47 protein-coding genes and 4 tRNA genes (1 of these 51 cut by a window edge) are annotated in these 57,100 nt (G+C 60.8%); 25 read left to right on the top strand and 26 right to left on the bottom strand.

Translation table 11 applies throughout. The annotated features are described in order from the left end of the window. Positions 1-411 carry the 3' portion of a Fe-S cluster assembly sulfur transfer protein SufU gene (sufU, locus tag AAAX35_RS07515; protein WP_138112785.1) on the top strand. 24 nt of this gene lie to the left of the window's left edge, so only the last 411 of its 435 coding nucleotides appear in the window; its start codon lies off the left edge, out of view; it ends in the stop codon at positions 409-411. A 65-nt stretch (positions 412-476) separates the two neighbouring features. On the opposite strand, the gene AAAX35_RS07510 is transcribed toward sufU, so the two are convergent. Further along, positions 477-1,286 (bottom strand): transposase, encoded by an 810-nt coding sequence (locus AAAX35_RS07510; protein ID WP_349117229.1) that lies wholly within the window; start codon positions 1,284-1,286, stop codon positions 477-479. Positions 1,287-1,689: 403 nt separating this feature from the next. Between AAAX35_RS07510 and AAAX35_RS07505 the strand changes: the two genes are divergently transcribed. From AAAX35_RS07505 to dinD, 4 genes are all read left to right on the top strand, one after another. Next, on the top strand, positions 1,690-2,424 hold the full coding sequence (locus AAAX35_RS07505) for a nitrogen-fixing protein NifU (RefSeq protein WP_006235554.1): 735 nt from the start codon (positions 1,690-1,692) through the stop codon (positions 2,422-2,424). Positions 2,425-2,442: 18 nt separating this feature from the next. Further along, the gene (locus tag AAAX35_RS07500) at positions 2,443-3,447 is read left to right on the top strand and encodes a GGGtGRT protein (protein ID WP_006235553.1); all 1,005 of its coding nucleotides are present in this window, start codon (positions 2,443-2,445) and stop codon (positions 3,445-3,447) included. 321 nt (positions 3,448-3,768) lie between these two features. Then, entirely contained in the window at positions 3,769-5,295 is a 1,527-nt protein-coding gene (locus AAAX35_RS07495; RefSeq protein WP_349117228.1) for an FAD-binding protein, read from the top strand. Positions 5,296-5,456: 161 nt separating this feature from the next. Further along, positions 5,457-6,317: a DNA damage-inducible protein D gene (gene dinD, locus AAAX35_RS07490; RefSeq protein WP_349117227.1), complete on the top strand. Its 861-nt coding sequence runs from the start codon at positions 5,457-5,459 to the stop codon at positions 6,315-6,317. 263 nt (positions 6,318-6,580) lie between these two features. Here the strand turns inward: dinD and AAAX35_RS07485 are convergent. From AAAX35_RS07485 to AAAX35_RS07475, 3 genes are all read right to left on the bottom strand, one after another. Further along, positions 6,581-6,653 (bottom strand) — tRNA-Lys (locus tag AAAX35_RS07485). Between the two features lie 43 nt (positions 6,654-6,696). Then, a tRNA-Lys gene (locus tag AAAX35_RS07480) sits at positions 6,697-6,772 on the bottom strand. Between the two features lie 22 nt (positions 6,773-6,794). Continuing rightward, positions 6,795-6,871, bottom strand: a tRNA-His gene (locus AAAX35_RS07475). Positions 6,872-7,037: 166 nt separating this feature from the next. On the opposite strand from AAAX35_RS07475, the gene AAAX35_RS07470 reads away from it, so the two are divergent. Beyond that, positions 7,038-8,219, top strand: coding sequence for an aminotransferase class I/II-fold pyridoxal phosphate-dependent enzyme (locus AAAX35_RS07470; protein ID WP_349117226.1), 1,182 nt, complete (start codon positions 7,038-7,040; stop codon positions 8,217-8,219). 141 nt (positions 8,220-8,360) lie between these two features. After that, positions 8,361-9,251 carry an ROK family protein gene (locus tag AAAX35_RS07465; protein WP_349117225.1) on the top strand — a complete coding sequence of 297 codons (891 nt, stop codon included), beginning with the start codon at positions 8,361-8,363 and terminating at the stop codon, positions 9,249-9,251. 114 nt (positions 9,252-9,365) lie between these two features. Here AAAX35_RS07465 and AAAX35_RS07460 read toward each other — a convergent pair whose 3' ends face one another. The 4 genes from AAAX35_RS07460 to argS all read right to left on the bottom strand — a co-directional run bounded on the left by AAAX35_RS07460 (position 9,366) and on the right by argS (position 16,474). Continuing rightward, positions 9,366-9,815 carry a VanZ family protein gene (locus tag AAAX35_RS07460; protein ID WP_006235485.1) on the bottom strand — a complete coding sequence of 150 codons (450 nt, stop codon included), beginning with the start codon at positions 9,813-9,815 and terminating at the stop codon, positions 9,366-9,368. 7 nt (positions 9,816-9,822) lie between these two features. Beyond that, positions 9,823-11,223 (bottom strand): hypothetical protein, encoded by a 1,401-nt coding sequence (locus AAAX35_RS07455; RefSeq protein ID WP_349117224.1) that lies wholly within the window; start codon positions 11,221-11,223, stop codon positions 9,823-9,825. 313 nt (positions 11,224-11,536) lie between these two features. Continuing rightward, positions 11,537-14,092, bottom strand: coding sequence for a transcription termination factor Rho (gene rho, locus AAAX35_RS07450; RefSeq protein ID WP_349117223.1), 2,556 nt, complete (start codon positions 14,090-14,092; stop codon positions 11,537-11,539). A 528-nt stretch (positions 14,093-14,620) separates the two neighbouring features. Beyond that, positions 14,621-16,474, bottom strand: a complete 1,854-nt coding sequence (gene argS / locus AAAX35_RS07445) for an arginine--tRNA ligase (RefSeq protein ID WP_055286535.1) — start codon at positions 16,472-16,474, stop codon at positions 14,621-14,623. 342 nt (positions 16,475-16,816) lie between these two features. On the opposite strand from argS, the gene AAAX35_RS07440 reads away from it, so the two are divergent. Both AAAX35_RS07440 and AAAX35_RS07435 read left to right on the top strand, forming a co-directional pair. Then, a complete protein-coding gene (locus AAAX35_RS07440; RefSeq protein WP_006235480.1) occupies positions 16,817-17,302 on the top strand; it encodes a CarD family transcriptional regulator in 486 nt (161 codons plus the stop codon). Positions 17,303-17,661: 359 nt separating this feature from the next. Further along, the gene (locus tag AAAX35_RS07435; RefSeq protein ID WP_055310672.1) at positions 17,662-18,420 is read left to right on the top strand and encodes a transposase; all 759 of its coding nucleotides are present in this window, start codon (positions 17,662-17,664) and stop codon (positions 18,418-18,420) included. A gap of 169 nt (positions 18,421-18,589) precedes the next feature. Here the strand turns inward: AAAX35_RS07435 and AAAX35_RS07430 are convergent, their stop codons facing one another. Then, complete coding sequence (locus tag AAAX35_RS07430) at positions 18,590-19,189, bottom strand: HD domain-containing protein (protein WP_349091515.1); 600 nt, start codon at positions 19,187-19,189, stop codon at positions 18,590-18,592. Positions 19,190-19,360: 171 nt separating this feature from the next. Next, positions 19,361-20,647, bottom strand: coding sequence for a glutamate-5-semialdehyde dehydrogenase (locus tag AAAX35_RS07425; RefSeq protein WP_349117222.1), 1,287 nt, complete (start codon positions 20,645-20,647; stop codon positions 19,361-19,363). Positions 20,648-20,759: 112 nt separating this feature from the next. On the opposite strand from AAAX35_RS07425, the gene AAAX35_RS07420 reads away from it, so the two are divergent. Further along, positions 20,760-22,178 carry an alpha/beta fold hydrolase gene (locus AAAX35_RS07420; protein WP_349117221.1) on the top strand — a complete coding sequence of 473 codons (1,419 nt, stop codon included), beginning with the start codon at positions 20,760-20,762 and terminating at the stop codon, positions 22,176-22,178. A gap of 302 nt (positions 22,179-22,480) precedes the next feature. On the opposite strand, the gene proB is transcribed toward AAAX35_RS07420, so the two are convergent. From proB to AAAX35_RS07395, 5 genes are all read right to left on the bottom strand, one after another. Then, a complete protein-coding gene (proB, locus tag AAAX35_RS07415; RefSeq protein ID WP_035137237.1) occupies positions 22,481-23,608 on the bottom strand; it encodes a glutamate 5-kinase in 1,128 nt (375 codons plus the stop codon). A gap of 103 nt (positions 23,609-23,711) precedes the next feature. Further along, a complete protein-coding gene (locus AAAX35_RS07410; protein WP_349117220.1) occupies positions 23,712-25,217 on the bottom strand; it encodes a nicotinate phosphoribosyltransferase in 1,506 nt (501 codons plus the stop codon). Positions 25,218-25,301: 84 nt separating this feature from the next. Further along, positions 25,302-25,760 (bottom strand): hypothetical protein, encoded by a 459-nt coding sequence (locus AAAX35_RS07405; RefSeq protein WP_006235473.1) that lies wholly within the window; start codon positions 25,758-25,760, stop codon positions 25,302-25,304. A gap of 64 nt (positions 25,761-25,824) precedes the next feature. After that, a tRNA-Ala gene (locus tag AAAX35_RS07400) sits at positions 25,825-25,897 on the bottom strand. 151 nt (positions 25,898-26,048) lie between these two features. After that, positions 26,049-26,987: a radical SAM protein gene (locus AAAX35_RS07395; protein ID WP_006235472.1), complete on the bottom strand. Its 939-nt coding sequence runs from the start codon at positions 26,985-26,987 to the stop codon at positions 26,049-26,051. A gap of 525 nt (positions 26,988-27,512) precedes the next feature. On the opposite strand from AAAX35_RS07395, the gene AAAX35_RS07390 reads away from it, so the two are divergent. After that, the gene (locus AAAX35_RS07390) at positions 27,513-28,712 is read left to right on the top strand and encodes an MraY family glycosyltransferase (protein ID WP_349117219.1); all 1,200 of its coding nucleotides are present in this window, start codon (positions 27,513-27,515) and stop codon (positions 28,710-28,712) included. 159 nt (positions 28,713-28,871) lie between these two features. Next, positions 28,872-29,921 (top strand): tryptophan--tRNA ligase, encoded by a 1,050-nt coding sequence (trpS, locus tag AAAX35_RS07385; RefSeq protein ID WP_118079659.1) that lies wholly within the window; start codon positions 28,872-28,874, stop codon positions 29,919-29,921. A 393-nt stretch (positions 29,922-30,314) separates the two neighbouring features. On the opposite strand, the gene AAAX35_RS07380 is transcribed toward trpS, so the two are convergent. The 6 genes from AAAX35_RS07380 to AAAX35_RS07355 form a co-directional block, all read right to left on the bottom strand. After that, entirely contained in the window at positions 30,315-30,635 is a 321-nt protein-coding gene (locus AAAX35_RS07380) for an MGMT family protein (RefSeq protein ID WP_217107928.1), read from the bottom strand. Positions 30,636-30,715: 80 nt separating this feature from the next. After that, on the bottom strand, positions 30,716-31,570 hold the full coding sequence (locus AAAX35_RS07375) for a DegV family protein (protein ID WP_217107929.1): 855 nt from the start codon (positions 31,568-31,570) through the stop codon (positions 30,716-30,718). A gap of 119 nt (positions 31,571-31,689) precedes the next feature. Next, a complete protein-coding gene (locus AAAX35_RS07370; protein WP_022093866.1) occupies positions 31,690-32,139 on the bottom strand; it encodes a MarR family transcriptional regulator in 450 nt (149 codons plus the stop codon). Between the two features lie 170 nt (positions 32,140-32,309). Further along, positions 32,310-33,029 (bottom strand): B3/4 domain-containing protein, encoded by a 720-nt coding sequence (locus AAAX35_RS07365; RefSeq protein ID WP_349117218.1) that lies wholly within the window; start codon positions 33,027-33,029, stop codon positions 32,310-32,312. A gap of 227 nt (positions 33,030-33,256) precedes the next feature. Then, positions 33,257-34,927 (bottom strand): phosphoenolpyruvate carboxykinase (ATP), encoded by a 1,671-nt coding sequence (pckA, locus tag AAAX35_RS07360; protein ID WP_349117217.1) that lies wholly within the window; start codon positions 34,925-34,927, stop codon positions 33,257-33,259. A 278-nt stretch (positions 34,928-35,205) separates the two neighbouring features. Beyond that, on the bottom strand, positions 35,206-36,777 hold the full coding sequence (locus AAAX35_RS07355; RefSeq protein ID WP_346978790.1) for an L-lactate permease: 1,572 nt from the start codon (positions 36,775-36,777) through the stop codon (positions 35,206-35,208). A gap of 180 nt (positions 36,778-36,957) precedes the next feature. Between AAAX35_RS07355 and AAAX35_RS07350 the strand changes: the two genes are divergently transcribed. Further along, positions 36,958-38,538, top strand: a complete 1,581-nt coding sequence (locus AAAX35_RS07350; protein WP_349117216.1) for a lipopolysaccharide biosynthesis protein — start codon at positions 36,958-36,960, stop codon at positions 38,536-38,538. Between the two features lie 317 nt (positions 38,539-38,855). Here AAAX35_RS07350 and AAAX35_RS07345 read toward each other — a convergent pair whose 3' ends face one another. Continuing rightward, a complete protein-coding gene (locus AAAX35_RS07345; protein WP_349117215.1) occupies positions 38,856-39,695 on the bottom strand; it encodes a metallophosphoesterase in 840 nt (279 codons plus the stop codon). Positions 39,696-39,948: 253 nt separating this feature from the next. Between AAAX35_RS07345 and AAAX35_RS07340 the strand changes: the two genes are divergently transcribed. The 5 genes from AAAX35_RS07340 to AAAX35_RS07320 all read left to right on the top strand — a co-directional run bounded on the left by AAAX35_RS07340 (position 39,949) and on the right by AAAX35_RS07320 (position 46,254). Next, positions 39,949-41,550, top strand: coding sequence for a potassium/proton antiporter (locus tag AAAX35_RS07340; RefSeq protein WP_349117214.1), 1,602 nt, complete (start codon positions 39,949-39,951; stop codon positions 41,548-41,550). Between the two features lie 227 nt (positions 41,551-41,777). After that, complete coding sequence (serC, locus tag AAAX35_RS07335; protein ID WP_349117213.1) at positions 41,778-42,902, top strand: 3-phosphoserine/phosphohydroxythreonine transaminase; 1,125 nt, start codon at positions 41,778-41,780, stop codon at positions 42,900-42,902. A 69-nt stretch (positions 42,903-42,971) separates the two neighbouring features. After that, the gene (locus AAAX35_RS07330; protein ID WP_117639695.1) at positions 42,972-44,135 is read left to right on the top strand and encodes a phosphoglycerate dehydrogenase; all 1,164 of its coding nucleotides are present in this window, start codon (positions 42,972-42,974) and stop codon (positions 44,133-44,135) included. A 175-nt stretch (positions 44,136-44,310) separates the two neighbouring features. Beyond that, entirely contained in the window at positions 44,311-45,531 is a 1,221-nt protein-coding gene (locus AAAX35_RS07325; protein ID WP_349117212.1) for a M20 family metallopeptidase, read from the top strand. Positions 45,532-45,570: 39 nt separating this feature from the next. Beyond that, complete coding sequence (locus AAAX35_RS07320; RefSeq protein WP_349117211.1) at positions 45,571-46,254, top strand: DUF1015 family protein; 684 nt, start codon at positions 45,571-45,573, stop codon at positions 46,252-46,254. A gap of 129 nt (positions 46,255-46,383) precedes the next feature. On the opposite strand, the gene AAAX35_RS07315 is transcribed toward AAAX35_RS07320, so the two are convergent. The 3 genes from AAAX35_RS07315 to AAAX35_RS07305 all read right to left on the bottom strand — a co-directional run bounded on the left by AAAX35_RS07315 (position 46,384) and on the right by AAAX35_RS07305 (position 48,334). Continuing rightward, on the bottom strand, positions 46,384-47,019 hold the full coding sequence (locus AAAX35_RS07315; RefSeq protein WP_349117210.1) for a histidine phosphatase family protein: 636 nt from the start codon (positions 47,017-47,019) through the stop codon (positions 46,384-46,386). Between the two features lie 17 nt (positions 47,020-47,036). Beyond that, entirely contained in the window at positions 47,037-47,579 is a 543-nt protein-coding gene (locus AAAX35_RS07310; protein ID WP_349117209.1) for a histidine phosphatase family protein, read from the bottom strand. A gap of 83 nt (positions 47,580-47,662) precedes the next feature. Then, positions 47,663-48,334 carry a nitroreductase family protein gene (locus AAAX35_RS07305; RefSeq protein ID WP_349117208.1) on the bottom strand — a complete coding sequence of 224 codons (672 nt, stop codon included), beginning with the start codon at positions 48,332-48,334 and terminating at the stop codon, positions 47,663-47,665. Between the two features lie 235 nt (positions 48,335-48,569). Between AAAX35_RS07305 and AAAX35_RS07300 the strand changes: the two genes are divergently transcribed. Together AAAX35_RS07300 and AAAX35_RS07295 are read left to right on the top strand one after the other, a co-directional pair. After that, positions 48,570-49,172 (top strand): DUF308 domain-containing protein, encoded by a 603-nt coding sequence (locus tag AAAX35_RS07300; RefSeq protein ID WP_349117207.1) that lies wholly within the window; start codon positions 48,570-48,572, stop codon positions 49,170-49,172. Then, positions 49,173-49,655, top strand: coding sequence for a DUF188 domain-containing protein (locus AAAX35_RS07295; protein WP_349117206.1), 483 nt, complete (start codon positions 49,173-49,175; stop codon positions 49,653-49,655). Positions 49,656-49,788: 133 nt separating this feature from the next. Here the strand turns inward: AAAX35_RS07295 and AAAX35_RS07290 are convergent, their stop codons facing one another. Beyond that, positions 49,789-50,877 (bottom strand): putative manganese transporter, encoded by a 1,089-nt coding sequence (locus AAAX35_RS07290; RefSeq protein WP_349117205.1) that lies wholly within the window; start codon positions 50,875-50,877, stop codon positions 49,789-49,791. Positions 50,878-51,048: 171 nt separating this feature from the next. On the opposite strand from AAAX35_RS07290, the gene AAAX35_RS07285 reads away from it, so the two are divergent. From AAAX35_RS07285 to AAAX35_RS07265, 5 genes are all read left to right on the top strand, one after another. Continuing rightward, entirely contained in the window at positions 51,049-52,017 is a 969-nt protein-coding gene (locus tag AAAX35_RS07285) for a 3'-5' exonuclease (RefSeq protein WP_349117204.1), read from the top strand. Positions 52,018-52,654: 637 nt separating this feature from the next. Then, positions 52,655-53,776 carry a hypothetical protein gene (locus AAAX35_RS07280; RefSeq protein ID WP_147330606.1) on the top strand — a complete coding sequence of 374 codons (1,122 nt, stop codon included), beginning with the start codon at positions 52,655-52,657 and terminating at the stop codon, positions 53,774-53,776. Positions 53,777-54,165: 389 nt separating this feature from the next. Further along, positions 54,166-54,531: a metalloregulator ArsR/SmtB family transcription factor gene (locus AAAX35_RS07275; RefSeq protein WP_349117203.1), complete on the top strand. Its 366-nt coding sequence runs from the start codon at positions 54,166-54,168 to the stop codon at positions 54,529-54,531. A gap of 63 nt (positions 54,532-54,594) precedes the next feature. After that, positions 54,595-54,813, top strand: a complete 219-nt coding sequence (locus AAAX35_RS07270; protein ID WP_035137286.1) for a heavy metal-associated domain-containing protein — start codon at positions 54,595-54,597, stop codon at positions 54,811-54,813. A 100-nt stretch (positions 54,814-54,913) separates the two neighbouring features. Beyond that, entirely contained in the window at positions 54,914-56,866 is a 1,953-nt protein-coding gene (locus AAAX35_RS07265; protein ID WP_349117202.1) for a heavy metal translocating P-type ATPase, read from the top strand. The last annotated feature ends 234 nt before the right edge of the window (positions 56,867-57,100 follow it).

The raw sequence follows: 57,100 nt of genomic DNA, 5'->3' as shown, positions 1-57,100 counted from the left end.
ACATTTATGGAGCACAACTCGCACCCCGACTACAAGTACGAGATGGATGCTCCCACGCACGAGCACGACGGCATCAACCCCAGCTGCGGAGACGAGCTCACTCTGCAGCTGCGTGTCGAGAACAACGTGATCGAGGAGGCCTCCTTTACCGGCCACGGCTGCGCCATCAGCCAGGCCAGTGCCGACATCATGGCCGATCTCATCACCGGCGAGACCGTCGAGGAAGCTCGCCGCCTGGCAGAGCTCTTCCTCGCCATGATCCGCGGCGAGAAGCTCTCCGAGGAGGACCTGGAAGACCTGGACGAAGCCGCCCAGCTCCAGGACATCTCGCACATGCCCGCCCGCGTCAAATGCGCCGAGCTCGCCTGGCGCACCCTCGACGGCATGCTCGAGGGGCGAAATAATCAGTAGTACTTGTCCCAAATCTTAAGATTTTTGTTGGCCGGATCGCTTGACAAGAGTGGTTCGGCCATTTTCTATTCCGAGAGCTCAGTCTGTGCCTTCACCCGCGCATAAGCGCGCACGATACGAGAGACGGTACTTTTGCCAATCCCGGTATACCGCTCAATCTGGCGCACCGTAAAACCGGCATCGTGCAATCCAAAAATAACGGTATCGCGCTGCGCAGGCGGTGCGTCTTTAACCCCATGGAGCGGAGCCCCGAGGCTTTTCGCCAACTTGTCGGCAAAGGCGTGGCGTTCCCACTCTGTCTCTTTCATATCGCGCAGCGCCGGTTCGCCGCCGTCGGGCGTCGAAAGCGAATAGGCAATAAAGCCCTCGGCAGAACCAAAAAGCTCAAGCACGCAAGAAGGATCAGAAAATCCCCTCGCGACATCGGCCGCGTCACCGTCGTAAGCGCACAAATGCTCCGGAAAGCTGCTCCAGGGATAACGCTCAATGAGACTGATGCCCACCTCCTGCGGATCGGCGTGTACGGAGCGAATAGCCTCCATCACCTGCCAATCGGTATCGAGCGAACGCCGGTCAAAACGGTTCTGGAACAGATGGCCTGTGCGCCCCGTGCGTTTATTGAACCGCCGCGCGTACGTCAAAAGCAGCCGGTGCATCGCCGCGCTCATCCTGTCCTCGTAATCTGCAAGCACCAAATGCACGTGATTGCCCATAAGGCACCAGGCGATAACCGTCACGCCCTCCTCGCGGCAGCACTCGCGCATCAGCTCCAAAAACTCCCACCGGTCGTCATCGCCCTCAAAGATGAGCCGCTTGCCCGTACCGCGGGCACAGACATGGTAAAAGCCGGTAACCGTTCTCCAAACGCGCTGCATGGCGCTCCCTTCGCCGGGATCTGCTTGCCATCCAATACAGCACGATTGAAGCGTGCCATCAAAACATTCACGCAAAACAATACACTCGCGCGGCCAAAGGCAGTAATCAGGCGGCGAACGGCACCGTTGCAACAGGTCAACCCCCGCAATGCTTACAAGAGCTGACCAATAGCTTGCCCAAGACGGACCCCCTCTACGGAAGTTCGCGACCACAGAACATAGAGTTAAACCGTTTCAATTAAAACTTCCGGACTTCTCGCTACGAAAACTGAGCCGTTCGCCGAATATTCCGTGCATTTCGCGGTATTATAGGGGCTGCATGTCATGTCCCTTTCGAAGGGTCGCCCGGCAATCGCCAGCCACGACCCCCAGACGGGACGCCAACACGATAGAGAGGAGAGGCATGCAGTACTCACAGGAAGTGGAGAACATGTGCCCCGTTGCCAAGGGTGCATACCACGGCCCCGCACCCATCCCCGAGGAGGGCAAGTGGGTCCAGGCTAAGGAGATTTCCGACATCTCCGGTCTTACGCACGGTGTGGGTTGGTGCGCACCTCAGCAGGGCGCCTGCAAGCTCACGCTGAACGTCAAGGACGGCATCATCGAGGAGGCCCTCGTTGAGACCATCGGCTGCTCGGGCATGACCCACTCTGCCGCCATGGCTTCCGAGATCCTTCCCGGTAAGACCATCCTCGAGGCCCTCAACACCGACCTCGTCTGCGACGCCATCAACGTTGCTATGCGCGAGATCTTCCTGCAGATCGTTTACGGCCGCAGCCAGACCGCGTTCTCCGAGGGCGGCCTGCCCGTGGGCGCCTCCCTCGACGACCTCGGCAAGGGCCTTCGCTCTCAGGTCGGCACCATGTTCGGCACCAAGGCCAAGGGCGCCCGTTACCTCGAGCTCGCTCAGGGCTACGTCACCCGCATGGCTCTCAACGACAAGAACGAGATCATCGCATTCGAGTTCCTGAACCTCGGCAAGTTCACCGACGCCGTCAAGGCCGGCAAGACCCCCGAGGAGGCCATCGCTGGCGCTATGGGCCACTATGGTCAGTGGGAGAACGCTGCCAAGTACATCGACCCGCGCACCGACGAGGAGACTCACTCCGTCGCCAGCGTGTTCCCGGTTCACGAGTAGAAAGGGAGGGAAATAACTATGACTGTTACGTTCGAAGGTTACGAGCGCCGCGCTGACAAGATCAACAAGTGCCTCGCCGACAACGGCATCGCCTCCCTCGAGGAAGCTCTGCAGATCTGCACCGACAAGGGCTTCAACCCGCGTGAGATCGTCAACAACACCCAGTCCATCGCCTTCCAGAATGCCGAGTGGGCCTACACCCTCGGTTGCGCTCTCGCTGTCAAGCGTGGCGCCAAGTCCGCTTCTGAGGCTGCCGCCATCATCGGCGAGGGCATCCAGGCCTTCACCGTTCCCGGCTCCGTCGCCGAGGACCGCAAGGTCGGTCTGGGCCACGGTAACCTGGGCGCTATGCTGCTCTCCGACGACACCGAGTGCTTCGCCTTCCTGGCCGGTCACGAGTCCTTCGCTGCCGCTGAGGGTGCTATCGGCCTGGCTCTGAACGCCAACAAGGCTCGCAAGAAGCCGCTGCGTGTCATCCTCAACGGTCTGGGCAAGGACGCTGCTCAGATCATCGCCCGCATCAACGGCTTCACCTACGTGAAGACCCAGTTCGACTACTTCACGGGCGAGCTCAAGGTCGTCGAGACCATCCCCTACTCCGACGGTCCCCGCGCCGCCGTCAACTGCTACGGCGCCGACGACGTCCGCGAGGGCGTTGCCATCATGTGGCACGAGAACGTCGACATCTCGATCACCGGTAACTCCACCAACCCCACGCGCTTCCAGCACCCCGTCGCTGGCACCTACAAGAAGGAGCGCCTCGAGGCTGGCAAGAAGTACTTCTCCGTCGCTTCTGGTGGCGGCACTGGCCGTACCCTGCACCCGGACAACATGGGCGCCGGCCCTGCCTCTTACGGCATGACCGACACCATGGGCCGCATGCACTCCGACGCCCAGTTCGCCGGTTCTTCCTCCGTGCCTGCGCACGTCGACATGATGGGTCTCATCGGCATGGGCAACAACCCCATGGTCGGTGCCACCGTCGCCTGCGCTGTCGCCGTCGAGGAGGCCCTCAAGGCCTAATCGCGCCCGCGCGATGCTCAGATAGTTGAGCTTTGGAGCCGCTACCTTTCGAGGTAGCGGCTCTTTTTGTTTGCCCCGTCTCAAATTGGTTACTCTTATTAGAAGGTCCGATGTATCAGTTGCGGTGAAATACGGACTGAATTGCATCCATACAGGCCAAAACAGTCCGTATTCCACCGCAACTTATCAAATAGGCCGACCGAAGTGGCCGAGTCCATCTGACGCCCACCTGCCATATTTGCCCTTTACCGATTTGCCGAGTCTTTGCGGCCCCATTGCCGATCACCCGTGCGACAATGCGCCGGACGAGAAAGGAATCCGATGGAATCGACTGATGTACTGGTAATTGGATCTGGCATTGCGGGCCTTTGCGCCGCCATCGAAGCGGCACGCACGGGTGCAACCGTCACTGTGGCAAGCGCCGGCAAGACTATGAGTGGATCGAGCTTCTTCCCTGGAACCTGGGGCCTAGGGCTTATCGGACCCGTTAACGAAGACGACGAGCAGGACCTCATCGACACCATCCTGGCCGTCGGCGGCGGCGTTGCCGACCCCGAACTCGTCCAAGCGTTCGTCCACGGCATTCCCCAAGCGATTGACTGGCTCGAGCAAGACCTGGGCGTTGAGCTCCAGCGTCCGCAAAGCGCCAAGAGTGCTCAACAAAAGCAATTTATCCCCTGCTTTGACCACAAGACGCGCATGTGGCGCGGCCTCACCCGCAAGCCCCTTGAGGACGCTCTGACGACCTGGATCGAGTCGCTCGGCATTCGCCTGCTCCCCCGCCATGAGCTTATCGACCTTGTTGAGGACACGAACGGCAGAATAACCGGAACCGTACTCTACGACCTTACCGAAAATCGAATCGTGCCCTTTGCTGCCAAGGCCACGGTCATCGCAGCCGGTGGCACAGGCGGCCTGTTCGAGCGCAGCCTTACGTCGGCTGATGTGCTCAGTTCCTCGCAGGCCATCGCGCTGGCGCACGGCGCAACACTTACTAATATAGAGTTCATGCAGATGATGCCCGGCTTCATCGAGCCCAGGCGTAACTTGGTCTTCAATGAGAAAACCTGGCGCTACGTGCACGTAGACCAGCCGGTAGATATTGCCGACGACAAGCTGGACGACCTGCTCGAGCAGCGCTCTGGATATGGTCCCTTCACGTCACGCTTGGCCTCCCGCGCTATCGATCTCGTCATCGATCAGGCAGGTGTCGAAGGCCTGGCACTCCACTACGACTTCCCCCGCGAGGATGTCCCAGAGTTTGTGCAGACCTTTGCCACCTGGCTGCAAGACGAGCACGGCATCGCGCCGACCGACGAGATGCGCGTTGCGATGTATGCCCACGCTGCTAACGGCGGCATCAAGATCGATAAGACCGCGCACACGGGCGTTGAGGGCCTCTACGCTTGCGGCGAGGCGACAGGCGGCATGCACGGCGCCGACCGCATTGGTGGCTTGTCAAGCGCCAACGGCATCGTATTCGGACGTATCGCGGGCGCATCGGCAGCCCTCACAGCGCAGAAAGAGCCTGAAGCGGCCCTGAAGACGGATATCACCCTCCCCCAGTACGGCATTGCCACAACAGATGCCGATCGCCTGACACACAGCCTTAGGCACACGATGAGCACCTATTGCATGATCAACAGGACCGAAACAGGCCTATCCGAGGCCCTGCAACAGCTTGAAAGCCTGCAAGACAAGGCCATGGCGCTGAGCAAGCCGCATGCCGATGACAGCGAGATCGCAGCCCTCGCCCGCCTGCAATCGCAGATTCAGCTGGCACAGGAAATGGTCAAAGCCATGCGCAAGCGAACCGAAAGTCTCGGGTCGCACTATCGAGCGGATTAAACCGGACACCTATCTAAAGCAGAACACAACCAATCGATATCCATGGGCCCCGTGAGCTCGAAGCAGCACGGGGCCCATTCGTGTCCGCACGACAGCGTATCCTTATACTGAATACAGAGCGGACAAAGCCCGCATAGAAAATAGACCAGCGAGGAGGAGATATGGACAGTAGAGATATCGAGAAGTGGCGTATCGAACTTGATAGCTACGCCAATGTGGAAGACGGCGTTGAGTATTGGCTCGCACGCGATTTAATGGAACCCATGGGGTACACTCGATGGGAGAACTTCGCCGAAGTTGTTAAGAGGGCAAAAGTCTCATGCGAAACAAACAAAACTCCAGTTGATTCCCATTTTCGTGACACCACGAAAATGGTAACTGCCGGTGTCGCCGCTCGCGCGGTTAAAGACTACAAACTTACGCGCTATGCATGCTATTTAATCGCACAGAACGGAGATTCAAACAAGCCAGAGATCGCGCTCGCCCAGGCATACTTTGCCGTGCAGACGCGCCGCCAAGAGCTCATAGAGCAGCGCTTCGCAGAGATTCAGCGCTTGCAGGCGCGTCACTCGCTATCCGATTCAGAGAAACAGCTCTCGGGTATTGCGTTCAAACGCGGCGTGGACTCCAAAGGATTCGCGATCATCAAGTCGAAGGGCGATGAGGCGTTATTCGGCGGCAGAAGCACGGCGGAAATGAAGCAGCAGCTCGGCGTACCCAAGAGAGCGGCATTGGCGGACAGGTTAGCCGATGTCCTCATCAAAGCAAAGGACCTTACGAACTCGATGACGGCCTTCAACGCCGAGGAACACGACCTGTACAGCCTGGACCAGATCAAGCAAGAGCACGTCGAGAACAACACAAGCGTGCGTGGCAGCCTCATCGACCGCGGAATTGTCCCCGAGAACCTACCGCCTGCCGAGGATACAAAAAAGCTCGAGCGTCGCGTGAAGACAGACGAGAAGAAACTCAAGGAGGGTACTGACGGTTTTACCGATCCCCAGGGTAGGCTCGATCTGTGAAAGCGGCTGTGCCCTTTCGGGTTCGACCCCATGCGAGGTCAACAAAAAACGACCAGCCTGAGCCAGTCGCTTTAACAATCTTTGGGTGGGCCGTCAGGGGGTCAGCCTGCTGCGCAGGCGGTCACTGCGGCGCTTCGCGCCTTGCGCGCTGCGCTGGCAAATGCTTACGCATTTCCTCAGCTCCGCGCCCCGACGGGTTCGACCCCGTGCGAGGTCAACAAAAAAGCGACCAGCCTAAGCCAGTCGCTTTAACGATCTTTGGGTGGGCCGTCAGGGGGTCGAACCCTGGACCTTGGGATTAAGAGTCCCCTGCTCTACCAACTGAGCTAACGACCCAAAGCTAAAGTCCGTTATGGCGGACTTTAGAGGAGATATCGTGTGGTGGGCCGTCAGGGGTTCGAACCCTGGACCTTGGGATTAAGAGTCCCCTGCTCTACCAACTGAGCTAACGACCCGATATCAACACGAAGCAAGAACTGGGGTGGGTAAAGGGACTCGAACCCTCGACCTACGGGACCACAACCCGTCGCTCTAGCCAACTGAGCTACACCCACCGTGTCCTGTGCGCTTCGCGCTCGACTATTATTGCAAGGAACGCCACGCGATGCAAGCCCCAATTTTCAAGAATTTTGAAAAGAGTTTTTCGAGCGCGTTTCGAGCAATTCCCACCGGTTCCATAGGAGTAAACTTGCCCCACTGCAAATCCTCGAAAGGACCGGCATGAAAGAACTCTCCAACCGCACGGCAACATTAACCGATTCGGTCATCCGCCGCATGACACGCATCTCCAATAAGTACGATGCCGTCAATCTCTCGCAGGGCTTCCCCGACTTCGATCCTCCGGCGCAGCTGCTCAACAGCCTGAGCACCATCGCCGCCGACCCCAAGCCGCTCTACCACCAGTACTCCATTACCTGGGGCTCCCAGGCCATGCGCGAGGCGCTCGCCGCCAAACAGGAGCACTTTATGGGCATGCCGATCGACCCCAACCAGAATATCGTGGTCACCTGCGGCTCCACCGAGGCCATGATGGCCGCCATGATGACGGTTACGAACCCCGGAGACAAGGTCGTCATCTTCTCGCCGTTCTACGAGAACTACGGCGCTGACACCATTCTCTCGGGTGCCGAGCCCATCTATGTACCGCTCAACCCGCCCACATTCGACTTTGACCGCGAGGCGCTCGAGGCTGCCTTCCGCGACAACGACCCCAAGGCCATCGTCCTGTGCAACCCTTCCAACCCCTGCGGCAAGGTCTTTACGCGCGAAGAGCTCACCTTTATCGCCGACCTGTGCAAAAAGTACGACGCGTACTGCATCACCGACGAAGTCTACGAGCACATCGTCTACGCGCCCCATGAGCACGTCTACATGGCCACGCTGCCCGGCATGTTCGAGCGAACCATCAGCTGCAGCTCGCTGTCTAAGACGTACTCCATCACCGGCTGGCGTCTGGGCTACACCATCGCCCCGGCCCAGATCACCGAGCGCATCAAGAAGGTCCACGACTTTCTCACCGTGGGTGCCGCCGCTCCCCTGCAGGAAGCCGTTGTCACCGCCCTCAACTTCGACGACAGCTATTACGATGAGGTCCTCGACCTCTATACCGCCAAACGCGACCTGTTCTGCCAGGGACTCGACAGCATCGGTCTTGAGCATAACGTGCCGCAGGGCGCCTATTACGTGATGATGGATATCTCGGAGTTTGGCTATGACAGCGACCTCGAATTCTGCGAGGACCTCGCGTCTAAAGTGGGTGTGGGCGCCGTGCCCGGCTCGAGCTTCTTCCGCGAGCCCGTCAACCATCTGATCCGCTTCCACTTTGCCAAGCGAGACGAAACGCTCAACGCCGCGCTGGAGAACCTCAAGTCGCTACGTGATAAAATCAAGCCGCGCGGGTAAGGACGGCCCGGCAACTAAAGCAACCAAAGAAGCCCCTCATCGCCCGCCGCGTTGAAGGGCTTCTTTTTATAGCGCTTTCTTAACTTGTTTAGAGCGCTATACTTTAGTCACGGAGCAACTCGTCCAAAAGGGAGGAATACCATGGCAGAACAACAGCTTATCGGAGCGCTCGAGGCCGGCGGCACCAAGATGGTGTGCGCCACGGGCTATGCGGACGGTACGGTCCTGGAGCGCGAGCAGATCGCGACCACGACCCCGCAGGAGACCGTCGAGGCCGTCAACGCATGGTTTGCAGACAAGGGCATCGCCGCCCTGGGCATCGGCGCCTTTGGCCCCACCGCGGTCAACCCTGCCTCGCCCCAGTACGGCAAGATCTTGGAGACGCCCAAGACCGCATGGCGTTACTTTGACCTGCTGGGCACCATCCAAAACGAGCTCAAGGTCCCCTGCGGCTACGACACCGACGTCAACGTCGCCTGCCTGGGCGAGGTCACCTTTGGTTGCGCCCAGGGCCTCACTGATGTGGTCTACCTGACCATCGGCACCGGCGTGGGCGCCGGTGTGCTCTCGGGCGGCCAGCTCGTGCACGGCATGATGCATCCCGAGGCTGGCCACATCCTGGTCACGCGCGACCCGCGCGACACCATCGGCGAGCATAGCGCCTGCCCCTTCCACGACAACTGCCTCGAGGGCCTCATCGCCGGCCCCGGCGTCAAAAAGCGCTGGGATGGCAAGAGCGCCGGAGACATGGCCGATGACCCGGAGGCCATGGACCTGCTCGCCGGCTATCTGGCACAGGCACTCATGACCTACACGCTGTGCTACGCGCCGCAAAAGATCATCATCGGTGGCGGCGTGGCCGACCACACCCCCATCGTGCCGCTCGCACGCAAAAAGTGTGCCGAAATGCTCAACGGCTATATCGTCACGCCCGAGGTCAACGACATCGATAACTACATCGTCAACAACAGCCTCGAGGGCAAGCAGGGCATTATGGGCTGCCTGGCCCTGGGCGCACAGGCGCTTCAGTAACAGACGCACCCACGGGGCGTGGCGCGCCCAGCAAATCCGACCAATGGAACGACGCCACCACGCCTCATATAAGCCCTCAAATAAAAAAGGCCGCCTAGGACCAAACAATACGTCCTAGGCGGCCTTTTTGGCGCACATCAGCGACCGTAAGAGATATCGGAGCACAACGCCCGTTGCCGCTCCACAGCAGTCGATCATCACATCGGTGATCATGCCGGCGCGTCCCGGCACAAAGAGCTGAATCGTCTCGTCGATCGAGGGAATCAGCAGCAGGAACACCGCCGTGGGCAGCAGCACGTCAAAGGTGCGCCGTCCCTCAAAATCAAAGGCGTGCGTTGCCAGGATGCCGAGCACCATATACTCGGTAAAATGCGCGCACTTGCGAACAACAAAGTTGGTCACCCATTCATATGGAAGTCCCACGCCGTGCAGGAAACCGCGGATAGCTTCCATGACCGTTAGGCTCAGCGAGCCCGACCCCGAGCCGGGAACCAGCGAATTGCCCCAGATCAAGAGCGCCATCAGGCAGGTTACAACCGCCCATTTTCGATTGATCTTAACCATGCAGAAGTTATGCCTCCGCGCGGAGCGGCGCGAAGCTGGCGGTACCGCCCTCGATAACGCTCAGGTAGGCACGGCCCGTACGCTTGGCGGTAGAGGACTGCAGGCGCTCGATCTCTTCCTCGAGGATCTGATTGACGCGCTCGTGACGACGGTTTTCCATAATGCCGGCGGCAATAGCCTCGGCCCGCTCGATGCTCTCGCGCGAGATACGGGCAGTATCCTCGGGGAACACAGCGCTGTGACGGCCGACATAGGCGGGGGCAGCAGGCTGAGAGGCAGCGACGGGAGCGGGGGCTGCAACAGGAGCGGGCTCGTCAATCTCATCCAGAATCGCGGTGGCGGCGGCCCACATGTCCTCGTGGCCCGAGTAATCGGCCATGGGGACATCAACCTCGAGCGAGGCGTCCGGAAGGTCGCCGGTGTCGATGCGATCTTGGGCATCAATCGATGCGGTGATGGCCGCAGGCTCATCGAGGTCATCGAGATCGATGTCCGCGGCACCGGAGATGATAGGCATGCTGGCAAGGTTTGCATTGTACGGCGCAGCCTCAGCCGCCTGCTGCTGGGCAGGAGCGCCCCAAAGCGAGCTCTCGGCGGCACGGCGGGCGGCAACGGCCTCCTCGTCCGCGGTCATGGCTTCATCAACGTACGAATTGTCGGCAGAAGCGTTCGCGTCCGCCGAGGTAGCGCTGTAGGCGTTATTGGCTGCCGCGTTGGCGACGAGTGCCACGAAAGCCGCCGTGCTGCCTGCAGGGGCGGCCTGGGAGCCAGACACGGCGCGTGCCGCGGCGGCGATGTCGTCGCGATTGAAGGAGCCGGTCTGCCCGCCGTTGGTGAGCTCGTCGATGGCGACTTGATAGACGTCGCGCGAGTGTGCAGGGTCGCAGCTCACCGGCGAATCGTCGTCAAGCATACTGTCGATCATGGACCAAGCCTCGTCCTCGTCCATAGCATCTGCGGCTCGAGCGATGGTAGGGACACCATCATCGGCATGACGGCGCTGGAACGCACCAGTCAGGCCGGAAAGGAATGCCGAGGTAGACTGCTCCGCCTGAGCCTGAGAATCAGAAGCCGCAGCGTAAGGAGTCGCATCCTGCTGCTGAGCTGAAATCGAGGCGGTCTTGAACTCGCTTTGATACTGATTGAGATTGGCGGCACCGCCCATGGCATCGGGCTGGAACAGACGCTCTTCACGCTGCGCACGATACTCGGAGATACCCAGCGAGGCGGCATAGATGCCCACGCCCGCCACCGCGCCCACGGCGAAGGGAACCGCACCCGCCACGACCGTCTCGTTCACAGACGAAAACGGCAGCGTCGCGGCATACATAACCACGGGAGCGGCAAGGCCGATCCCGCACGAAAGTCCGGCAAGGACTGCTCGTTGTGTTGCATCAGAAGAAGCCATGAGCTCTCCCCATCTTCCAGCACCCAAATCGCATCATTCAGTTGGCTGCGCGAGAGAAGATGAAGCGGGGCTATGCCCCAAAGCAACGGTATATGGTTCGTTTCATCTGCGTTATCCGTCGCGAAGCTTAAAAGCTATTATGCGAAACCGCCCTGTCGATTGCAAGCGACGATGTCGGATTGAAACGGGAAACCTGCTGCTTGCCAGTCTTATGGTCAAAAATAAGCGCGGAGCGGCGATATAGAAAAGGGCCGAGGCTCAAAGCCCCGACCCTTTATTGCATTGATGACTATCGCTGCGTGTGGATGACAACCTAGAACGTCTGCTCGTAGTCGCTGTGCTTTTTGGCCGAACGCACCAGGAACTCCTGGTTGGTGTTGGTGCCCTTAAGACCCTTGATAAACGACGCAGCTGCGCGCTCGGTGTTGTTCATGCCGGCAAGAATGCGACGCAGGCCAAAGACAAACGGACGCATCTGCTCGTCAACCAACAGGTCCTCGTTACGCGTACCGGAGGCAACGGGGTCGATAGCCGGGAAGATGCGGCGGTCGGCCAGGTCGCGGTCGAGCTTGAGCTCCATGTTGCCGGTGCCCTTGAACTCCTCAAAGATGACCTCGTCCATCTTGGAGCCGGTGTCGATGAGGGCAGAGGCCAGGATGGTAAGCGAGCCACCGTTCTCGATATTGCGGGCTGCGCCCAGGAAGCGCTTGGGCGGATACAGTGCCGCCGAATCGACGCCGCCCGAAAGGATGCGGCCTGAGGCGGGCGCCGCCAAGTTGTAGGCGCGGGCAAGACGCGTGATGGAGTCGAGCACCACCACGACATCGCCGCCCAGCTCCACGATGCGCTTGGCGCGCTCGATGACGAGCTCTGCCACACGAGTGTGGTTGTCGGCGGGCATATCGAAGGTCGACGCCACAACCTCGCCCTTGATGGAACGCTGCATATCGGTAACCTCTTCGGGGCGCTCGTCGACGAGCAGGCAGATGAGGTGCACCTCGGGGTTGTTAATCGAGATAGACTGGCAGATCTTCTTGAGGATTGTGGTCTTGCCGGCCTTGGGCGGGGACACGATCAAGCCACGCTGACCCTTGCCGATCGGCGACACGATGTCGATGGCGCGACCGGTAATGGAGTCCTTGCCATGCTCCATGCGCAGCGGCTCGTTGGGATAGACCGGGGTGAGGTCACCGAACTTGGGGCGGTTGCGAATCTGCTCGGGGTCTAGACCGTTGACGGTCGTGATTTTGGCGAGGCCGGCGCGCTTGTCGCCGCCGCGCGAAGGACGAAGCGAGCCCTCGATGACGTCGCCCGTGCGCAGACGCGCGGAGCGGATGAGGTAGGCGGGGACGAAGGCGTCGTCGTTGGACTTCATGTAACCGTGGGCGTGGATGATACCGGAGCTGTCCGGACGAATCTGCAGGATGCCCTTGATGTCGCGGAAGCCCTCGGCCTTCGCGGCGGTGACGTAGATCTCCTCGACGAGCTCGGCTTTCTTCTTGCCGGTCGTCTCGATCTCGAACTCCTTGGCCTTCTCGCGCAGCTCGGCGACCTTCATGGCCGCGAGTTCCTCACGCGAAAGCGTGGGCTCGGTGGGGGCGGCGTTGCGCTCCTTGTTGCGCTGTTTGCGATCGCGCTGGCGGTTGCGGCGGTCGTTGTTGCGCTCGTCCTTGCGCTCGTTGCGCTCGTCGTTACGCTTGTGCTGGCGACGGTTGGGGCGAGCGTTGTCTTCGGCCTCGGCGGGCGCGGCGCCATCGGTTGCGGCGGCGTCGGCGTTAGCCACAGTATCATCGCTGGCCTCGGCCTTGGAATCGCCCTGCAGCTCGGCCTCGGCCTGCTGCTCGGACGCCTTGGCCTTAGCGGACTTCTTACGACCGCGCTTGGGCTTCTCAGACGCAGGCTGTTCGACGTCCTGGGGCTCGGCGGCGTCAGTCGATGCATCGGCGGTCGTCTCGGCGGAATCCTCGGACGCACCCTTCTTGGCAGTCTTGGCCTTGGACGTGCGCTTAGCAGCAGTACGATGGCTGCGACCAGGACGGACGTCGGCGGGCTCGACATCGGCGGGAGCGGCCTCGGAAGTCGTAGCATCCTGGACGGGTGCATCGGCAGCGGTTGCAGACTCGGCGGTCGCCGCAGCATCCCGAGCGGCTGCAGCTGCGGCTGCGGCCTTCTCTGCCTCGACGAAGGCCTTGGGCTTGCGACCGCGACGGTGCGGGCGCAAAGCCGGATCGACAACGGGAACTTCGCTGGCCTCGACAGGCGCAGCGGACTCAGCAGGCGATGCGCCCTCCCCTGCCGCGGAACGAACCGAAGCCTCGGTGAGCTCGAGGGTTACCTGATCGGCAACCTGCTCGGCCTTAGCAGCCGTGCGACGGCGTGTGCGCGGTGCCGGCTTCTCGGTCGGCTGGTCGGCGGCAGGTGTCTCGGGCACAGACGGAGCTGCAAGCTCGGTCAGAGCCGCGGCCTCGCGCTCGGCAGCACGACGGCGGGCGCGCACCACCTGAGCCTCGCTAATCTGCGCCAACGCACGCGCCTGCGCGACCTCATCGGAAATCGGCTCCGAGGAGTCAGCTGCAACGGTGCGCTTGACGCGCGTCGTGCGCGTGGTACGGCGCTTGGGCTTGGTGACCTCCTCGCCGTCAGCAGCAGACTTGGCCGTGCGGCGCGTACGCTTGGGCTTTGCCGGAGCAGCCTCCTCACCAGTTGCAGGCACGGCCTTCTCAGCCGCTGAAGGCGTAGTCGTCGAAGCAGCCTTAGGCGTCTCAGGAGCCGAGGCTTGCGCGGGCGCCGCGACCTGGTCCAACGCAACCGGTGCAGCGGGAGCGGCTTGCGTCGTCGTTATTTCGTTTTCTTGCTGTTGATCAGACACAGTGTTTGCTCAACTTTCTTTTCAAGCCCTGTGATCACATGCTCCCTGCATAAACCTTCAGGGCGGCTAAACAGTCTAGCTCCGTCAAATACCGACGGACATCATTGATCTGTATCGAGATATTTGCGTCATATACGCAGCGTTAGTGTAACACAACCGCAACCACCTGCAACTTAGTCATTGAGGACGTTCTTAAACGACTAGTCAAAAGGGACAATCTTTGGTTTAACACCCACAAATCTGACTGCCTCCGCCAAAACTGTGGCGGTTTACTACGATGAATCGCTCAACCGCGATCACTCCGAAACTTGTTGAACTAAAACCGCAGCTAGATGCCTTGCACTTTTTTGCGAAAAGCCGGCGTAGTTGGAATTTCTCATTTCATCGTAGTAAACCGGCATAGTTTCGTATTTCCAGCAGTTCCAAATTCGTCAATACGTCGGCGTTTGCAAAAAGCCCGACCTCCGTGGGAGATCGGGCTTTCAAGGCTTAGTTAAACCAAGTCTGTACGGTCAAATGACCCGTAGCTTACATCTGCTCGGGCGCGGAAACGCCAACGAGGGTGAGCACCAGGGCGAGCGTCACACGGACGGCATCGCAAGCGGCCAGACGGGCACGCGAAAGCTCGGGGTCGACGGGACGGCCCTCGCTCGGCAGCACCTGACAGGCAGCGTAGAAGCTGTGGAAGTCGCCGGCGAGTTCCTCAGCAAAGTGCGTCAGACGGAACGGGGCGCGGTCGCGAGCGCAGCTGGCGATGAGGTCGGTGAGCTCGTTGAGCTTGCGCGAAAGGGCGAGCTCGGTCGGGTCGGTCAGCAGCGAGTAATCGACGTTCTCACCGATGGCCTTGGCGGCGACGGCCTTCATGCCCATCTCGTCAGCCTGCTCGGGCGTAACGTCAGCGGCACGGCGCAGGATGGAGCACACGCGGGCGTGAGCGTACTGCACGTAGTACACCGGGTTGGAGTTGTCGCGCTTCTTGACGGCCTCAATATCGAAGTCGACCATCTGGTTGGAGCTCTTGGAGATGAGGGTGTACCGGGCAGCGTCGGAGCCGACCTCGTCGACGAGCTCCTGCAGGGTCACCATGGTGCCCTTACGCTTGGACATACGGACGGGCTTGCCGTTGCGCAGCAGGTTGACGAGCTGGCCCAGCAGAACCTCAAACTTGCCGGGGTAACCCAAGGCATCGCAGACGCAGCGGACGCGCTCGATGTAGCCGTGGTGGTCGGCGCCCCAGATGTCGATGACGTGGTCGACGCGCTGGAACTTATCCCAGTGATAGGCAACGTCGGAGGCGAAGTAGGTGTACTCGCCGTCGGACTTGATCAGAACGCGGTCCTTGTCATCGCCCAGGTCGGTGGAGCGGAACCACAGGGCGCCGTCCTTGGTGTAGAGATAGCCCATCTTGTCGAGCTTCTCAAAAGCGCGGTCAACGGCGGAGGTGCCGGCGGTCTCGCCCTCGGTGTCCTTCACATACAGCGAGCGCTCGGAGAACCAACGATCGAAGTCGCAGTTAACGGCATGGCAAAGGTCGCGCATGTTGTCGACCATCTTTACATAGCCGCGCTCGCGGAAGCTCTCCATGCGCTCCTGCGGATCGGCGTTGACCCACTTATCGCCGTCGGTGCGCCAGAACTCGGCGGCCTCGTCGATGATGTAGTCGCCGCCGTAGGAGTCCTTGCCCAGGGTCTCGGCAAAGTTGTCCTGATACGGATGGGTCTCGGGATGCTCGTCGTTCTCGTCGGCAACAAAGGCGTCGCGGTCGGCGATCAGCAGCTTGTGAGCCTCGTCGATATCCACGCCCTGCTTGGCGATGATGTCGGCAAGCTGCATATAGCGCGTGCTGATGGAGTTGCCGAAGGTGTTCATCTGAGAGCCGTGGTCGTTGATGTAGAACTCACGCTGGATGTCGTAACCGGCGTGATCCATAACGCGGCAGAGCGAGTCGCCCAGCGCGGCCCAGCGGCCGTGGCCGATGTGCATGGGGCCGACGGGGTTGGCGGAAACGAACTCGACCTGGGTCTTCAGGCCACCACCGACGTTGGACTTAGCGAAGTCCATACCCTTCTCGCGAGCCTCGCCAAAGATGGCATTCTTGACGGCAACGGAGAGGTAGAAGTTGATGAAGCCGGGGCCTGCGATCTCGACCTTCTCGATCGCGGGGTCCTCGGGCATATGGGCAACGATGGCCTCGGCGATCTTGCGCGGGGCGCAGTGGGCCAGCTTGGCGGACTTCAGGGCCATGGTAGAGGTCCACTCGCCATGAGAAGTGTCAGCCGGTCGCTCGATAGCGCAATCGTCAAGTTCAAATGCGGAAAGGTCGCCGGCCTCCTGGGCCGCAGCAAGCGCAGCGCGTACCAGCTCTTCAATCTTCTCGGGCATAGATCCTCCTTGTGTTAAAGCCCCCGAGCTCTTGGTCACTCGTAGGGCAAAAGCCAGAGTTTGTAGCACTCTATCACAAGCGACGGGCACTGTCGCAGGGTAAAGCTAATAGATATTGCATATGCACAAAAATGACTACAGCTTGTATGGAGTCACTCAAAGATGCCGGTCTGCCTGCAGATTATGCAGGCGTTGAAAATGCATAAAGGTGTGAATGAGCTGCGTCTGTTATCGAATACTCTTACCTATCAGAGTTGTGTGCTTTTCCTGCATAAAGTACGGGTTTGCGCACGTCAGCGTGTTATTCTAGACATACGTAAATTCGTATAAGTTGGAGGTAGCATGTTCTCAATCGGTCAACACGTCATTCATCCGGGCCAGGGAGTCTGCACCGTCGTCGGTTTTAGGGACGACACACCGCAGCCCATGCTGTTGCTCGAGACCAAGCAGGGACATGCGCAGACGATCCTCATGTACCCCGTGGCGCAGGCCGACCGTCTGCACGCCGCCATCTCTCAGCAAGATGCCGAGCACCTGCTGAGCCACTATGACGAGCTGGAGTGCGACACCTTTACCGAGCGCAACAGCTCGCTTGAGGAGACACACTTTAAGCAGCAGCTCAAGCTGGGCGCGCCCGAGACGGTCCGCGTGGCAAAGACCATGATGCACCGCATTCGCCAGGCCGAGGAAGCTGATAAAAAACCCAGCTCCTACTACATGCGCGTACTCAAGGAGGCCAAGCGCCGCTCCATCGAGGAGTTCGCCGTGGCCTTGGGCGTCACCGAGGAGGCCGCCGAAGCCCGCCTAGCCCAAGCCGCCCTCAACTAACCTGCCAAAAAGGGACAGGTTTATTTTGGCAGGTTTTATCTGGCCAAACGTCAACAAACAATCAGTAAATGGCCGAGTTCTCCGTTTTGTTTGTGAGCGCCCGGCCATTTTTCTATCGCCGTAGAAATGCGTGAAGCCCATTTGCGATGACATCATGCGAGGGGGACCGTCCAGATCGACGCAACTAACGCCCGCATCCACAACAAGCGCGCCCGTCTTGTTCAATTACCATTAAAAAGCATCAATTTGAAAACGCAATAACATTTCGGCAGGTAGCAGCTATGGTCGGTGAACTGAATCTCGACAACCGAAGCCTCCGAATGAGGTATCTTCAGCCCATCCAAGCTAAAGGAGGGGCCATGCCGAGAAAACCTCGTTCAAAGTCACCAACCGGTTATTTCCACGTCACGTTGCGTGGAAACGGAGGGCAATTGCTGTTTGACGATGCCGAGGACCGAATCGCCATGCTTCAGATCCTCGATGCGATTCTCCCCAAACACAATATCGAGCTTATCGCTTGGTGCCTTATGGGAAACCACATTCATCTGCTCATCGACGATCCGGACGACCGCAAGAGCGACGCGATGCACGCGGTAGCCGTATCGTATGCGGGCAGGTACAATGCGCGGACGGGACATATCGGCCACGTGTTTCAGGAGCGGTTTTGGGATTCGCCCATTAAGTCGGAAGTATATTTACTCGAGGCAATTCGATACATTCATCTGAATCCACAAAAAGCAGGACTGGCGGCATACGACGAATATCCCTGGAGCAGCCATCGCGAGTATCTAATGAGTGCCAGGTCACGGCCGCATGTCACCGGCAGCGTTGTCGGTGTTTTATTCCCAACACCTCGCTCATACCTTCAGCTCATGGAAAGTGCGCCGTCGCTTCCCTATCGCCCCAGCGCAACAGCCAAGGTTCGCGAGGAAGATCTATGCGAATTTGGCACGGCAATCGTGCAGAGTGTCGCAGGATGTGCTCCGACGGAACTCAAATCCGTCTCCAAGCCACTTCGCAATGAGGCGATTCTCGCGCTTCGAAAAGAAGGGTTAACGGTTAGGCAGGTTCAGCTGTTGACCGGACTGGGGACATGGATTATCAAGAACGCGTCCTAGCGTCGCGCTTGCCGAGTTACGAGTACGGCGAAGCGCAGCTGCCTGCCGCGAGGCGCCGCCATTCGCCAACGTCACCATGTCAAACAGAAAACGCTTCCGCTGAATAACGTCCAACGGAAGCGTTTTCCCAGATAAAACCTACCAAAAAAACCTGTCCCTTTTTGGCAGGTTAGGCCTGGAAGGTGTCGCGGTCGGGCGCGAAGGACTGCATGGCCGCGATGGTGCGGTCGAAAAGCTCGGGGAGCTCCCAGCCCAGCATCTCGGCGCCCTGCGTAATCACGTCGCGCGAGCAGCCGGCGGCAAAGCGCTTGTCCTTGAACTTCTTCTTGAGCGACTTGGTCGTAAAGTCCATGACGCTTTTGCTCGGACGCATGATAACGGCGGCCCCGATCAGGCCGGTAAGTTCGTCGCACGCAAATAGGATCTTCTCCATCTGCGACTCGGGCTTGGGCAGCGAGGCGTTGAAATCGGACGTGTGCGTCTGGATGGCGCGGATGAGCTCGGGCGATGCGCCCTCGCCCTCCAGAATCTTGGCAGCATAGATGGTGTGGTTCACGGGGTCGTCCTCATGCTCCTCCCAATCCAAGTCGTGCAGCAGGCCGACGATACCCCAAAACTCCTCGTTCTCGGGGTCGAACTCGCGTGCAAAGTAGCGCATGGTGCCTTCGACCGTCTCGCCGTGGGTGATGTGGAACGGATCTTTGTTGTGCTCGTTGAGCAGTTCGAACGCACGGTCACGGGTGATTCCGGCGGAAAGCGTCTGAGACATGGCAATACCTCCAGGTGAGTCGGTGCTAGGACACGGTGTCACTATCGTATATCGCCGCGGCTCAAGCCGAAAGGCAGAAAAGGCATACGGAGAAAAAAGCCGGGCGAACGCGTCGCCCGGCAAAACCGCAGATAAAACCTGCCAAAATAAACCTGTCCCTTTTTGGTAGGTTTAGGGGCGGACCTGGCCGGTGCCGCGGAGCTTGTATTTGTAGGTGGTGAGGGCCTCGGCGGCAAAGGGGCCACGGGCGTGGAGCTTTTGGGTCGAGATGCCGATCTCGGCGCCCAGGCCAAACTCGCCGCCGTCAGTGAAGCGAGTGCTGGCGTTGGAGTACACGGCCGAGGCATCGACAGCATCGAGGAAGCGCTCGCAAGCATCCGTATCCTCGGCAACGATGGCCTCGGAGTGCATCGTGCCGTAGCGGTTGATGTGTGCGATGGCCTCGTCCTCGTTTGCCACGACCTTCACGCTCATCTCGAGCGCCAGGTACTCGCGACCCCAGTCCTCCTCAGTCGCGGCGACGTAGTCATCGCCCTCCACAAGCCCGGCATCGGCGCATGCGGCGCAGGTTGCCTCGTCGCCGTGCATGAGCACGCCGTGGTCATGCAGCACGGTCACGACCGCGGGCAAAAACGCATCGGCCACAGCACGGTCGACCAGCAGCGACTCGGCGGCATTGCACACGCCTACGCGCTGGGTCTTGGCATTAACGATAATGTTGAGCGCCTTATCAAAGTCGGCGGATTCATGCACGTAGATGTGGCAGTTGCCAGTGCCCGTCTCGATCACCGGCACAAGCGACTCGCGCACGCAGCGCTGGATCAGGCCTGCACCGCCGCGCGGAATGAGCACGTCGACGACACCGCGGAGCTTCATGAGCTCGACAGTGGCCTCGCGGTCGGTGGACTCGATCATCGACACGGCCTCGCGCGGGAAGCCCTTGGCCTCGAGCGCATCGGCCAGCAGCTCGGCGATCATGGCACACGAGTGATAGGCCAGCGAGCCGCCGCGTAGAATGCAGGCGTTGCCGGTACGGATGCAGATGCCTGCGGCGTCGGCCGTCACGTTGGGGCGCGCCTCGTAGACCATGGCGACCAGGCCCAACGGCACGCTCACGCGGGTCAGGTCCACACCGCTCGCAAGCACGCGGTGGTCGAGCACGCGGCCGACGGGATCGGGCAGCTCGGCGAGCTTCTCCAAACCGGCGGCCATGCCCTCGACGCGCTCAGGCGTCAGCAGCAGACGGTCGAGCAGACCGGCCGAGGTGCCCGCATCGCGCGCGGCGGACATATCGAGCTCGTTGGCGGCGACGATGGAGTCGACACCGTTGCGCAGTGCTGCGGCCATGGCGCGCACGGCCTCCTGGCGCTGCTCATCGCTCGCCGTGGCAAGCGAGGCCGACGCCGCCTTGGCGGCAACGGCAAGATCGTGGACATACGTGGCTATATCGACCGACATGGGCGGCCCTTTCTCCTAGAAGTTTGCAACCATGGTAGCCGATTTGCGCATGGCCTCGCCCGCGGCGGTAGAATTGGTCAACCCGAAACACCGCAACGAACGGAAGACTCACATGGCCCTCATCACTTCGTACCACGTCCCCGGCCTTTACGTCGAGGACCACAGCATCGACGTCCCCCTTGACTGGCGCGGCCTGGAGCCGATGCTTTTGGCCGTCGGCAGTACCATGCGCCGCGGCGCTATGCCGGCACCCATCGCCGGCGCGCCCGAGAGCATCAAGCTCTTCTACCGCGTGGTTTGCGCGCCCGACCGCATCAACGACGATCTGCCGCTGCTCCTGTTTTTGCAGGGCGGCCCCGGCGGCGAGAGCCCACGTCCGCTGTCGCCCACAAGCGACGGCTGGATCGAGGAGGCCGTCAAGCACTTCCGCGTGGTCCTTCCCGACCAGCGCGGCACCGGACGCAGTAGCTGCGTGGACGGACGCACGATCAAGGCACTGGGTGATCGCGCAACGGCCGCCGGCGCCGATACAGCACGCTCGCAGGCCGACTTCCTCAAGCGCCACCTCGCCAGCTCCATCGTGCGCGATTATGAGTACCTGCGCCTGGTGGGCTTTGGCGGCAAGCCCTGGGTCACACTCGGGCAGAGCTACGGCGGCTTTTTGACGTTGAGCTATCTGTCGCTCTTCCCCGAGGGCATAGCAGCAAGCTTTACCTGCGGCGGCATCCCCCACGTGCCGGCGAGCGCAAGCGAGGTCTACGCGCACACCTTCCCGCGCATGGCCGCCAAGACGCAGCAGTATTACGACCGCTACCCCGCTGACGTCGACCGCGTGGCAGCCCTGGCCGATGCGCTCGAGGCCCAGAAGCCCGTGCTGCCCGACGGCTCGCCGATGACGGTCGAGCGCCTACAGCTCATGGGCAGCGACTTTGGCATGAAGCCGAGCTTTGAGCGCATGCATTGGATTATCGATCACGCGTTTGTTACTGGCGACGGTACGCTTAGCTGCGGCTCCTCGGTATCCGACAGCTTTTTGATGCGCGCCTTCGAGCGCACCAACACGCGTACAAACCCGCTGTACTGGACGCTGCAGGAGTTTATCTACGCCGACGGCGACACCATGCCCATTCGCTGGGCCGCAGCAGAGGAGAAGGCCCATCGTGCCGAGTTCGACACACTCGCGCGCCCGCTCATGTTTACCGGCGAGGCCATGTTCCCGTGGATGTTTGAGCAGATGCCCGAGCTTATGCCGTTTAAGCCCGCCATGGACCTGCTGATGGAAGACACCAGCTGGGACAAGATCTACGACCCGCAGCGCCTAGCCTGCAACGAGGTGCCACTCCAGGCCGCGGTGTATTTCGACGATATGTACGTCGATTCGGGCATGCAGCTCGATACGCTCAGCCGCGTGGGCAACTCGCATGCCTGGGTGACCAACGAGTTCGAGCACGACGGCCTGCACGGCAGCGCGGTGTTCAAGCACCTCTTCGACGAAGCGCTCAACCGCGGAGACCTGCGCCGGATCTTCTAGCTAAGGAGTGTCCCAAAGTGCCGGCACAAAAGGAACGTCCCCAAGTGCCGGCAGTGGGACCCCGCCGCCTCAACGAGTTGCGGTGAAATAAGGACTGTTAAAGGCTTTAAAGCCGCCAAACCATCCCTATTTCACCGCAACTTACGATATGCCGGCGTTACGGCCATCGCAGGTAGAGAACGGAAAGCGAAAACGCCCCTAAGCGAGCAAGGTGACGTGAAAGAGGAGGGCATTGACCTTTTGGTCATGCCCGACGATTGAACGTCAGATTGCCGCTTAGGGGCGTTTGCAGCGTCAATTGGTTAAGCGAAGACGATTAGGTTATCCCTGTGTATCGCCGGCTTCTCGGCCAAGTTAGCGAGCAGGCGGTTGCTGGCGATCTGGTCCTGGCGGCGGCCGGCAGCAAGCTCCAGCACGTCCGAATCGGCCTCGGCGATACCGCGGGCGACGACCATACCGCTCGGATCGCACACATCGAGCACATCGCCCTCGGCAAACTGGCCATCGACCTCGCGAATACCCACCGCAAGCAAGGAAGAGCCACGGCTAACCAGCGCCTTCGCAGCACCATCATCGACCGTCACCGAGCCATGCGCCTTGTCGCCCAGTGCGATCCACAGCTTGCGGGGTGCGATGTCCAGACGCTCCGCCGGCGGATCGAACAGCGTGCCCACGCTCTCGCCGCGGGCGAGGCGCACGAGCGCATCGGGCTCCTCGCCTGAGCAAATCACGCTCTGAATGCCCGCCGTCATCAGGATGCGGCTCGCGCGGATCTTGGTAATCATGCCGCCCGTTCCCACCGATGTGGAAGAATCGCCCGCCGAGGCAATAATCTTGGCATCGATCTTATGCACGACAGGAACAAACTCGGCCGTGGGGTCCTCATGCGGATTGGCAGTATAGAGACCATCGATGTCCGAGAGCGTCACGCACAGATCGGCAGAAACCAGGCAGCTCACAAGCGCCGCCAGTGTGTCGTTGTCGCCAAACTTGATCTCATCGACAGTAACGGTATCGTTCTCGTTGACGACCGGCACCACGCCAAGCTCCACCAGGCGCAGCAGGGCGTCGCGCGCGTGCAGGTAGGACGTACGGCGCGCCGTGTCGTGACGCGTGAGCAGCACGAGCGAGGTGAGCAGGTCGCGCGCATGAAACTCCTCGTCGTAGGCCGACGAGATGATGCACTGGCCGGCCGAAGCGCAGGCCTGCAGGCTCGGCAGGTCGCCGACCGGCTTACGGTCGAAGCCCAGCACGGGATAGCCACAGGCGATAGCGCCCGAGCTCACCACGACCAGACGCCAGCCGAGCTTGCGCAGCGCTGCGGCCTGATCGGCAAGCCCGCCGATAAAGGCGCGGTTGACCTTGCCGTCGGCGCCCACCACCGTGGACGAGCCGATCTTTACCACCATCGTTTTATAAGAAGTCGTCATACGTCAAACCAATCGAGTGTTGAGCAGGCGGGCGAGCTGGAGCAGCCGGGGCACCCGGTGCGGGACGGACGAAAATGATCCGTTTTCCTCCGTCCCCTTCGGATCATTTTGCCCAGGGGAAGGCCGAAGCCGCGGCCATGTTCTTGCGCACGAGCTCGTCGCGCACCTGAGCCAGGCCCTGCTCCATGCCCACCACATAGGTCTGCGGGTACAGGAAGCGCTTGAAAGCTGCGTCCAGATGATCGAGCGCCCAAGCACAGCGCTCGCGCGCGTCCTGGATGCTCTCACGCGGAGCCACCGCACTGCCATCGCGCACGATCGGCACCAGCAGCTCGCGATACTCAAGTTCGGACACGTCGGTCACCAGGGCGGCATCATTCACGGCCACGAGGGTATTGCCGCGCGCGGCGCCCTCCCCCGCCAGATGGTCCTCGTCGTAGATCATGTCGCAGACTGGGCCGCCAAAGCCGTCGTAATAACGGCGCACGCGTTGCACACCCGGGATCGTGCGCTTATAGGGCTGCTCGGAGAGCTTGACCACCGGCGTCCATGGATCTGTCTCGCTCGCACGGCGGGCGGAAAGCTTGTACACGCCACCCAGCGCCGGCTGGTCATAGCAGGTCGCGAGCTTGGTACCCACGCCAAAGCTATCGATGGGCGCGCCCTGGTCCAGCAGCGACTGAATCGTGTACTCGTCAAGATCGTTGGAAACCGAGATCCCCACATAGGGCAGGCCCTCGGCATCAAAACGGCCGCGAACATACTTGGAGAGCTTGGCGAGGTCGCCGGAGTCGATGCGAATAGCCGACAGACGCTCGCCCACCGCCTCCATCTCCTTGGCAACCGTAATGGCATGCTCGCAGCCCTCGCGCACGTCATAGGTGTCGATGAGCAGCGTACAGTTCTTGGGGCTCGACTTGGCAAAGGCGCGGAAGGCCTCGAGCTCGGAATCGAAGCTCATCACCCAGCTGTGCGCATGCGTGCCAAAGACGGGAATACCATAGCGGCGGCCGGCGAGCACATTGGACGTAGAGGAGCAGCCGGCAACGTAGCTCGCGCGCGCAACGGCCAGGCCGCCATCGGGACCCTGGGCGCGGCGCAGGCCAAACTCCGCCACGGGGCGACCGTCGGCGGCGAGCACCACGCGCGCCGTCTTGGTGGCGACAAGCGTCTGGAACCCGACGATGTTGAGCAGCGCCGTCTCAAGCAGCTGGCACTCGAGCGCAGGACCGGTGACGCGCACCATGGGCTCGCGCGGAAAGACGAGCTCGCCCTCGGGGACGGCGTCGATATTTACATGCGCACGAAAATCGCGCAGGTAGTCGAGGAATCCAGGCTTGAACATCGCGCCGCCGGCAGGGGCCTCAAGCGAGGCGAGGTAGTCGATATCCTCGGGCGTAAAGCGCAGGTTCTCGACGAGCTCGGGCAGCTCGGCGGTGCCACACATGACGGCATAGGCGCTGCCAAAGGGATGGTCGCGGTAAAACGCGGTAAAACAACCCTGCTCATTGGCCTTGCCGCTCTCCCACAGGCCCTGGGCCATAGTGAGCTCGTACAGATCGGTGAGCATTGCAATGTCGGTGGGATGCGAGATGTCGGTCAAAGCCATGGGGCGACCTTTCGGATGTGTGGTGCAGAATTTGAGGGTTGGACGAGAGCAGAGCATGCGGACATGACGCCCGATGCGAGTCGGTTAGAGCAGGCCCATGCTGGTCAGGATCGTGTAGCCCATAAAGATGACAAACGCGATGAGGGCAAGGACAATGATGATTTTTTGAGCCGGCGCCATGCCAGGGATCTCGTTCTCGCCCATAGGCTCCTTGGAGGTAACCATGCGCTGGGCAAAGGTCATCTCGTCACGGCTCGGCTTGGGCTCGACGGACTTGGGACGGGCGGCCTTTTTAGGCTGAGGTTTGGGCGCGGCAGGTGCAGGCTTCGCAGCAGCGGGCTTGGGTGCGGGCGCGGGCGCCGATGCGGATGCGGCGTTCGCGGCGGCCTCCTCGGCCTTCGCACGCTCGGCACGCAGGGCAGCCAGCTCCTCACGCTCGCGACGGGCCTCTTCCCGAGCCTCGCGGCGGGCCTTCTCAGCGCGGAGCTCTTCCAACTCGGCGCGCTCCTCGTCGGACAATGGTTGGGACTCAAGCTCGGCCATGATATAGCCCTTTCTTTTAAAAAAAGCCGCCGACACAATGTCAGCGGCTTATCAAATCCATGGGTGGAGACGAAGGGAGTCGAACCCTCGGCCTCTGCCATGCGACGGCAGCGCTCTCCCAACTGAGCTACGTCCCCAGGACAAGTCGATATTTTACCTACGGCTCGCCAACTGTCAACGCCCAATAACCAGTCTTTTTGGGACGCGGCTATTTTGACAACTTTTCGAACAGGCGATCCTCTCGATGATTTTTTAATCCCCGTCCCAGAAAAATCATCAGCGTGCGCTCTACTTTGCGCTGGTGAGGACGCCGGTGGTGTCGAAGGCCGGGGTGAAGCTCTCGTCTACCGCGCCGCCCTCTTGCCAGAACATCGTCGTAAAACCCAGGTCGTCGGCATGGTCGAGCACCTGCTCGTACTCTTCACGCGTCACGGCGCGTGCCAGGTCGCCGCCCTGCTCGCGCATGAGCGCATTGGGCGTGTACTGGTTCATAACCGAGATCGGCACGTCGCCCACCGTCTGCCACACCAGGTCCAGCACGCGACACGAATCGTCTGCATGCCCCGGAAGCACCAGGTGACGCACGATCATGCCACGCTTCATAAGCCCGTCCTCGTCCACCAACTCTCCCCCGCGGCGCTCGATCTCGCGCGCCATCTGGGCCAGACCCGACACGGCCACACGCGGGTAATCCTTTATATGGGAGAGCGACTGCGCAAGCCCGGCATCGGCATATTTAAAGTCGGTGAGCCACACATCGACCAGGTCGCCCAGCGCCGCCACGGCACTCGCGCGCTCGTAACCACTCGTGTTGTAGACGATTGGGATAACCAGTCCGCGCGCCCGTGCCGCGGCAATCGCGGCAGGCAACAGGTGCGCATAGTGCGTCGCCGTCACCAAATTGATGTTGTTGGCACCCTGGTCCTGCAGTTCCAGCATAATCTCGACCAGGCGCTCAGGCGAAATCTCAAGGCCAAAATTGCCGGTCGAGATCTCGTGGTTCTGGCAGTAGATACATTTGAGCGAGCAGCCGCTAAAGAAGATCGTGCCCGAACCGGCCTCGCCCGAGATAGGCGGCTCCTCCCACATATGAAGCGCGGCGCGGGCCACCTTGAGCGTGTCGTTAGCACCGCAGACGCCGTGCGCGCCCTCATCGCGCGCCGCACCGCAACGGCGCGGACACAAATGGCAGGCGGGCGAAAAAAGTTCGGTCAACGACGTCGGCATAAAACCATGCTCCAAAACAACGATTCAGCAGCTCAAACGTAAAGGGATCAACCCCACAGACGGCTCGAGCCCAAGGCGCCGTAATCGTCCGACACGATTTTTGTAATGTCAAGACTGGAATCAATAAAGTGCCGCTTTATGATGTAGGTATTCCGCCCCCCGCGGAGCAACTGGGTGAACCGTCGCGTTTATTTAGGGAGCCCACACAGTCGTACCTAGTACAGGTATCCTTCGTTGTTAAGGACGCTGGAACAGTCGATGAGGGCACCCACCTGTTTTAGGTGGGTTCATTTTCGTAACGTGGGGGGTGGTTTTCTTTTGCCGAAAATCACCATTACAGTCCATATGGATCCCCGCCGGCATCCCGACAAGCCATCGACAACATCCCAATATCTGGTAAGCGCGTGATTATCGCTGCGTGCAATTCCATGCACCCCCCTTGGTCGAGTATTATGGTTCGGCTATGCCCTTTGCGCATGGCGTTCTTCTGACCTTTTCCTTCGACGCTTGGCGGTTTTTAGATTCATGGCTTCATCCCCGAGCTACATACCGTACCTATGCGTGGCAGCGGCGGCCTTTATCACGACCTTCCTCACGGTACCCCTGGTCAAGCGCCTGGCAATCAAGCTCGACGCCGTCGACTATCCTTCTAAGCGCCGCATCAACACCAAGCCCATCCCGCGTTTGGGCGGAACGGCGGTGTTTTTGGGCCTGGTCGTCGCCTGCACTGTGCAAATCCTAGGCACCTGGTACCTGGGTTGGCCGCCCGTTTTGGTGCCCCACCCCCGTCTGCACATCAGTTACCCCATCCTTGCGCTTTCTTTTACCGTTATCTTTGCGACCGGCGCGATCGACGACATCTACCAGCTCAAGCCCAAGCAAAAGCTGGCCGGCCAGGTCCTCGCCGCGCTCATCGCCTGCGTAGGCGGCCTAAAAATCGGCGTCATCGTCAACCCGTTTGCCCCCGGCGAGATTATGCTCGGCTGGCTCGCCTACCCCATTACCGTGATCTACCTGGTGGCGTTCACCAACATCATCAACCTTATCGACGGCCTTGACGGCCTGGCGACGGGTATCTGCGGCATCGCATCGTTCACGATGTTCTCGATGGCCGTTCTCTCGGGCCGCATCGATGCCGCCGCGCTCTCCATTGCGCTCTTTGGCTCGTGCCTCGCCTTCTTGCACTATAACTTCAACCCCGCGAGCATCTTCTTGGGCGACTCGGGGTCGCTGCTGCTGGGCTTTGCGCTGGGCTCCATCTCGCTGCTCAACGTGAGCCGCACCGCCGCGCTCACCTCGCTCATCATCCCGCTCCTCGTGGCCGGCGTGCCCATCATCGATACGTTTAGCGCCATCGTGCGCCGCAAGCGCGCCCACATTAGCATTGGACAGGCCGACAAGGGCCACATCCACCACCGCCTCATTCAAGAGGGCTACAACCAAAAGCAAGCCGTACTGCTCATCTACGCCTGGTGCATACTGCTTTCGGCCGGCGCCGCGGCCATCAATCAGGTCGAGGTCCCCATGCGCGTGCTCATCTTTACCGTGCTCGCCATTGGCTCGGCGGCCTTCGCCAAGCGCCTGCACCTGTTTGAGCCCGTGCTGCGCCACCATTACAACAAGCGAACGCACGAAGACGAGCTGGTAACCCCCGACGACCCCGCCTTTAAGCAGGAAGAGCAAGCAGCCGAGGAGCGCAAAGAAGAGCGCCACCACAAGCTCTAGGATAAGCTGCCGAGGATGCGCGCGGGCACCGTTGGCCAAGCGCAGCCGCGCCTCGCCCATCGCACAAGCCACCCCTCTCCCACCCCTCGCCTACTTATGCCCCGCCCCTCCAATAAACGCGCTATCATCTTGAGCCATGAACATACGTTAGGAGCAATCATGCCAAACGAAAACAGCTACGAAGTCGCGCTGCAAAAGAGCAACGCCATTCGCGAGGGCCTGGCCAAGACGCCCGAGAAGTTCACCATGCTTACCGGCGACCGCCCCACCGGACGCTTGCACCTGGGCCACTACTTTGGCACCCTCAAGGGCCGCGTGGAGCTGCAGAACATGGGCGCCAAGACCAACGTACTCATCGCCGACTACCAGGTCATCACTGACCGCGACACCACCGAGCACATCCAGGACAACGTGTACAACATGGTCATGGACTACCTTGCCTGCGGCATCGACCCCGACAAGACCATGATCTACGCGCACTCCGCCGTGCCCGCCGCAAACCAGCTCATGCTGCCGTTCCTGTCGCTGGTCTCCGAGGCCGAGCTGGCGCGCAACCCCACGGTCAAGGCCGAGATGGAGGCCTCGGGGCACGAGCTCACCGGCCTTTTGCTCACCTACCCGGTGCACCAGGCCTGCGACATCCTGTTCTGCAAGGGCAATGTGGTGCCCGTCGGCCGCGACCAGCTGCCGCACATCGAGCTCACCCGCACCATCGCCCGCCGCTTTAACAACCGCTACGGCAAGGTGTTCCCCGAGGTCGACGCGCTGCTGTCCGAGACCCCGCTGCTGCCCGGCCTGGACGGTCGCAAGATGAGCAAGAGCTACGGCAACGCCATCAACATCTCGATGACCGCCGAGGAGACGGCCAAGCGCATCAAGAAGAGCCAGACCGACTCCGAGCGCATGATCACGTTCGATCCCGAGAACCGCCCCGGCGTTTCCGGCCTTCTTTCGACGGCCGCCATCTGCACCGGCCGTTCCGAGGTCGAGATTGCCGAGGAGATTGGCATGGGCGGCTCCGGCCAGCTCAAGAAGTACGTGACCGAGGCCGTCAACGAGTACTTCGCGCCGATCCGCGAGCGTCGCCAGCGTTACGAGAACGATCTGGACTATGTGAAGGACGTCCTGCACGAGGGCAACCGTCGTGCCAACGAGATTGCCGAGCAGACTCTGGCCGAGGTTCGGGACGCCATGGGCATGGTGTACTAGACCGATCTGCGGGCATGAGCTTTCGATTGCTATAGGGCGGGCGCTACGGCGTCCGCCTTTTTTGGTGCCCGGCCGACTCGGATCTACCCATTGCACTTCCCTGATAAACGGGAACGGGCCCGCCGGCAGTCAGTTGCCAGCGGGCCCGTTCCCGAAGTACACCGTTGAATCGCACAGAGGGGAGGGATGCGAATCAAACTCAACAGGGCAGGCTTTTTCATCGCCTATTGCCTGCTCCGTTGCTGAAACCAATATAGTTCACCGTGGTTTACTTTGCAGGATCAATATCCGCCGCCATAGCTTCTCCATAAGTTAGCCCCGGTAAACCTGAAACAGAAAACCACCACAAAGGGGACAGGCACCTTTGTGGTGGTTCTGGCCACGGCAGAGCTGTTAGAGTCCGGCAGGCCAACGACAGACGGCCAGGTCGACGTGCATGTCGTCCTTAAACGCCACACCCTCCCCTAGCAAAAGCTCACGTTGAGCATCGGGACCGCCAAAAGCAAAACCCTCGCATATGCGCCCGTCGGCAAACACCACGCGGTGACAGGGAATCTCGCCGGGGCGCGGATTGCTATGCAGGGCATACCCCACATACCGCGCACTTCGTGGTCGACCGGCAAGCAGCGCCACCTGACCATACGTGGCGACCATCCCCTCGGGGATCTGCTCGACCACCTCGTACACCCGTTCAAAAAAGCCCTCAGACGCCATTGCTCGCTCCCTTCTACCCTGAAAAGCATAAACCACCGCAAAGGGGACAGGCACCTTTGTGGTGGTTTATGGCAGGTCGGTTAGTTGGCGGGCTGGAAGAAGGCTACGGCTACGGCGCCAGGGCCTACGTGGGTACCGATGGTGGCGCCGATGGTGTGAACGGGCAACTCGCCCTCGGTGTGGCCAGCCCAAAGTGCCGCGCTGTCCTCGATATACTTCTTGAGCACCGCATCCGAAAGACCCGTATAGCCGAGCGCCAGCGGCATGGAAAAGTCGATGCCGCCCGCCTTTTCGACCTTTTGGTTCAGCAGGTTGCGGCCGTTCTTGGAACCGCGCGCCTTGCCCAGCTGCACGATCAGACCGTCCTCGACAGCCACCACAGGCTTTACGTTGAGCAGCGTGCCCACGGCGCCGGCCGCAGCAGACAGACGACCGCCGCGCACCAGGTACTCCAGCGTCTCGAGCAGGCCGATGACGACCACGCGGTCACGGACGGCCTCGACGGCCGCCGCGATCTGGGCCGCACTACGGCCCTCGTTCACCAGGCGCAGGGCATACTCGACCAGGACACGCTCGCCCAGAGTGACGTTATTGCTATCCACCACGTACACGTCGCCGCCCGGCGCCTCGGCAAGTGCGGTACGGGCACTCTGATTTGTACCCGAAAGCTTAGCGCCCACGGTAATAATCACGGCCTCGTCGCCGGCCTCACGCGCCTCGGCGATGGCCTGCGAAAACGCGTACGGGTTGACCTGGCCGGTCTTGGGCAGCTCATCGCGCTCCACGAGCATCTCGTAAAAGCGCTGGTGATCGATGTCGATGCCATCCATGTACACATCGGTGCCAAAGGTGACGGACAGCGGCAAAACGGCCAGTGCTGGGTGCTCGGCCGGCGACATATCGCTTGCGGAATCGGTAATAATGCGGACGGACATAGCGAATCCTTTCTTGCGCGGACCTCGCGCGGGGAATTTTGACAGCAATGCCCCGGCACGGTATACGCGCTCAAACGGGACTATGCAGTTGTTAATGGGAAGCAAATGCCTTGGCGGCCTTAGATCTCGCGCAGAGTGTTGAGGATCGTACGCAGCGACGCGTACATCTGCTCGCGCTGCTCCACGCCCATGGCCTTACCGGTGGTGTCGAGAACTTCGCGAATGATGCGATCGGCCTCGCTCATGCTCTCGCCGCCCAGGGCAGTCAGGCGAACAGGAGCGCGGTACTTGACGGCAGCATCGCCCGAGTCGTCGACCTCGACGTAGCCACCCTCCTCCAGATGTGCCAGTGTGCGCGAAACGGCGGCACGGGTAACGCCGGCCATGCGGGCGAGGTCGGCGCCAGTCAGGCCGTCCTTGCTGCGCTCAAGATAATACAGGCACATGACGTCGGAGCCCTTAAGGCCGAGCCTTGCGCCCTCGGACGTCTTGATACGCTGAATCTCCTTGTAGAGCCCGCTGATCAGTCCGACAAAATCCTCAAAACGCGTCTCGTCGTTCTGCTGCATGGGAGACGACCGCCTTTCGTTTGCATGATGCTAACGGGTAAACATCTTAGCCGCATGTCCGAACCCGCATACCCAAATATCCCATTTGTTAACCCATCAACATAAAAACCACCACAAAGGAGACAGGCACCTTTGTGGTGGTTTGGGACATCAATAGGTTCTAGGCGCCGCTACAGCTCCACGCAGGGATTGTCGCGGGTTACAAGCGTCTTAACGACGACCGTCGCTCCCAGATAGCGCTCGAGCAACTCAGCGAGGCGATCGATCGCAGCCTGGCAATCCCCCATCCGCTCGGGCTCCACGCACTCAATCGCCAGAAATGCGTCGGCCGAATCGTCGGACAGCGCCGTGCGAACGCCATCTCGCCAGTTCCAGCAACGGCACACGGCGCCCGCATCATCGATATAGGCAAGCTCACCGGGCAACGTCGGATCATCTGCCTCCTCGCCAAGTGGCAAGAACGCGTCGCCGCCGTCGGTCACCGCCAGGCGCAGATTGCCCTCAATAGCATGCAAATCTTCACCGCCAACGGGCAACGCATAAGTCAACGAAATCGTGTTGTAGATATCCACCGCCGGCGTAATGTGGCCGACCGGCTTGACTTTGAGCACGCGCTTGAGCAGGTTCTCAACTGAGCAACGCGCGCCCTTCTTGGTCTTGAACAGGCGATACGCCTCGCGCCATGCCTTAACCGGCGCATTCTCGCTGATGGTATCACTCGTCAGGTGACGCTCCGCATCGATATTGGCGCGGTCAAGCAGCGCGGCGATTGCATCCACGTCATCCTGGGGAATCTGAGCCGTGGGCTTCATGCCCTTTACGACCACAACGCCGATCGCCGCCTGTGGAAACAGCTCCCAAAATGAATCCTCGGCAATAAAGCTCTTCATATGCTCTCCCTTCATAGCGTGCGCCCGAGCGGGGGCGTCTAAGCAAAAAGCGCCCTCACAGCGGCCACCTTCAAAGTCCTACGGTGCCGCCACAAGAGCGCTTACGCTGCCCCCATCCGGAGAAGGGGGCGATATGTCAGGCGTATTGTAACCTGAGTCATCCGCGCGAGCAAAACCACCATAAAAGTGCCTGTCCCCTTTGTGGTGGTTTTGGGTCTGAGGCGACGCTAGTGGCGGAGTCCCAGCAGGCCGCGGCCGCGATGACGGGCCTCGGCGGGCACCTGGGCGTGCGGGCCGGCAGCTTTGACGGACTCGGGCAGGTGCGAGTACTTCTTCTCGAAGTTCTCCTCGAACATCACCGCCAGGTTGTGCGCGGCCTCGTCGTAGCGCGCAGTGCTCTGCCAGTACTGGCGCGGCACCAGGATGCCGTCGGGCACACTGTGGCACGTAGTGGGAATGTCGACGTTAAAGATATCGTCGTGCACAAACTCGCTGTCCTCAATGGTGCCGTCGAGGGCGCGCGCGACCAGCGAGCGCGTGTAGGCCAGCTCGATGCGATGACCCACGCCGTAGCCGCCGCCGATCCAGCCGGTGTTGACCAGGTACACGCGCGTGCGGCCGTCGGCAATGCGCTCGCCAAGCATCTTGGCGTAAACCATGGGGTCGAGCGGCATAAACGGCTCGCCGAACAGCGAAGAGAACGTGGGCGTGGGCTCGGTGACGCCGACCTCGGTGCCGGGAATCTTAGCCGTAAAGCCCGTCACAAAGTGGTACATGGCGGCGTCGGCCGTCAGGCGCGAGATGGGCGGCAGCACGCCAAAAGCGTCGCAAGTCAGGAACAGCACGACACTCGGAGTGGTGCCCATGCCCTTAGTCCACGCGTTAGGAATGTGCTCCACGGGATAGGCCACGCGCGTGTTGTGCGTGATCGAGATGTCGTCGTAGTTGGGCTTGCGGTTCTCGTCGAGCACCACGTTTTCGCAAATGGCGCCAAAACGGACGGCGTTGAAGATCTCGGGCTCGTGGAAGGCGTCCAGGCCCTCGCATTTGGCGTAGCAGCCACCCTCGATGTTGAAGATGCCCATGTCGGACCAACCGTGCTCGTCGTCGCCGATCAGCAGGCGCGTGGGATTGGCCGAAAGCGTGGTCTTGCCGGTGCCGGACAGGCCAAAGAACACGGCGGTCTCGTGCGTGACGGGATCCATGCTGGCCGAGCAATGCATGGGCAGCACGTCGTCCTCGACAGGCAGCAGGTAGTTCATGACACTGAAGATGGACTTTTTGATTTCGCCGGAGTAGCCGGTACCCGCGACCAAAATCACGCGCTCCTGGAAGTTGATGACCACGGCGGCGCTGGAGTTGAGGCCCTTGATGGCAGGATCGCACTGGTAACCGGGCGCTGCGAGCACGCAGAAGTCGGGCTCGCCGGTGCGCGCGATTTCGCGGGCGAGCGGACGGGCGAGCATTTGCTTAATGAAGAGTGCCTGGCTGGCACGCTCGCAGGCAACAAGCAGGCGACGCGTGTGGTTGCGGTCAGCGCCCGCCATGCCGCGCGTGACGAACACGTCGCGCTCGTTGAGATAGTCGACGATGCCGGCCTTGATGGCCTCATAGCTCTCGACGGACAGTGGGCGGTTGACCGCACCCCAGGCGATCTTGTCGTGAACATCGGGGGTGTCAACGATAAAACGATCGTTGGGCGAACGACCAGTGCGCTCCCCCGTCTCGATCACGAGCGCGCCATTAGAAGCCATACGGCCCTCTTTGCGACGAATAGCGTGCTCGACAAGCTCTGCCGCCGGCAGGTCCACCAGCAGACGGGGTTGATTCTCGGCGGGATCTTCAACGAGCGTAATACCAAAGTTGGACAGAACTTCTGCAGGGGTAACACCAGGCATGGGGCCTCCTTTAAAAACGCGACACGTTGACGCGACGCGCACTTTACTCACGTAAAGCCCGTTGTACCCGATATGCAAAAACGTTTTTGCGGCAAGGGCGGCAAGCCCGCCCAACGGTCAAAAATCGCAGGCAAGCGGCCTAGTCATTGGGGACGCTTTTAAACGACTAGTCATTGGGGACACTCTTGAACAGACAACATTCAAGGAGTGTCCCCGGATGCCGGCACTTAGGGACGTTCCCAGAGTGCCGGCACATAAGGAACGTCCCTAAGTGCCGACTACAGCGGCAGGCCTTGGCCGAGCATGGCTATGGCGCTCATCAGGACCAGCATGCCGGCGGCGTAGGGCAGGACGGCGCCCAGGAGTTCGGCATCCTTACCGCGCACGAGCACGGCGGCAAGACCAATGGCGAGGGTCTGCGGCGAGATCATCTTACCGGCGGCGACGCCCAGGGCGTTCAACGCGACCATCCAGTAGTCGCTCACACCCAGCGCAGTGGCAGCCTGGCTCTGAATGGGGCCAAACAGCATGCCCGAGGACGTGCCCGAGCCGGTCACAAACGCACCAACCGCACCGATCCACGGAGCCAGAATCGGGTAGAGACCGCCGGCGACGGCGATGCAGAACGCGCTGATCGAAGAGATCATGCCCGCATAGCCCATCACCTTGGCACAGCCCAGCACCGAAAGCATCGTGATCACCGTCGGCATCATCTGCTTCACAGTCGCGGCCAGCACCTCGCCCATCATGCGTGGCGAAGCACCCTGAATGGCACCGCCGACAAACGCGGCCAGGAAGATCCAAACACCCGGCGTGTTAATCCACGAAAACGTAAGCGTACCGGGGTTCTCGCCGCAATACACCTGCACGTGGCTTGCAAAGGGCGCAAGCGCGGCATGCACGGCGGGCACCAGGTTGGACGTACCCAGCAGCAGTACAAAAATCAGAATGAAGCACGACCAGGCCGAAAGCGCCGATTTAACGGTGAGCTGTTCGCCGGCCTCGATATTCATATGGAAGCGTGCGTCCAGATGCCCCGACTTCTCGGCACGCATGGCAAGCGCAGCTGTCAGCGCGAGCGAAACGATGGATCCTACGACCACGGCCAGCTCGGGGCCCACAAACATGGCAACGACCAGAGCCGCGCCGACAAACGACACGCCGGAGAGCAACGCCACGCCGGCAACACCGTGCAGACGCTCGCCCACACTCGCGGCATTGCCCTGGTCATCGGCAACACGGCCCGCAACCAGCACAATAAATAGCGGCATCACCACAAAGAACGGTGCGAGCTGCACCAGCTGAACGGTCGCTAGGTGAAGGGAATCCAAACCCACCAGGTCGGCAACGGACACCGTGGGGATGCCGATGGAGCCGTAGGGCGTGGGCACGCCGTTGGCCAGCAGGCAGATGAGCACGGCAGGCACGGCCTCAAAGCCCAGGCCCGCGAGCATGCCGGCGGGAATGGCGACAGCGGTACCGAAGCCGGCCATGCCCTCCATAAAGCCACCGAAGCACCAAGCCACGAGCAGCGCCAGCAGACGGCGGTCGCTGCTGATGGAGGTGATCATGCTGCCGATCACGTCCATGGCGCCCGTACGAACGCACAGGTTATACGTGAACACCGCGGCGATGATCACCAGGACGATGGGCCACAGAGCCATCAAAAAACCTTCGAGCGAGGCGGTCGCGATCTGCGCTGCCGGCAGGTGCCACCATGCGAAGGCAAGCAAGCACGAAAGGACAAACGATCCGATAGCGGCCTTCCAAGCTGGCCATTTAAAGCACAGCAGCATCACGACCAGCCAAATAATCGGCACAAGAGCCAGTAAGAATGCGGCGACGTCCATAGGTAGAAGCTTCTTGGTACCGCGTGGGCGGCATCGGGGGTGTCACAAAACTTCAACAGGATACCGCACGTTTACCGACAAATTACAGCCGCCCGCCGAAATTATTGAACAATCCGTTCAAAAACACGAACGAACACCGTCGCGTCTATACTAAAGCGCAGCAATAGAAAGGACTCCGCTTTGAGCATCACGCCCCTCGATAGCATTCGCCGCGCCATCGCCCGCCGCAACGGCGTCTCCAACCCCGCTGCATCGAGAGACGGCGCCGCGAAGGCCCAGGGCGGCCGCATCGAGAACGGCCTCTTCCCTGCCTCGCACACTGCCGAGGAACTCGCACGCATCCAAGAGCTGAGTCAGCGCAACGCCGGCGGGCCCGATAGCAGCCAAGCCACACGTCGCCGGCGCGAACGCGATCGCAAGCCCGGCCCCGTCCGCCGCATGGTCAACGCTTGGTGGAACCGTCTGCTCGGCGCCGTCTACGGCGGCGGCTTCTCCATGCAGGAAGCGGAATACGAGGAGCACGCCACCAGTCGCGACTATCTTTGGAACACCCTGGGCACCGCCGTATGGGGCATGGCGTTTCCGCTGCTCACCATTGTGTCGACGCAGCTCGTGGGCGCCGAGGAGGCCGGCAAGTTCTCCATCGCCTTTGTCACCGGCACGCTCATCATGATCGCGTGCAACTACGGCGTGCGCAATTTCCAGGTCTCGGACATCGACGAAAAGACGTCCTTTGCCTCCTACCAGCTCAACCGCTGGCTTTGCGGAGCGCTCGCCCTAGGCTGCGGCCTCATGTACAGCAGCGCCCGCGGCTATGACACGCAGATGGCGACGATCGGCCTGGGCGTCTACCTGTATAAGGTCATCGACGGCGTCGCCGACGTGTACGAAGGCCGCCTGCAGCAGGCCGACAAGCTCTACCTGGCTGGCATGAGCCAAACGCTACGCTCCGTCGGCGTCATCGCGGTCTTCAGCGTGGCGCTGTTCCTCACGCGCAGCATGCCCATCGCGGCCATGGCCATGGGCATCGCCGCGATCGCCTCGCTCGTGCTGGTCACCGCGCCGCTCGCCCTGCTCGAGACCGAAAAATCGCGCCGCGTAAGCCTGCGCGAGGTCGGCCACCTGTTTGTCCAGTGCGCCCCACTCTTTGGCGCGCTATTCCTGTTCAATCTTATCGAGAGCATGCCCAAGTTTGTGATGGAAGGAACACTGGCCTACAAATACCAGTTGTACTTTAATGCCCTGTTTTTTCCAGCTCAGGCTATTCTGTTGAGCATTGGATTTGTCTATAAACCGCAGCTCCTGCGCTTGTCGAGCATTTGGGCTAATCCTCGCAAGCGTCGTCGCTTTGACCTGATTATTGTTGCCGTTATGGCGCTGATCGTGGTCATCACCGGCGTGTGCGCCGCATTTATGGCAGGTCCCGGTATTCCCCTCATGAGCTTTATGTACGGTCTCAGCTTTGAACGCTACCGTACGCTGGCGCTGCTGATGGTCGTCGCCGGCGGCGTCACCGCGGCCATCGATTTTATCTACGCCATCATCACGGTATTGCGCCACGCTGGCGACGTCACCAAGATCTACCTGATCTGCTTCGCCGTAAGCGTGGTGCTGCCGGTGATCCTGATTAAGCTGCTGGGTCTGATGGGCGCTGTGGTGAGCTACCTAGCCATCATGGCCCTACTCCTGGTGCTGCTGATTATCGAGTACCGCCGCATCCGCCAACGCATAGAGAGGGACCGGAATCCGTACGGCGCCTAATTAGCTGCCCCGGTCACCGGAATTTGCGATGGAATCGCCCCGGCTGGGGTCTCGTTGAAGACAATATGCATCACGTAAAACTAAGTGAGTAGATTTTTACCGAATCCCCGACCACACCGACAGAGCACTAGTCTGTGACCTGCGGTTTTATTGAGGCAAATATGTTGGGTGCTCGGCATTTCCAAAAAAGTCTACTCACTTAGCCAGCGGGTAGCCAAATGATTATTTAATCCCCGTCCGAGAGAAGTCAATTAGCGGGCAGAAGGGCAAAAGTAGTCAAAAAAGTCCCGTCCCAAATTAGCTACCACTTGCACCGATTATTCGCCCGGGTTGATGTTCGCGTAGAACTCCGCCCCGTCGTCCAGGCGCAGGATGCCCACGCGGCCGAACTCGGAGCCGGTGGCGGCGGCGCAGTCGATGTCGATGCGATCGGGCACACCAGCAGTGTCCTCGCCGCCCAAGCGCACGATCTGCCCGCGTCCCGATTCCTCATCGAGCCCCGCCAGACCACCGACCTCGCAATAGCGCCCAAGCGATACCGTGGGCGTGTGACCGCTCACCACGACCGGGCCCTTGCCCTCGGCAGAAAGCAGCCCGGTCGACGCATCCCAATAGCCATGACGAATCCACAGCAGGTCATCGGACGACTGCACCGCGAGCATCTGCTGCAGCAGCTCGCGATCGGCACCCACCGCTCCAACGCCATCGGCACAATCGACGCCATGCTCAAGCAAAAACGCGCGCGCCGCCTTCATCTCGATTCCAGCATGCACCAGCAGATACGGGCGCTCCTCGGTCTCGGTCACCGCGTAGAGCGGCAGCGCGGCCATCCATCGCACGAGCTCCTCGTATGCCTCAAATTCTATGTCGTTGAGCTGCTCGCGCGTCGTCCAGCCACCGTTGATATCCCAGGTCTCGGCATCGAGCGGATCCTGGCCAATGATGGCATCGAGCATGATCTGCTCGTGATTACCCTTGAGCACGTGGGCGTTGGGCAGCGAGCGCACGAGCTTAATAACGCCGACCGGATCGGGCCCGCGATCGATCATGTCGCCCAGCACGTACAGCGCGTCGTCGGACGTCAACGAGATCTTAGACAGGGCCTCGTCAAGCGCACGCACGTGCCCGTGAGCATCAGATGTCACATAGATCGCCATGGTACGCCTCTCCTTGCATTGCGGCCGAAGCCCGGTGCCGCAACTAAAACTTCAAGTTGAACTTAAACGTTACCCATTGTACTCCGTTGCAATAAAGCTGGAAAGGGTTTCCGAGCAGAGGCAAAGACGGCAGCCGTCTATGACGATATCGCGCATGCCCGCAATCCAACCCCATAAACCCACCATCTTTGGGTACAAATAACCGCAGACAACTGACCGTGCCACGCCAACCACCCAGGAGCGGACACTCCCTATGAACCAGATTCTTCTCTTTATCGGCCTCGTCATTATTCTGTGCCTGACCATCAAACCCGTCGGCAAAAAGCTCCCCTTCCCCACCCTGCTCATCTTTATCGCGCTGGGCATGCTGTTGGGCGTCAACGGCCCGACGCATATCGACTTTAGCGACTACGCACTCACCGAAACCGTCTGCAGCACGGCGCTGCTGTTCATCATGTTCTACGGCGGCTTTAACACCAATATCGACCGCGCCAAGCCCGTCGCCGCGCCGGCGGTGCTGCTGAGCACGCTCGGCGTCGTCATCACCGCAGGCATCACCGGCGTGTTCGCCCACTTTGTGCTGGGCTTCGACTGGATCGGCGGCCTGCTGTTGGGATCGGTCGTGGCGTCCACCGACGCGGCCAGCGTCTTTAGCGTTCTGCGCGAGCACAGCCTTTCGCTGAGGGGCGGCACCGACTCGCTGCTCGAGGTCGAATCGGGCTCCAACGACCCCGTCGCCTACATGCTCACCGCCGTGCTCGCCACACTCGCGGCCGGCGGCGACATCAACATTCCCGCACTGCTGGCCAAGCAGATTATCCTGGGCGCGGGCCTGGGCCTTGCCCTCGGCTGGGCGGCGGGCCGCCTGATTGAACGCGCACATGCAACGGCCGAAGGTGCGCAGACCATCTTTTTGTTCGCCGTGGCCATCGTCGCCTACGCGCTGCCGAGCTACCTGGGCGGCAACGGATTTTTGGCCGTGTACCTGGCCGGCATTGTGCTGGGTGCGAGCGACATCACCGGCAAGGTCGAGATGGCGCACTTCTTCGATACCCTCACCGAGATGGCCGAGATGACGATCTTCTTCTTGCTCGGCCTGCTAGTAACGCCCGCACGCCTGCCGCAGATGCTGCTGCCGGGCCTGGCGCTCATGGCGTTTATGCTCTTTGTGGGCCGCCCCATCGCCGCCTGCGTGCTCCTAGCGCCCTTTAAGACGAGCCCCCGCCAGGTCGCGCTCGTAAGCTGGGCGGGCTTGCGCGGAGCAGCTTCGGTCGTCTTTAGTCTCTTTGCCGTGGTGGCCGGCGTTCCCGGCGGACACGACCTATTTGACCTGGTGTTTGTGATTGCCGTGTCGAGCATCGTGGTGCAGGGCTCGCTGCTGCCAGCGGTGGCGAAGAAGCTCGATATGATCGATGCGACCGGCGACGTACGCCGTACCTTTAACGACTACCGCGACGAGGACGGCATGTCGTTTGTAAAGCTCAAGGTGGGCGCGGGCCATCCGTTTGCCGGACGCTCGCTCGCCGATATTGGTAGCGCAACGAACATGCTGGTGGTCTTGGTGCTGCGCGACGGCGCGCACCCGGTGCTGCCCAACGGCGATACCGTCATCGAGGAAGGCGATCTGCTGGTGATGGCCGCCCCGACGTTCGAAGAGCGTGCCGAAGTTACGCTGCGCGAGGTCACTGTGACGCCCCACGGTCGCCTGGCCGGCCAGCGTCTTCGCGATGTGCCGCAAGGCAAGCATCCCTTTATCGTCGTGATGCTCAAACGCGACGGCCAGACGATCATCCCCGACGGCAACACCCTAATATACGCCGGCGACGAAGCCGTCATCGCCACGCTGGCGTCGTAGTGACCAGGAGGTAGCTAATTTGCGGCGAAGAGATCAAGCGCCTAGAGAACCTCATGCCTTCGCTCGCAGATTTGGATTTGCCTGAGGAGTAAAGCACCCCTCCCCCATGTAACCATCCTGTAAATCATAGCGGCGCACTCGGGTTTTGCTGTGATGCGGTCGCGCCTGGCGCTCCACTGTGCTAAAGTATCCCGAACGTCCAAACGACTACAAGGGGGAACTAGAAGATGGCACGTGTGCACAACTTCTCAGCTGGCCCGGCCGCGCTGCCTACAAGCGTGCTCGCCGAGATCGCCGACGAGATGATGGACTACCGCGGCTGCGGCATGTCCGTGCTCGAGATGAGTCATCGATCTAGCATGTACCAGCAGGTCATCGACGACGCCGAGGCAACTCTGCGTCGCCTGCTAAGCATCCCCGACAACTACCGCGTCCTGTTTTTGCAGGGCGGCGCCACGCTGCAGTTTGCGGGCATCCCCATGAACCTCATGCGCCGCGGCCGCGCCGGCTACATCGTGACCGGCAACTTTGCCAACAAGGCATACAAGGAGGCCGCCAAGTACGGCGAGGCCGTACTGCTCGCGAGCTCCGAGGACACCAATTTCGACCGCATACCCACCATGGCCGACATCAACGCGCGCATTGCCGCCGAGGCCGCAGGCGACGGGCTCGACTACGTCTACATCTGCCAGAACAACACCATCTTTGGCACCATGTACCACGAGCTGCCCAACTGCGGCGACGTACCGCTGGTCGCCGATGTCTCGAGCTGCTTTTTGTCGCAGCCGCTCAACGTTGAGCGCTACGGGCTCATTTACGCCGGCGCGCAAAAAAACGCCGGTGCCGCGGGCGTGACCGTGGTCATCGTGCGCGACGATCTCATCGCAGATGGCCCCGCCTTTGCGCAGACGCCGCAGTACATGGACCTTAAGACCCAGGCCGCCAAGGGCTCCATGCTCAACACGCCCAACACCTTTGGCATCTACGTGTGCGGCAAGGTATTCCGCTGGGTCGAGGAGACCGGCGGACTTGCCGCCATGGCCGAGCGCAACTGGGCCAAGGCCAATCTGCTCTATGACCTGCTCGAGCAAAGTGAGCTGTTCCATGGCACCACGCAGGCCGACAGCCGCTCTATCGCCAACGTCACCTTCCGCACCGGCGACGCCGAGCTCGACGCGGCCTTTGTCGCAGGCGCGGCAGAGCACCAGATTCAAAATGTCAAGGGCCATCGCCTCGTCGGCGGCATGCGCGCCAGCGTCTACAACGCCGTAACCATGGAGGACGTGCAGGCACTGGCCACGTACATGAAGGACTTCGAAGCGCAGCACGGTTTGAGCCAGCGATCTAACTAGCCCGCAGCACGCGGGCCGATCAGCCACTTCAAACCACTTGTTTTAAACAAACCAGCTAAGGAGTTTTTCATGCGCAAGATTAAGACCATCGACGACATCACCAAAGACGGCAAAGTCGAGTTTGGCGAAGGCTACGAATTTGTGAGCACCGCCGAAGAGGCCGACGCCATTCTGATGCGCTCAACCGACCTGCACGGCTACGAGCTGCCCGAGGGAATCCGCGCCATCGCCCGCTGCGGCGCCGGCGTCAACAACATCCCCGTCGAAGAGTACGCCAAGAAGGGCGTCGTCGTCTTTAACTCCCCCGGCGCCAATAGCAATGCCGTCAAGGAGCTCGTCCTAGGCATGCTGGTGCTCTCGAGCCGCGGCGTGGTGCAATCGATGAACTGGGTGCGCGACAACGCCGACGACCCCGAGATTCAGGTCGATGCCGAGAAGGCCAAGAAGGCCTTTGTGGGCCGCGAGCTCAAGGGCAAGCGCATCGGCGTCATCGGCCTGGGCAACGTGGGCTCCAAGGTCGCCAACGCCTGCGTCGACCTGGGCATGGACGTTTACGGCTACGACCCGTTCATTTCCGTCGAGCACGCGTGGGTGCTGAGCCGCGAGGTGCAGCGTGTGGGCACGCTCGAGGATCTCTGCCGCGGCTGCGACTACCTCACCGTACACGTGCCCAGCAAGGCCGACACCATCGGCATGATCAGCACCGAGCAGATTAACCTGCTGGCACCCGACGCCGTGCTCATCAACTACGCGCGCGAGACCATCATCGACGAAGACGCCGTCGACGCCGCCCTGCGCGAGGGTAAGCTCAGCTGGTTTAGCTGCGACTTTGCCACGCCCAAGACCGTCAAGATGCCCAATACGTTTATCACCACGCACTCGGGCGCCGGCACCGGCGAAGCCGAGGCCAACTGCGCCGACATGGCCATCAGCGAGCTCAAGGATTACCTGGAGAACGGTAACATCGCGCACAGCGTCAACTACCCCGCCTGCAGCATGGGCAAGGCGCGCGCCGCGAGCCGCATTGCCTGCCTGCATGCCAACGTGCCCAACATGATCGGCCAGATCACGGCCATCCTGGCCAAGGACAACGCCAACGTGCAGCGCATGACCAACGAGTCCGCCGGCGAGAACGCCTACACCATGTTCGACACCGATGAGCACCTGAACAGCAGCACGATCGAGGCGCTTAAGCAGATTCCGTCGATGTATCGCGTGCGCGTAATCAAATAGCGCCGGCTGATCTGACAGGCAGTTCCCCATGTGGCCTGCCCGTCACTGACATTGAATGCCCGCGGGGCGCCTTTCGCACGAGAGGCGCCCCGTTTTTGTGAGCGCTCCATTAAATGCACCGAGCCGCTTCTTGGCATACAATCTGTATGTTGACCTAACTATCTGTGAGGTGCCTATGGTTGATACAGATTTTGCTTGGCGGCTTACGCAAGGACTCGTGCGGATCGACAGCTCAGACCCGGGTGCGTATGAGGACGAGATTGAGCGCTATATCAAAGCGTTGGTTGAGGAACGGTTGGCGCAGCTGAGCCATCCGGTACTCCATGCCGTGCAGGTTGAGGAACTCGAGGTGCTGCCCGGGCGCCGCAACCTTATGGTCACCGTGCCGGGACTGAGCGACGAGCCACGACTCGTCTATATCTGCCATATGGATACCGTTACGCTGGGCGATGGCTGGGACGCGGACATTCCGCCGCTCGGGACGGTTGTGCGCGACGGCAAGCTCTATGGCCGCGGTGCCTGCGATATGAAGGGTGGCCTGGCCTGCGCCATTGCCGCACTGGTCCATACGCTCGAGCGCGTGGCGACGGATGGCGCGCTGCCCCGCCGCGGCTTTTCGCTCATCTGCTCGGTCGAAGAGGAAGACTTTATGCGAGGCTCCGAGGCAGCCATCGATGCCGGCTGGGTCGGTTCGCGCGAATGGGTGCTGGATACCGAGCCCACCGACGGACAGATTCAAGTGGCGCACAAGGGGCGTACGTGGTTCGAGATTGAAATGGCTGGCGTGACAGCGCATGCGAGCCAGCCCTGGAAGGGCGCGGATGCCGTCGCCGCCATGGCCGAGGTCGTGTGCTCGCTTCGCCGCGCATTTGCGGCGCTGCCCGTGCATAATGAGCTGGGGCCTTCGACCATCACGTTTGGCCAAATCGAGGGCGGATATCGCCCCTACGTCGTACCCGACCGCGCCAAAGTCTGGGTCGACATGCGCCTGACCCCGCCGACCGATACGGCCGCCGCGACGCGCATGGTAGAGCAGGCCATCGCCGTCGCCGAAGCCGCCGTTCCCGGTTGCCATGGCAGCTACACCGTGACGGGCGACCGCCCCGCCATCGAGCGCGACCCGAACTCTCCCCTTCTAGCAGCGCTCAAGCGTGCCGCCGATGACGTGACGGACGCGGACACGACCGTCGGCTTCTTTACCGGCTACACCGACACCGCCGTCATTGCCGGCAAGACAGGTAACCGCAATTGCATGAGCTACGGTCCCGGGTCGCTCGCGCTCGCGCACAAGCCCAACGAATATGTGCCCCACGCCGATATCGTTCGTTGTCAGCAGGTGCTAATCGCGCTCGCCGATAACGTGCTCTGGGACGCGAGCGGCCAGGTTGGGGCATAATAAGCCGCGAACAAACCGACTCGTGCGTTAGGACCGCCCATGAAAGCACTTCCGTTTCCCTGCATCCGCCCGGCTCAGGACCGCGTGCTCGAGGCGCTGCCTGCAATGGACAGCATCATGAGCGGCAACGATGCTCTGCGCGGAGCCATTGCCGATGGTCTGATGCTCAAGGACCCGGGTGCGGCGTATTACGTGTACGAATGCTCGGGCGAGCCGGGACGTGTGACGGGTGTCGTGGCGATCTGCCCGACGAGTGTACTTGCGGGCGGCAAGGGCGATGCCAGCGCCGACGTGGCCGCCGCCGCGCGCGCGATCGCCGAGCTCAAGGTGCAGCCGCGCCCCGTGTCGCTCGCCTACGAGGCGTCGCCCGTCATGGACATCATCCTGGGCGCTGCCAAAGAGGGCGCCTCGCTCTACGCCGTCACCGACCCCGCGGGTATTACGCACCGCGTGTGGGAGGTCAAGCGCGAGGACGCCGTCGGCGCCATCCGTGCCATGCTCGACCAGGCGCCGGAGCCGGCACTGGCCGACGACCCTGCCTACGCTGCCGCACTAGTCGAGGCATCACAGCTCCTGGCCGATGAGGCCCGTTCCGCCGGAACGTACACCGGCAAGGAGCCGTTCAACTTTACCGTTGCCGTGCTCTTCCCCGCTGCGCAGGCCAGCGGCGGCGCACCGCAGGTTCCGACGGGTCTGCTCACGCACCAAGTCGCGCGGTTCTAGCAAGACCAGACCGCGCAGCACAAAAATCGGCAGCTCAACAAACAGGGGGCGGAGATGCAGCAGGTACATGCATCTCCGCCCCTTTTGCGTCGAGAAGTTATGCCAGCGACCCGTGCCGCCACGCTCGCGTTATCCCCGTTGCGGGCCTGCTGCCGCCACAAGTGGTTCAAGCCCCAGCTCGCGCGCGTAATCCTCCTGCGTAAAGACTTCGACAAGTTCAAACGTATCGGCCGTATCGTCAAACGCAAAATGCAGCACTGAGCAGTTGCCCGGCACGCGTTCGCGCTCGTCTGCCGCCGCGCCCCGCACGTGGTCCAAAAACTCCTTGATAGCCGAGCCATGGCTCACCGCGAGCACGCACTCGTGGTCCGGACGTCGCATAAGATCGGTTATCGTCGCCGCCATGCGCTCGCGCACCTGCATCTGGCTCTCGCCGCCAAACTGACGATAGAAATCTCGCCACGGGCGCTCGGGCATAAGCATCACGCGCTCGGCCTCAAAGTCGCCAAAGAACCACTCACGCAGACCGTCCAGGCGCTCGTACGCCAAGCCCGGCCACAGGTTGGCGATAGTCTGCTCGGTGCGATGAAGCGTGGAGGTGTAGGCATGATCGGGCTCAATGCCGCACGCACGTAAAAACATGCCGGCGCGCGCCGCCTGGTCGCAACCCAACTGCGTAAGCGGCGAGTCACTCCACCCCTGAATGATACGCTTGAGGTTGAATATCGTCTGTCCATGACGGACCAGATACAGATCTTTATTCATAGGGGTCCTTTCGTTCGTTACCAATCAAGGAGCGAAAACGCCCCGTCGCAATAGCCAAAATGAAGCACGGCTCCGTTGTCGGGTAGCTCTCCCCTGCCAGTCACATACTCAAGAAACTCCTGGCAGGCTGAGCCGTGGGAAACCGCCAGCACGCAGTCGTGCTGCGGCCTGGCCATGATGCGCGACAGCACCGCGACCATACGCGACTGGAGCTGCACTTCAGACTCGCCACCAAAGGCCACCGGATAATCACCCCAGGGTTGCGGCGGCATATCGCGATTTGATGTGCCCTCCAGCGAGCCCAGGCGCCACTCGCGCAAATCGTCGACCAGCTCTATGGGAAGGTCCTCGCCAACGATCAGCTCGGCCGTGTAGCGCGCCCGACCCAACGGAGACGAATACGCATGGTCAAAGAAGATACCGCACACCTCAAACGCCGCGCGCGTCGCCAGCGCCTGCTCGCGCCCGCGCGCCGTAAGCGGCGAATCGTGCCCACCCTGCAAAATGTTCTGCACATTGAGCTCAGTCTGCCCATGCCGCACCAAATACAAATCTGCCACATGCCCTCCCCTCGCACCACCACAAAGGGCACAGGCACCTTTGTGGTGGTTTTGCCGCCGGATTGCGCCGAAATGGCGCGCAACTACACCAGCACGTCGGCAAGCGGACGCTTGGGCACGTGATGCACCTGCGCCTCGTCGCGCCAGTAATTAATAGAGCCATCGGGGTTGGAATCGATCGCATCGATCACCTGCGTTTCGGCCGGAACGCCAAACGCCATGATCAGCTTGAGCTCATACTCGTCGCCGTCGAGCCCCATGGCGTCGATCGCGCGGGGCGTAAAGGCCTTGAACATGCAGGCCGCCACCTCGGGCGTGGCGCTACGAGCGGCGAGCATCATCGTCTGAGCGGCAATGCCCGTGTCGACCTCGGTGATGGGCGCGGCGGGCTTACCTAGAACAGTGCGCTCGGCCAGAATCGCGATGTAGCCGGTCGGGCGCTCGCCCTCGGCAGGGCCCGGCCAGTCCTTGAGCGCGCCGGCCCATGCAAGCTCGTCAAACACACGCGCGCAGTCCTCGGCACCACTCACCACATGAAAGCGTAGGCGCTGAGCATTGGCGCCACAGGGAGCCAAGTGTGCCAGCTCTGCCAGCTCGAGCAAAAACTCGCGCGGCACGCGCATGGACTCATCAAAACGGCGGCATGTGCGGGCGCGACGAACCAGCGCATCAAACGTGTCCAAGCCAAGCTTTTCGCAACCTTGCTTTGCCATCGACTCCGCGCTCGACGGCGCCGCGGGAATAGCTTCGTTCATAGGAACCCCCAATACAAGCCAATTGTTCTTAGGAAAATCTAACCTAAAACGTAGGCAATAACGAACAGAGCTGCAATGTTCTACATCTGTTGAATAGAAAATCGCGACACAGGGAACAACGAAAACAAATCGGGACCTTTGGGTTACACTTCGCCCTCCCCGACCCATACGTCAGCGCCTTTAGGCGATACTGGTTGTAACGATCGCGGCTTACGCCACGCGGAAAGGAGACCTCATGGGCATCTTTAAGAACGACGACCAGCAGTCGAATCTGTTTGGATTTGACGAGAAAAGCATGGCAGGCAAGGCAATCAAGGCCGTGCGCTGGATCTATGCCATCACGGGCGTCATCGCGCTGCTCGCTGGCATCGCGCTGCTGTTTGCGCCCGCCAAGTCCCTCGTCTTCCTGACGACCGTCCTGGGCTTCTACTTTATAATCACGGCAGCCATTAGGCTGTTCACCGCCATTTTTGAGCCGCTGCTGCCCGCCGGCTGGCGCGTGACGAGCATCATCTCCAACCTGCTCATCATTCTGGGCGGCGTCATAATCCTGCGCAATCAGGCCTTCTCGACCGCGACGCTCACCACGCTCGTGGTGGTCGTGGCCGGCTTTGGCTGGATCGTCGAAGGAGTCATGTCCATTCTGGAGTCCGAGCTTTCGTCTAACCGCGCCCTCGCCATCCTGAGCGGCGCGCTCTCCATCATCGCTGGCATGTTCGTGTTTATCTATCCGCTGTGGTCGGCAAAGATGCTCGTCATCTTTAGCGGCGCCGCGCTCCTGGTGTTTGGCGTGACGCTGATTATTCGTGCTATCCGCTTTGGCAAGCTGGTGCACTAGATGCCGCGAACGCTGTTTATTGATGCCGACGCCTGCCCTGTCACGCGTGAGTCGATCGACTGCGCGCGGCGGGCGGGCGTCGCCGTGGTTATCGCCGGCAACAGCACGCAGAACCTGGAGCGGCACATTCGCCGCGACGATCCGCGCGATGCCGAGCACGCGCGACGCGGCTTTTGGGTCACGACGCTCGATGTGAGCGTGGGCGCCGATAGCGCCGACTTTGCCATTGTCGAGCGTCTGCAGGCGGGCGACGTGGTCGTGACGCAGGACATTGGCCTGGCGAGCATGGTGCTCGGCCGCGATGCCGCCGCCATCGGCGTGCGCGGGCGCGTGTACGACAAGGCGAACATCGACATGCAGCTGTTTATTCGTCACGAAGAAAAGAAGGTGCGTCGCGCTGGCGGTCGCACCCGCGGGCCGGCAGCCTTCACCAGCGAAGACCGCGCCCGCTTTAAGCGCAACCTCACCGAACTGCTCCGCTAACCAAGGTAGATTTTTGGGATATGTCCGGAAATCTGCTTTTTTGCTTTGGCGATTGACACGCATCCAACGCCCAGGTCATGGCGGTAGATTTTACGGCATGCCCCAGTTTTTACGGCATGCCCCAAGCATCTACTTAGAGGCCAAAGGCAGAAAGGATAAGACCCCAGCCCGCACCGATGACGTACATCATGATCAGGAACAGGACGTTTTCGCGGGCGCTGCGGTTGGTGCGGAACAGCACCAGGTAGCCCACACCGGCAGAGATGAGCGTGCCGGCGAGCATCGGGGCCAGCTGCAGCGCGCCTTCCAGGTACAGTTGCGTGATGACGACGCTGGCCGAGCAGTTGGGAATCAGGCCGACGAGTGCCGAGCCCAGGACCGCAAGCGTCTCGTTGCCACGCAGGAACTGCTCGATCGCGGACTCGCCGAAGGTCTCGAGCACGGCGACCAGAATCAGCGTCACCAGAAAAATGAATACCGATACCTGCACGGTGTGCGAGATGGCGCTGCGAATAATCGACAGGAGGGGCGCGCCCTCGTGAGAGTGGGAGTGACCGTGGCCATCATGGTGTTCATGCTCGTCCTCATGACCGTGATCGTGGCCATGTCCGTGTTCGTGCTCGTCCTCGTCTTCATCGCAACCGCAATGGTCGCGCTCGCACAGCTCATGGATGTGATCGGCGCTCACGCCCGCCTCGGCCACCTCGTCGATGATGTCACCGCCAGTGTGGTCGTCGTGCGCGCAGTTCACATGAGCCGGATTAGCAGCGGTCCCCAGCACGGTACGGCGAATCGCCGCATGTGCGCGAGCGTTACGACGCAGGCCGCGAATGGCGGCGTCCACGATAAAGCCCGTGACCAGCGCGATCAGCGCCTTCGAAGCCAGAAGCATCGCCATGGTCTGCACGGGAACTTGCTCGGCGAGCAACAGCGGCAGCATCTCATCGGAGGTCGAGAGAAACACCGCCACCAGGGTACCCAGCGTCGCGACGCGACCGGCGTACAGCGTGGCCGCCATTGCCGAAAAGCCGCACTGCGGCACCATGCCCAGCAACGAGCCAACCACGGGGCCCGCAGCGCCAGCGCGCTTGATGGCGCCGTTAACGCGGTCGCCCGCAACATGCTCGAGCGTCTCGAGCGCAAGGTACGTCACCAACAAAAACGGCACCAGCGAGAGCGTGTCTTTGCCGGCATCGAGCAGAATATCTATCAGTAAATCCATGACGGATGGAACCTTTCGTGTCTTTCGGCAGCATTGTAAAAGTCCTAGCGGTCAACTAGGGTATTGTAGTTGTCCCGGGCGCGGTGCCAATAGTTGCCCATGGTAAACTATCATCTCGCCACAACTCAGTAACCCCGAGCCGCGCGACGCGGCCCGTCCAAGGAGCATCCTATGAACGTTTCGCAAGCACTCGAATACGAGCGCCAGCCGTTTATCCCCATGTTTATCTATGGCGATCACGGTGCCATGGAGTCCGAGCGCCAGAAGGGCGAAGAGGCCCTCAAGGTGCTCGAAACCGAGTACTTTACCGCTGAGGGCGACCCCGGCTTCGACTTTGCCACCGTGCGCGACCTGGCCGACCGCAACCGCGACCTGTGCGACCAGATCGGCGAGGCGCGTCTACGCAACGTGACGCCCGCGACGCTTTCGCGCGGTCTGTCCGATGCCGACACCTGCGCCGCCATCGGCAAGATGCAAAAGCGCACCGCCGCGTCCGTCATGCGCGAGATCCGCGGCGACCGCGACGCGCTCGGCGTGGCGTACGCCCGCAAGCCTATCCAGGGCACGGTGCTCGGCATCGACATCGAGACCACCGGCCGTGCACCCGAGCGCGGCTACATCATCAACGTCGGCTGGGAGATCATGGATCTCACCAGCGACGCCGTGCCGCATGACGCCGAGGCACACTACTGCGGCCTGCCCGATATCTACCGCGGCGAGGATGTGCCACTGTCGAATATCCACCACATCACCTGGGACGACATCGACGGCAAAACGCCCTTCCGCGAGAACAAAGAGCTGCAAAAGCAGCTGCTCAAGCTTATGAAGAAGTACCCGTACATGGCACACAACGCCGCCTTTGAGGACAGCTGGTTCAAGATCCACCTGGACGGCTACGCCGAGGCACGCCGCGCGGGTAAGATTATCGTCATCGACTCGCGCCAGATTTGCCGCAGCTTGGACGCCGACGTGCGCTCGCTCCCCCGCGAGTCCGCCCCCGCTGCGCTCGAGAACTGGGCGCGCCGCCGTGGAACCCTCGCCGCCGACGCCAACGAGCAGCATCTGGGCCTGGACGACACCGACCTCATGCTCCGCACCGTCCAAGCCGAGTTCAACCTCAAGAACCTATTCGCGAAATAACCGATCCATCTGCGGGAGCGCCTGCCAGGCACAGCGCAATCCGTCTGGGCACACCGACACGCAGTAAACTAGGGCGCAGCCTTATGGCTGCACCCTAGTTTTCATCAAAACGAGCAAATACGCGTGCTTCACATAGTCGGCAGGTTGGCCCACCTACATTTTTCGAGTTGTTCGGCCAGCTGAACCACTAGTCAAGGCCCCTTGAACCGCAATCGAAGCTAAAATCGCCTTAATTTCGCAACCAAGCCCCATAAATCTACCTGAATCAATTCGAATAGGACGTTGCGATCGCACCATTTGTATAGGATAAGGCCGAATAACTCAAATTATGTTGGTGAGGCATCTGAGCGGTCGGCAAAAACGCTTAGAAGCTACGAATCCGCAACTAAAGTTCATCAAAAAGGGGCAGCCGGCAGAAACCTCCCCAGCCAAAGCTGCTCCCTCAATACGACAGCTCAAAAACCCACCGTTCGCAGAAGATAAGCCGCGCCCCAATACCGTTGCCCGAAGTTTCGGGCGTATGCGGCGTCCGCTATGCCATCATGCGCGTATGGGAATCATTCTGTCACATACCACGGCACGCGCTGTATACCAAACAGCCAACTCGCTCGCAAGCTACGCGACCGGTCCCATACCTATGGAAAAGATCAGGGTGTCTGCGCCGACCACGTCCGACCTGGAAGCGGCACGAGCATGGCTCAACAGAAAGAATGTCGATTCTGAACGTATCCATGTGCTGACGTTTTCCAATAATGCCAAAAGGCACCGCAAGGGCTGCATCTGCCACTGCACGCGCTATACGTTTGATGCAGAAAGCTACCTAGAACTCGAGCCGAACGTCTACATCGTCGATATCAAGCTGTGCGCGTTAGAAGCAACAGCCGACCTCAACCTTTCGGAGCTCGTTGAGTATTACTTTGAAATCTGCGGCTCCTACGCGCTTGGAACGTCCGACGAAACTCAATATCGCGAGCGCCCAGCCCTAACCAGCGTTGAAGAGCTCAGAGCCTTCTTTTCAGAGGCACCGGGGTATCGTGGATCTAATAAAGCACTTAAGGCACTTTCTTATGTACACGAAGGCTGTCGCTCCCCACTCGAAACGGCGTTTGTCATGATGCTGACAATGCCCAAGTCAATGGGTGGCTTAGCCATACGCGCTATCAAAACGGATTATCCGATCCCAGTCCCCAAAAGATACGCCGCCCTAACGCGACGGACGGTTTTCTACCTCGACGCGCTGCTCGAAAATTCGATGACCGATATCGAATACAACGGCTTTTACCACGACGAACCCGAGCAGCAATCAATTGACGAGGAGCGCCGAAACACGCTGCGAAACATGGGATATGCCGTTATCACAGTTAATCGTCATTCGTTTTTCAAGCAGTCCGCTTTTAAACGGGTCATGGAAGCGATTCGCATTCGCGAGAAGATATGGCCCGGTCGACTCCCGGATAACTTCGCCATCCTGCAAGAAACTCTTCGTCAATTTGTCTTGCGGCGCTACTTCGAATACGGTCGCCGCGTCCTGGAGACACTCAAAGAAGAAGAGGCCGCCAAGCGCGAAATTGCAAGCCAATATCCGCAAGCTGATGACCCGAGCATCAACGATGTGCCCGAACCCGACGACATGCAACACGTCGGGGCCCTTGCTGAGGAAATCAATGGGGCTTGGGAATGCGACATGTTCGCAAAAATCGATGAAAACCGCACGGAAGACGACACGATTATTGATCTAATTGAGAATTCGCTCTTCTAAAGGCGATCTCTGCGGATGTCCACCTACATTTTTCGACTTATTCGGCCACCGATGTGCCAGATTGGCTGCAGCAAAGCTCAATATAACTTTAGATAAAACTGATTCTGCAGAAACTCCCGTAGAGGAAGAACTGATTCTCGCGGTATTTGACACGATAAAGTACAAATATGAACAGTTCCAATGCTTCTCAAGGTGGCTTTCTTAGCATGCTAGCCGAACATCTCGAAATATGTTGGCGAGCATTGCGTCGATGTCTCCCAACCCACAGAAAATCGCAGAGGCGGCAAGCAGTCATCGAAATTAACGCAAATTGTATTGACATATGAACATACACTCATATAATCGAAAGCAAGTTATATGAGCGCATGTTCATATGAAAGGATATTGCAATGAGCATCCGCGTTGATGAAACGAAACCCGACATCGAGGCCACCGAACCCGCGATCCCCACCACCTGCTCGCCCGAGGACCTTCCCGACGAGGAGCTTCTCTACGACCTCGCCGACCTGTTCAAGGTCTTCAGCGACACCACGCGCATCAAGATCCTTTACGCCCTCATGGGCCGCGAGCTCTGCGTGGCAGACATCGCCGAAGCGACCGAAACCTCGCAGTCCGCGGTGTCGCACCAGCTGCGCACACTCAAGCAGGCGCACCTGGTTAAATTCCGGCGCGACGGGCGCAATATCCTCTACTCGCTCGCCGACGACCACGTCTACACCATGCTCAACCAAGGCATGAGCCACATCTGCGAATAGCGACCAACCACGGTACCAGCGCGGCCTGCACCCAAGCCGCAAATACAGAGAAAGGAACCCACCATGAAAAAGCAGTTTAAACTCGACGAGATCGACTGCGCCAACTGCGCGCGTGAGCTTCAGGACGAGCTGGCCAAGCTCGAGGGCGTCAAATCCGTGTCCGTCAACTTTATGACCCAGAAGTTGACGCTCGAGGCCGATGACGCCGAGTTCGACGAGGTGCTCAACCGCGTTGTAGAGTTTACGGCCGACGCCGAGCCGGACTGCGAGATCATTCTCTAGCCCAGGTTTACGCCAACCTGCAAGGCCGCGATTGCCGCGGCCTTTGCTCGCGAAATTATATGAGCGAGTGTTCATACGTTCAAATGGGAGGATACGAGTCATGGCCACCGCCGACCCCAAGAAGAAAAAGAAGAAGCGCAAGAAGAAAGAGTCACTCGAGCATAAGCGCAACCGCATCCTGGTAGCGCTGGGCATTTTTGCCGTGGTGTACGCCCTCGACGAGCTCGGTACCCTTACCGCCGCATTCGGCACCCCGGGTGACATCTACGCCAGCTTCGTGCTATTCCTGGTGCCGTTCCTAATTGCCGGCTACGACGTGCTCCAAAAGGCGTTCAATAACATCCGCCGCGGCAAGGCCTTCGACGAAAGCTTCCTCATGGCAGTCGCGACCATCGGCGCGTTTGCCATGGTGCTCTTCCCCGATACCGACCCGCACATGGCCGAAGGCGCCGCCGTCATGCTGTTCTATCAGGTTGGCGAGCTGTTCCAGGCATACGCCGTGGGCAAAAGCCGCAAGTCGATCAGCGCCATGATGGACATCGCGCCCGACTATGCCAACGTCGAGCAACCCGACGGCACACTCGAGCAGATCTTCCCCGATGACATCGCCGTCGGCACCGTCATCGTCGTCAAGCCTGGCGAACGCGTGCCCATCGACGGCGTCATCGTCGAAGGCGAGACACAGCTCGATACCGCCGCCCTTACCGGCGAGTCGGTCCCCCGCCCGGCCAAAACCGGAGACGATATCATCAGCGGCTGCATCAACATGACGGGCCTCGTCCACGTGCGCACCACCAAGCCCTTTGGCGAATCCACCGTCGCGCGCGTCCTGGAGCTCGTAGAAAACGCCAGCGAAAAGAAGGCGCGTACCGAGAACTTCATCACGCGCTTCGCCCGCGTCTACACGCCCGCCGTCACCGGCGCGGCCGCGGTACTCGCGCTCGGCGGCGGCCTGGTCACCGGCGCCTGGTCCGACTGGATCTTGCGCGGCCTGACCTTCCTTGTCATCAGCTGCCCGTGTGCGCTCGTGATCAGCGTCCCGCTCAGCTTCTTTGGCGGTATCGGCGGTGCGTCCAAGCTGGGAGTTCTAATCAAAGGCTCCAACTACCTCGAGGCGCTCGCCGATGTGGACACCGTCGTCTTTGACAAAACCGGCACGCTCACCAACGGCTCGTTCTCGGTCGTCGCGGTGCACCCCGAGGCGGGCTATACCGAGCAATCGCTGCTCGAGGTCGCAGCCCACGCTGAGTCATTCTCCGACCATCCCATCGCGCAGTCGGTGCGCACCGCCTTCCAGGGCGAACTCGACCCCAAGCGCGTAAGCGACTCCACCAACGACGCGGGCCATGGCGTGACGGCAAATATCGACGGCAAGCGCGTCGTCGTCGGCAATGCCAAGATGCTTGCTGCGGCCGGTATCGACGCCCCCAATTGCGAGGTCGTCGGTACGATCCTCCATGTACTTGTCGATGACACGTACGCCGGCCATATCGTAATTGCCGACACCATAAAGGCCGATGCCGAGCAAACGATTCGCGACCTGCACGCCGCCGGCATCAAGCGCACCGTCATGCTCACGGGCGACCGCGAGGAAGTGGCAGCCGCCGTGGCAAAGCAGCTGGGGCTCGACGAGTTCCACGCGCAGCTCCTGCCAGGCGACAAGGTCGAGCGTGTCGAGGCGCTGCTCGCGGCCGAAAGTGGCAAGGGTAAGCTCGCCTTTGTGGGCGACGGCATCAACGATGCGCCCGTGCTTACGCGCGCCGATGTGGGCATTGCCATGGGCGCTATGGGTTCTGACGCTGCGATCGAGGCCGCCGATGTCGTGCTCATGGACGACAAGCCGTCCAACATTTCCCGCGCGATCCGCGTGGCACGCAAGACCATGACGATCGTCTGGCAGAACATCATCTTTGCGCTGGGCGTTAAGCTGCTGATCCTTGTGCTGGCAGCGCTGGGCATCGCCAACATGTGGCTTGCCGTGTTCGGCGACGTAGGCGTGGCGATCATCGCCATCCTGAACGCCATGCGCGCGATGGGTGTCAAGAACTTGTAGCGTTCGTGGGCTGTCCGGCCGGGGCCGGGCTTGGTTTTGAAAACGTCCTCGACCAATGAAGTGCCCCCGTTCTGCTCCTTCGGAGCTACGAACGGGGCCACTTCTGGTCTGACGCTCCTATTTGGCAAGGTGTTTTTTAGAATCCATTTTGCGCTCGGCCTCGAAGGCCTGCCTGTCCCAATCGAGCGGAAGTCCGGCCTCGACCCATGCCTCGTAGGCCCTCCTTATGGGCTT

The organism is Collinsella sp. CLA-ER-H11 (assembly GCF_040092445.1).
Classification (GTDB): domain Bacteria; phylum Actinomycetota; class Coriobacteriia; order Coriobacteriales; family Coriobacteriaceae; genus Collinsella.
The sequence above is the reverse complement of the archived record's forward strand: the minus strand, read 5'-3'. Positions and strand labels throughout refer to the sequence as shown.

What these genes read in the sequence shown, in the direction of transcription:
- AAAX35_RS07510 (WP_349117229.1), bottom strand. Translation starts at nt 1,286, where the DNA reads ATGCAGCGCGTTTGGAGAACGGTTACCGGCTTTTACCATGTCTGTGCC.
- AAAX35_RS07505 (WP_006235554.1), top strand. Translation starts at nt 1,690, where the DNA reads ATGCAGTACTCACAGGAAGTGGAGAACATGTGCCCCGTTGCCAAGGGT.
- AAAX35_RS07500 (WP_006235553.1), top strand. Translation starts at nt 2,443, where the DNA reads ATGACTGTTACGTTCGAAGGTTACGAGCGCCGCGCTGACAAGATCAAC.
- AAAX35_RS07495 (WP_349117228.1), top strand. Translation starts at nt 3,769, where the DNA reads ATGGAATCGACTGATGTACTGGTAATTGGATCTGGCATTGCGGGCCTT.
- dinD (WP_349117227.1), top strand. Translation starts at nt 5,457, where the DNA reads ATGGACAGTAGAGATATCGAGAAGTGGCGTATCGAACTTGATAGCTAC.
- AAAX35_RS07470 (WP_349117226.1), top strand. Translation starts at nt 7,038, where the DNA reads ATGAAAGAACTCTCCAACCGCACGGCAACATTAACCGATTCGGTCATC.
- AAAX35_RS07465 (WP_349117225.1), top strand. Translation starts at nt 8,361, where the DNA reads ATGGCAGAACAACAGCTTATCGGAGCGCTCGAGGCCGGCGGCACCAAG.
- AAAX35_RS07460 (WP_006235485.1), bottom strand. Translation starts at nt 9,815, where the DNA reads ATGGTTAAGATCAATCGAAAATGGGCGGTTGTAACCTGCCTGATGGCG.
- AAAX35_RS07455 (WP_349117224.1), bottom strand. Translation starts at nt 11,223, where the DNA reads ATGGCTTCTTCTGATGCAACACAACGAGCAGTCCTTGCCGGACTTTCG.
- argS (WP_055286535.1), bottom strand. Translation starts at nt 16,474, where the DNA reads ATGCCCGAGAAGATTGAAGAGCTGGTACGCGCTGCGCTTGCTGCGGCC.
- AAAX35_RS07440 (WP_006235480.1), top strand. Translation starts at nt 16,817, where the DNA reads ATGTTCTCAATCGGTCAACACGTCATTCATCCGGGCCAGGGAGTCTGC.
- AAAX35_RS07435 (WP_055310672.1), top strand. Translation starts at nt 17,662, where the DNA reads ATGCCGAGAAAACCTCGTTCAAAGTCACCAACCGGTTATTTCCACGTC.
- AAAX35_RS07430 (WP_349091515.1), bottom strand. Translation starts at nt 19,189, where the DNA reads ATGTCTCAGACGCTTTCCGCCGGAATCACCCGTGACCGTGCGTTCGAA.
- AAAX35_RS07425 (WP_349117222.1), bottom strand. Translation starts at nt 20,647, where the DNA reads ATGTCGGTCGATATAGCCACGTATGTCCACGATCTTGCCGTTGCCGCC.
- AAAX35_RS07420 (WP_349117221.1), top strand. Translation starts at nt 20,760, where the DNA reads ATGGCCCTCATCACTTCGTACCACGTCCCCGGCCTTTACGTCGAGGAC.
- proB (WP_035137237.1), bottom strand. Translation starts at nt 23,608, where the DNA reads ATGACGACTTCTTATAAAACGATGGTGGTAAAGATCGGCTCGTCCACG.
- AAAX35_RS07410 (WP_349117220.1), bottom strand. Translation starts at nt 25,217, where the DNA reads ATGGCTTTGACCGACATCTCGCATCCCACCGACATTGCAATGCTCACC.
- AAAX35_RS07405 (WP_006235473.1), bottom strand. Translation starts at nt 25,760, where the DNA reads ATGGCCGAGCTTGAGTCCCAACCATTGTCCGACGAGGAGCGCGCCGAG.
- AAAX35_RS07395 (WP_006235472.1), bottom strand. Translation starts at nt 26,987, where the DNA reads ATGCCGACGTCGTTGACCGAACTTTTTTCGCCCGCCTGCCATTTGTGT.
- AAAX35_RS07390 (WP_349117219.1), top strand. Translation starts at nt 27,513, where the DNA reads ATGGCTTCATCCCCGAGCTACATACCGTACCTATGCGTGGCAGCGGCG.
- trpS (WP_118079659.1), top strand. Translation starts at nt 28,872, where the DNA reads ATGCCAAACGAAAACAGCTACGAAGTCGCGCTGCAAAAGAGCAACGCC.
- AAAX35_RS07380 (WP_217107928.1), bottom strand. Translation starts at nt 30,635, where the DNA reads ATGGCGTCTGAGGGCTTTTTTGAACGGGTGTACGAGGTGGTCGAGCAG.
- AAAX35_RS07375 (WP_217107929.1), bottom strand. Translation starts at nt 31,570, where the DNA reads ATGTCCGTCCGCATTATTACCGATTCCGCAAGCGATATGTCGCCGGCC.
- AAAX35_RS07370 (WP_022093866.1), bottom strand. Translation starts at nt 32,139, where the DNA reads ATGCAGCAGAACGACGAGACGCGTTTTGAGGATTTTGTCGGACTGATC.
- AAAX35_RS07365 (WP_349117218.1), bottom strand. Translation starts at nt 33,029, where the DNA reads ATGAAGAGCTTTATTGCCGAGGATTCATTTTGGGAGCTGTTTCCACAG.
- pckA (WP_349117217.1), bottom strand. Translation starts at nt 34,927, where the DNA reads ATGCCTGGTGTTACCCCTGCAGAAGTTCTGTCCAACTTTGGTATTACG.
- AAAX35_RS07355 (WP_346978790.1), bottom strand. Translation starts at nt 36,777, where the DNA reads ATGGACGTCGCCGCATTCTTACTGGCTCTTGTGCCGATTATTTGGCTG.
- AAAX35_RS07345 (WP_349117215.1), bottom strand. Translation starts at nt 39,695, where the DNA reads ATGGCGATCTATGTGACATCTGATGCTCACGGGCACGTGCGTGCGCTT.
- AAAX35_RS07340 (WP_349117214.1), top strand. Translation starts at nt 39,949, where the DNA reads ATGAACCAGATTCTTCTCTTTATCGGCCTCGTCATTATTCTGTGCCTG.
- serC (WP_349117213.1), top strand. Translation starts at nt 41,778, where the DNA reads ATGGCACGTGTGCACAACTTCTCAGCTGGCCCGGCCGCGCTGCCTACA.
- AAAX35_RS07330 (WP_117639695.1), top strand. Translation starts at nt 42,972, where the DNA reads ATGCGCAAGATTAAGACCATCGACGACATCACCAAAGACGGCAAAGTC.
- AAAX35_RS07325 (WP_349117212.1), top strand. Translation starts at nt 44,311, where the DNA reads ATGGTTGATACAGATTTTGCTTGGCGGCTTACGCAAGGACTCGTGCGG.
- AAAX35_RS07320 (WP_349117211.1), top strand. Translation starts at nt 45,571, where the DNA reads ATGAAAGCACTTCCGTTTCCCTGCATCCGCCCGGCTCAGGACCGCGTG.
- AAAX35_RS07315 (WP_349117210.1), bottom strand. Translation starts at nt 47,019, where the DNA reads ATGAATAAAGATCTGTATCTGGTCCGTCATGGACAGACGATATTCAAC.
- AAAX35_RS07305 (WP_349117208.1), bottom strand. Translation starts at nt 48,334, where the DNA reads ATGAACGAAGCTATTCCCGCGGCGCCGTCGAGCGCGGAGTCGATGGCA.
- AAAX35_RS07300 (WP_349117207.1), top strand. Translation starts at nt 48,570, where the DNA reads ATGGGCATCTTTAAGAACGACGACCAGCAGTCGAATCTGTTTGGATTT.
- AAAX35_RS07295 (WP_349117206.1), top strand. Translation starts at nt 49,173, where the DNA reads ATGCCGCGAACGCTGTTTATTGATGCCGACGCCTGCCCTGTCACGCGT.
- AAAX35_RS07290 (WP_349117205.1), bottom strand. Translation starts at nt 50,877, where the DNA reads ATGGATTTACTGATAGATATTCTGCTCGATGCCGGCAAAGACACGCTC.
- AAAX35_RS07285 (WP_349117204.1), top strand. Translation starts at nt 51,049, where the DNA reads ATGAACGTTTCGCAAGCACTCGAATACGAGCGCCAGCCGTTTATCCCC.
- AAAX35_RS07280 (WP_147330606.1), top strand. Translation starts at nt 52,655, where the DNA reads ATGGAAAAGATCAGGGTGTCTGCGCCGACCACGTCCGACCTGGAAGCG.
- AAAX35_RS07275 (WP_349117203.1), top strand. Translation starts at nt 54,166, where the DNA reads ATGAGCATCCGCGTTGATGAAACGAAACCCGACATCGAGGCCACCGAA.
- AAAX35_RS07270 (WP_035137286.1), top strand. Translation starts at nt 54,595, where the DNA reads ATGAAAAAGCAGTTTAAACTCGACGAGATCGACTGCGCCAACTGCGCG.
- AAAX35_RS07265 (WP_349117202.1), top strand. Translation starts at nt 54,914, where the DNA reads ATGGCCACCGCCGACCCCAAGAAGAAAAAGAAGAAGCGCAAGAAGAAA.